Raw genomic sequence first — 55,219 nt, 5'->3', positions numbered from 1 at the left:
AACACCGCACATCGAACAGGCGTTGCTTGAGATTGGTGTGGATTACGCTCAGGGCTACCTGATAGAACGCCCGCAATTGTTTACCTTTGATAGCTTGCAGTGTCGACCTGTGCGACCGCAGCCCCTGTTATTCAGGGCGCCCGGCACATTCCGCTGAAACATACGCTGGTCTGTACTATCACACTAAAAAGGAGCCTTATAGTGATCGACACATTCAACAGAACCGGCCCGCTAATGGAAGCCTCAAGTTACCCAGCCTGGGCACAGCAATTGATCCAGGACTGTAGCGAGAGCAAGCGCCGAGTTGTCGAGCACGAACTGTACCAGCGCATGCGTGACAACACGCTCAGCGCCAAGACCATGCGCCACTACCTGATCGGTGGCTGGCCGGTGGTTGAACAGTTTGCGTTGTACATGGCACAGAACCTCACCAAGACCAAGTTTGCCCGCCATCCTGGGGAGGATATGGCGCGACGTTGGCTGATGCGCAATATTCGCGTCGAGTTGAACCACGCCGATTATTGGGTGCATTGGGCGCGTGCCCATGGGGTCAGCCTCGAGGAGTTGCAGGCGCAGAACGTGCAGCCTGAATTGCATGCGCTCAGCCACTGGTGCTGGCACACCAGTTCGGCCGATTCGCTGATCGTGGCCGTGGCCGCGACCAACTATGCAATCGAAGGGGCGACGGGCGAGTGGTCGGCCGTGGTGTGTTCCACAGGTGTCTACGCGGCGGCCTTCCCCGAAGAAGAACGCAAGCGTGCGATGAAGTGGCTGAAGATGCATGCCCAGTACGACGATGCCCACCCGTGGGAAGCACTGGAAATCATCTGCACCCTGGCCGGGATGAATCCGAGCAAGGCCTTGCAGGTCGAGCTGCGCCAAGCCGTATGCAAGAGCTACGACTACATGTATCTGTTCCTGGAAAGCTGCATGCACCTGGAGAAAGAGAAAGCGCCTGCGGCCGTGCGTGAGCGCCCGATGCGCGTCGCCAGCGAGGCGTGATGTAACACGTGATGGCGGGGTGCTTACCCCGCCATTGCCAAGCGGTTGCGGCCTTCGCGCTTGGCCACGTACAAGGCGCTGTCGGCCCGGCGCAGTAGGCTGTCGGCCGATTCTGCGGCCAGCAGGGTCGAGCAACCGAGGCTCACGGTCAGTTCGATTCTTGTCCCATCCGCCCAATAGTCGTGGGCTTGTGCCGCCTTGCGCAGGCGTTCGCCGACCAGCGCCGCCGCATCCCGGCCGGTGTTGGACAGCAGGATCAGAAACTCTTCCCCGCCAAACCTGAACACCATATCGACGTTACGCAACTGGCTCTTGAGGGCCTGGGCCACGGTGCGCAACACGCTGTCGCCGGCCGTATGGCCATGGGTGTCGTTGATGACCTTGAAGTGATCGATGTCCAGCATCAGCAGCGACAGTGGGTTCAAATGCCGGCGCGCCATGTCGATTTCCCGTTGCAGGGTCTGGTCCATGGCGATGCGGTTACCGGTTTGCGTCAACGGATCGCGCAGCGCGCTGCGGGTGGCCGCGCGATAGAGCAGGGCATTGCGCATCGGGTAGAGCAGGGTAGCCAGCAAGGATTCGAGCTGGCTCAGTTCGTCTTCCAGCAGGCGCTGGTTGCGGCGGAACACCAACTCGCCCAGGTGCTCGCCTTCATGGCTCAGCGTGTAGCTCACCGAGTGATGGCCGCGATGGCCAAATTCCAGGCGCAGGTCGCTGGCCTGGTGGTGATATTGCAGGGCGTCCAGGGGGACCAGGCGTTGGATTTCGCGGAAAAACAGGCCGAGGATCCGCTCCGGTTCCAGGCTGGTCTGCAAGTGCATGCTCAACTGCTGGCGCAGCTGCCCGACTGTGGTGGGGCGTTGTGGCAGGGAGGACGGTTGACCGAAACCCAGGCGGTGCAATTTGGCACTGTCGAAGTCAATTGCGTTGGTATGGGTCGGTGTTTTCATAAACTATCAGCCTCTAAGCGCAGAACTGTCTTACAGGCTCGATAAGAGCGGCGAGTGCCATGCGTCGTACTGTTCCCTCAGTTCCGTAAAACATTGGAAACAGTTTAGACCGCTTTGCAGTGGGTTATAACCCCTGGGCACTGCCACACGTCTTGTCATCGCCTAACCTGCTTGAGACAAGTTAGAGCGAGATTCATGCCAAATCCTTTGTTTTTATAAAAGTCCTTTTAAATCAGATGGCTGTAAATACAGCCAAGGTGCAACGGTGCCCGGTGACGCCATTTATTTGGCTATGGGTTGACCAGCGTTGTACGGTCGATCTGATCGATCGAGGTCACACCGGTCAGGGTCATGGCCACGCGCATTTCCTTGGCGAAGATATCCAGCAGGTTTTCCACGCCGTGCTGACCCTCGGCGGCCAGCGCGTAGGCGGTCGAACGTCCCAGCAGGCACGCCTTGGCGCCCAGGGCGAGCATGCGTACCACGTCGAGCCCGGAGCGCACACCCGAGTCCACCAGCACCGTCAGATCTTCACCGACCACTTCGGCAATCGGCGGCAATGCCTTGGCAGTGGACAACACGCCATCCAACTGGCGGCCGCCGTGGTTGGAGACCACGATGCCGTCGGCGCCGAAACTCACGGCGTCCTTGGCGTCTTGCGGGTCGAGGATGCCCTTGATGATCATCGGGCCTTTCCAGAATTCTCGGATCCACTCCAGGTCTTTCCAACTGATCGACGGATCGAAATTGTTGGCCAGCCAGCCGATGTAGTCTTCCAGGTGCGTAGGTTTGCCGAGGTATTTGGAGATATTGCCCAGGTCATGGGGGCGCCCCATCAACCCGACATCGACGGCCCATTGCGGCTTGGTCACGGCTTGCAGTATGCGGCGCGAAGCGGCGAACGGCCCGGACATGCCCGAGTGCGCATCGCGGTAACGTGAACCCGGCGTGGGCATATCGACGGTGAATACCAGCGTCGTGACCCCGGCGGCTTGCGCACGCTCCAGGGCATTGCGCATGAAACCGCGGTCCTTGAGCACATAGAGTTGGAACCAGATCGCCTGTGGGCTTTGCGACGCGACCTCTTCAATCGGGCACACCGACACTGTCGACAGGCAGAACGGAATACCTTTGTTCGCCGCCGCCTTGGCCGCCTGCACTTCACCGCGACGCGCATACATGCCGGTCAGGCCAACCGGGCTGAGGATCACCGGCAGCGCCAATTCCTGGCCGAACAGCGTGCTTTTCAGGCTCAGGTTGTCGACATTACGCAGGATGCGCTGGCGCAGGCTGATGTCGGCCAAGTCCGTGCCGTTGGCGCGCATCGTGTGCTCAGCGTTGGCGCCACCGTCGATGTAATCGAACAGAAAGCGCGGCAGCTTGCGTCGGGCGGCTTCACGGTAATCGGAAGCGGACGAAATGATCATCAGCGTAAACTCCACAGGTCAAAGGGGGTTCACGATAAGCAAAGCTCTGGCATGATAAAAACAACTTTTTCAACTAGCATCCAGTCGCTAAAGGAATACTGATGAACCTCAGAACACTGCGCACCTTTGTCGAAGTGGTGCGCCAGGGCGGTTTCTCCCAGGCGGCTGAGGTTGTGTCCCTGACCCAGTCCACGGTGAGCAAGGCGGTCAAGACCCTGGAGGATGAACTGGGCATGCCGCTGCTCAATCGCCTCGGGCATAAGAACGAACTCACCGCCGCTGGCGAAATGACCTACCGCCGCGCCCAGGTGCTGCTTGCCGAGCACAATGACCTGCTGGCCGAGATCAACGACTTGCGCGGCCTCAAGCGCGGCGTACTGCGCATCGGCTTGCCGCCAGTGGGCTGCGGTGTGTTGTTTGCAGCGATGTTTGCGACCTACCGCCGCCGCTATCCGGACATCGAGATCGAACTCACCGAATACGGCAGCAAAAAACTGCGCGACTGCCTGGAAGCGGGGGAGGTCGACCTGGCGGCGCTACTGCTGCCGATGGACGAAGGTTTCGACTACCAGCCCGTACGCAACGAACCGTTGATGGCCGTGCTACCCGTGGAACACCCTCTGGCGCAAAACACGCGCATCGACTTCAACGACCTGGCGGACTCGCCGTTCATCCTGTTCGAAGCCGGCTTCGCCCTCAACGCCAAGATCCTCGCCGCGTGCGAACGCAAAGGCGTGACCCCTCGGGTCGCGGCCCGCAGCGGGCAGATCGACTTTATCGTCGACCTGGTCTCGGCCGGCCTGGGCGTCGCCTTCCTGCCGCGCATGCTGGCGCACAAGCATCAACACACCGGCATCGCCCTGATCCCGCTGGACGAACCCCACACCGACTGGCACATCGCCCTGGCCTGGCGCGCCAGCGCCCACCTGCCACCCGCCGCGCGGGCCTGGCTGGATTTGGCCAAGGAACAGCCACTCACAACCGATCATCCGGTACGTTCGCACTGAATGCTTGACTTCTTCTTTTTAATCAGTAACATACGGCGCATTCCGCGATAGCTCAGTTGGTAGAGCAAATGACTGTTAATCATTGGGTCCCTGGTTCGAGTCCAGGTCGTGGAGCCAGATAGAGAAAAGCCTGCAGAGATGCAGGCTTTTTTTTGCCTTGGATTTCTCCGAGGTGATCGAAGCGCACAGCGTGGCAGGCATGAAGACGTCTCTAATCCCACGATTCAGAGGTAAGCCCCATGAAAGTCGCTGCAGTCGTTTCAACCAAAGGCGGGCCGGGTAAGGCTACGGTTGGCGCCAATCTGGGCGCGTTCTGCGCCGATGCAGGTGTTCGTACCCTGTTCATCGATCTTGATAATCAGCCGTCGTTGTCCTCGTTTTACAACCTGGAGCATGACGCGCCTGGGTGATGAAACTGAGCGGACGATTTGAGTTTCATCGCTGGGATCCAGAGGAAGATCTACTGAATCCTCTACGCATATTTGAGGGAGAACATTACGCAAACAGGTTCGCCAATTCCCGTATTAAGTGACAGACAATGCTCATCTAGCTTGAATTGGACTTGCAGAAAATGCCTCTTTTCAATCTGCCAGTTTCAGTGTGCGATAGGCGAAAAATACCCATCGTCGGATAGGTTGGCTTTCTCTGCCATCTGGCGATATATTTTAGCCATATGGCAGAGGAGGGCGACCATGATTCCTGCAAGCAAAAGCCTACAAGCGACAACATACGATCCAGCGCGGCCGCTACAGCTGCTGTTTGGCGAAGGCAAAAAACTCAAGGTTACGAGTGCGTTTGAGCTTCATTCCATGATGGAGAAGGGGTTTCCGTCAGAGCTGGTGATTGCGTTTGTTCAGTCATACAGCCAACTACGAGATCACCATGTGTTCTCTAAGGTGCTCGGGCTTTCGGATCGAACGGTGCAGCGGCGTATCAAAAAGCCTGAACCCCTGACGGCTGAGCAGACCAACAGCACGTGGCGTCTGGCTAGCGTATTGAGTAAGGCAGAGGAGGTGTTGGGAGATCGCCAGCAGGCGCTCAACTGGATGACCTCTCCTGCTATGGGGCTCGAGGGAAAGACGCCTCTGGATCTGCTGACGACTCAGATGGGATTTGAGCTGGTCGAAGACTTTCTGACCCGCATGGAATACGGGGTGTATTCCTGATGACGATAGTGCCAGGGAATGGTGAGTTGTATTTGTGGCGATTGGATCAAGAGAAGCATGCATCCAGCTGGTCGTCCGGTATTGGGGCTGAAATCGCTGGCGGCCGGTGGAACTCTAAAGGTATCAAAGCGGTGTACTGCTCTGCAGATCCGTCTACTGCGATCCTTGAGGTGGCCGTGCACAAAGGTTTTCAGGCGCTGGACACGATTGCGCATGTACTCACGTGTGCCCGGGTCAAGGACTTCAAGCTCGTCCATCGGGTCATGCCTGACTCGGTACCTAACGCAAACTGGCTGTTCCCGGGTTCACCCGGGCGAGGTCAGCAGCAGTTTGGTGACAGCCTCTTAGCAGAGCATCCCTTCGTGTTGATTCCTTCAGCCGTTTCCCGGCATAGCTGGAATGTGCTGATGAATCCCTCTGCAGCGAACGATTTATTCGAATTGATCAGCCAAGAGCGGTTTGCGCTCGACACACGGTTGAACCCTCCTCAGCCTATGCGTTGACCGTCGAACCAGGACGATAGGCACCCATTGGACAAACGGATTGCTTAGGGGGGGCTGAGACCCGAATGAATTGCATTGCCAGATTTTTGCAGGATTGCCGGCTGAATGCTGACAAAGGGCGCCTCCTTTTCCTACAGGTCATTGTTTTGCCACGCTTTGACAACCCAACCCAACCCAACCCGACTAACTCTCCTGGCGTGACGCATTCATGTGCTCACGCAGTGCAGCGTTTCAGTGTCTCCAGCACGTTTTCCGTAGGCCCGTTGCGACCAATCGGTAGCAAATGACTGTTAATCATTGGGTCCCTGGTTCGAGTCCAGGTCGTGGAGCCAGATAGAGAAAAGCCTGCAGAGATGCAGGCTTTTTTTTGCCTTGGATTTGGCCGGGGTGATCGAAGCGCACAGCGTGAGCAAGCGGATGCCAGGATGGGCCATCAATGAGATGACTTTCTATCCTTTGCAAGCAGTTCTCTTGCCATCTCCATTGCCTGTTGACGTGAAGCAGCTAGAAGCAGAGGGTAGCCCCAGAACTTGGCAAAAACGGCCGCGAATGCCCTGAAACCAAGACGTTTTGCCGAGTTGGGTTCGACCAGAATCATTGCCAGAACCCACTTTCGCAATTCAATTTTGTGCTTTTTCATCCAGAGTGCGGTGCGTTTCTTTTCTTCCGGCGAGTGCTCATGGTCTTCGGCAGGTGCTATATCAGTCAGGAGCACGAACGGCTCCCCACGCTGCAAGTTGGCCTCGAATTCGGCGAAATCCTTTTGGTGATCGTGCCCGGGCTCTTGCGTAAGTTTCATCCAGACAAAAGGGAAGTCAGAACTATTGACCGACATGGTCGACTCCTTTGCTTTTGATGCAACGCCAAGTGGCTGCGATTGCGAATACGCCTGGCAGCGTAATGAAGAACACGGCCGAAAAAGCAACGTGCCAACCGTCGCGCAATCCGTCGGAGATTCCCCCGAGGGTATTCAGCGCGACAAGTAAGCTGCCGAGAACCAGGGCAACCCACTGAGCCTTGCGGGTTCCCATCAGTGCGATAAGCACCGTGACGATCCAAGAACCATAGAAGGCGGAAAACATCCACAGTACATCGGGTTCAAACGTAATAGCCGGTGTCGCTGCGTGTGCTCTCACAAAGTCATTTACATAGAAAAATAACTGGAAGCTGACAAAAAGTACGGCACCAGCGGCTGTCGTCAACCAGAACAAGGCTACGTTGTTTGGGGTATTCACGGCCGTGTCTTGGGCGGGGTGAAGGGTAGGCTGAAGGGGCATAGGAGCTTTCTCGACAATTAGTGGGCTGTTGTATGTGTTGGGATTTCTAACGGGTGAAGTGTTTGCCTGCGGGAGAATCAATACCTATAGTCCAGCGTCACCATCAGGTTGCGTGGCGCGCCATAACCTACGGTGTCAAAATCGCCCTTCTGCAACGCATACTTCTTGTCGAGCACGTTGTTGACGTTGACCGCCGCGGTGATCTTCTTCGTGATGGCGTAGCGCCCCAACAGTGATACCAGCGCATAAGAACCTTGTTCCCCGCCCAACGAACTGGTGCCGGTTTTAGGCGCCTGGTAGAAGCGGCTTTGCCATTTGACGCCTGCACCGAGGGTCAACTTGCGCCACTCTCCAGGTAGTTGGTAGGTGGTGAAAAGCTGGGCTGTAGTGCGCGGTATTTGGGAGTTCAAGCGCACGCCATCGCCATCTTGCGCCGTGAAATGGGCGATACCTGAATAGATGTTCCAGCCACGCGCCAATTCGCCCTGCAAGTCCAGCTCGACCCCGCGCGACTTCGTGCCATCCGCGCCTACATAGGCTTGGGCACCACCTGGGGTATAGGTTCCTGCGACCATCTGTGCAGCGTTGTCCAGTTTGGTCTCGAACACGGCCATCGACGCATTCAGACGCCCGTCCAGATAAGCGCCTTTGAGTCCGATCTCCTTGGTTTTTCCCTTCGACGGCGTGAGCACATTGCCCTTGCTGTCGCGATAGTCGGTTTGCGGATTGAATATGCCCGTGTAGCTCACGTAGGCCGAATAGGTCTTGTCGATGTCGTAAATCAAGCCAGCATACGGCGTGAATTCACTGCTCTTTTTGTAGTGCAGCGACGAGCCGCCCACGGCGTCGTCGATTTCATAGTTGCTGAAGCGGCCGCCGACAATGAGTTTCAGAGGCTCGGCCAGCGAGAACCGGGCTGCGCTATAGACGCCGCTCTGTTTGATCAGGGTACGGGTCGGGATCGAAGCTATGGCATCGAAGTTGGGGCGAGGAAAGGCTGGGCTCAGTTCGTAGACATTGACCGGGGTAAGGCCTGCATAGAACGGAGCGATATCTTGCTGGCTGGCGGTGCGGCGCGAACTCGTCGCCCCCACCACCAGGTCATGCTGGCGGCCAAGCAGTTCGAAGGGGCCGCTCGCCATCACGTCGAAGGTGTTTTGACGGCTGCGACCTTCGGACGCCAGTGCCACCGGATAAGCTCCGTTGGGAAAGGAACCCAGCCCCGTGGCGCGATCCGGGCGACCGACCAGGCCGAGTAGTTGGGCATCGTATTCGGTGCGGTACTGGTTAGCGACGGCCCGGAGGTTCCAACCGTTGTCGAAGCGGTGCTCGATCTCGGCAAACGCCGTTTTAAGGGTGTTGTCCCAATGGCTCCAGTTCTGAGCGTAGTTTTTGGAGCGTGAATACTCCGCCTGCGTGCCGTCGCTGAACCAGAGCGGCAAACCTCCCCAAGTGGAGCCCTTCGGCGTGATGTCCTGGTAGTCATAACCCAGGCTCACCGTCGTGTCCGGCGTCAGATCTGCCTCGATGATGCCGTAGAACGCCTTCCTTTGCGGCTTGTACCCATCGATGTACGAGTTTCCTTCCTGGGACGTCCCGACTATGCGGGCGCGGACACGGCCATCCTCGGTCAACGGAGTCGATACGTCGGCCATTTCCCGGTGGGTATCCCAGCTCCCCGCACCGAGCGAGGCGGACGCCGAGAATTCGCGGGTCGGCCGTTTGCGCACCAGATTGATGGCGGCCGAAGGATTGCCGGTGCCGGTCAGCAGGCCGGAGCCGCCGCGCACTACCTCGACACGATCATAGAACGCGGTATCGAGAGAACCGATACCGCTCCCATTAACGATGTTGCCGACGACGGTGGGTATGCCGTCGTACTGAACGTTGTTGATCAAGAAACCACGCGAGTAGAAACTCGTCCGTTCGCTGTCGGATTGGTATGAAGAGACGCCTGTGGCGTTCTCCAGTACGCCCTGCACCGAATTCAATTGCTGGTCGTCCATGCGCTGGCGGGTGATCACCGTCACCGACTGCGGTGTTTCCCGCAACGAAAGCGGCAGGTGCGTCGCCGCCGTCGTCTGGCCCGTGGTGTAGGAGCCAGTACCTTCAGTGGTCGCCGTATCCATTGGGCCCGTCACGGTGATGGCCGGCAAGGCTATTTCCTCCTGAGACTTGCCTCCCGCCGTGGTTTGGATCTGCCCTGGCTCGGCGGCGAATGCGCCTTGCGCGCTGATCAGAACGGCCGCCGCTACGGCCGAGCCCAGTACGGTGCGGGGCGCGCTCCGGATTACTCCCTTGTAAGACCCTCCCGGACGAGGAAAGCCATCGGGCTCTGCGCGCATATCAATTGGCCAACGGGATTTCCCAACAGTTGTGATGGTGAACATCAACAATACTCATTTGTATTTAGATGTTGCATTTAACAACACACACAGAGGGGTGTGATGGCGAAACCAGGCCAGATTATTATTCATTTAGGCCAAGCGTGATGTCATCTTGGCGTGAGGATGGTTTTCGTTGAAAACCTGGCGTTGCGTGAACACCTGCAGTCGCATGCGTCCAAGAAAGGCTCTGCTCTCGACGAGCAGTCAGTCTTCACTATCACCACGAGGTTGCGAAATATCAGCGACTGCGCAAGGAAGGACAGCAGGAGATGGAGGACGGCAGCTGGCCCAGAGCCAAGATCCGCCTGATGCATCAGGGGGAGATTTCATTGGTGAACATGATGTGTGGCACTGAAGCAAGCTCTGCGCCGCTGATGCGATCCGAGAGGTATCGTGCCGGAGGTTTGCCCATTGCCTTGCGGAACATGGTCACGAAACCGCTGGCGTTTTCGTATCCCAGCTCTAATGCCACCGTTTGCACGCTTTCACCCTTGGTCAAGCGTTGCAGCGCAAGGATTACATGCAATTGCCGACGCCAGCGCCCAAAGCTCATTCCAATTTCATGCAGCAAAAGACGACTCATGCTTCGCTCGCTCATGCCAATTCGAGTAGCCCAATCGGCCTTCGAGGTTTTATCCGCGGGGGTAGCCAGCATCATTTCTACGAGGCGGCGCAATCGGGGATCGCGTGGCATGGGCAGATGCAAGTCTTCCACCGGCGCCGCCACCAGCTCATCGAGCAAGGCAGCAATCAACCGGTCTTCCCGTCCCCCCGGCGGGTACAGTTCGGGAAAACCGGCCACCTTCAGTAGCAACTCGCGCAGTAAGGGCGATACCGAAATCGTGCAACAGGTTTGCGGAAGGTCCGGTGCGGCGTCTGGCTCAACGAACAGGCAATAGCATTCCGTTTCACCCGCCCCCCGCGCCGCGTGCGGTAAGTCCCCCGGTATCCAGATGGCGCACTGCGGCGGCACGATCCAGATACCGTCGTCAATTTCACAGTTGAGGATTCCGCGTAAGGAGTAGATCAGCTGCGCCTTGCGATGCTGATGCCTCGCATTTTCCCAGTCCTTTGCTACCCATGTGGCGCTCAAGGCCACAACAGGTCGCGAGAAGCTGTCGACGTCCCAAGGCACAATTAGATCGGTAATCGCAATGCTGGACATGTTGTCTTGTAGAGCCAGGGATGAGAGAGGGGGCTTTGGCCGAATCGAAGAATACTATGATCAACTTGCTCAATGGCGTCTAGCCGTTCCTAACCTTAGGGTTGCTTAGGCAGGTTGAGCTTTCTTCTGTGTTGAAAGAGCGGCCTTCTGATGAGGCAGCAGATCTTATCGAGGATCTTCGACGATTGGATATTGGTCAGGTTCTGCACCAAAAGAAATGTCGACCCCCCATAACGCAAGCCAGCGCAATCATCGCCGCGTCGGTAAGTTCGTTCCGTTTGACCGGCAACCGTTGAGTGTTTTTCTAATGGGGTGTGGCTGATAGCCAGATGAAAAGGCCTGCACAGATGCAGGCCTCTTTTCGCCTTGGGATTGGCTGGGCAATCGCGTAGGTAGGCGCAGTTATAGGGTCTGCACAATCACCTGGCTTTTCAGGTCGTTGACCATCCCTTCAATCGTCGGCTTCATCGCGACGTAGTCCTGTGCGCTGCACTGCGCGTCGGTGTGGGCGAACTGGTAACTGCGGGTCACCACCACGCTGTTGCCGTCCTGGGTGTACGTGGCTTGGTAATCGAAGCCGCCGCTCTTGAGAGACACCGCCTTGGGTACCGCCAGAATATTTACCGTCTTCGGAAATTCGAAGCGCGCCTGTTCGGCAATTTCGCCAGACAGGCAGGTAAAGTTCTGGGTGCGCTCTTTCTCGGCCATAAACGCAAACACGTTCTGTGAAATGCCGCCGGCGAGGCTGGTGAGGGTCGGCACGCCGGTCGGGCCGGGCAGGTTGACCAGGTTGTCGGTGTGGCCCGTGATCGTCGATTTGAAGATCGGCGCATTGCCTTCCAGGGTGTCGCTGACGACTTCACCATTACCGGACTGGCCGTACATGCTGAGGATTTCCTGCGTCAGTTTCTTGAGGTCGGCGGGCGGCAGCGACTTGAATACGAAGCGGTTGAACTCCGCGCCCCAGCCTTCCACGGTGGAGACGTGGTTGAAGTCGGCGCTGCCGTTGTCGGCGACGGTGAAGGTCAGGGTGTTGTCGACTTTGCCCAGTTGGCTGATCGGCGTGCGTTCAAGTGCGCCGGTCTGGGTCAGCAACACCGGCTTGCCCAGGTCCGGAATCGGCAGGTAGCCGGCGCCAATCGGCGCCGCCGTGGAGTCCAGGTACAGGTCCAGGCTCGGCACGTAGGTGATCGCATGGTTGAGCAGACCCAGCGTCGGCACCGTTGGCAAGGTATAGGCGTTGCCGAAGTTGATCAGCGCGGGTGAGCTTTCGAGGGCGACGGCCTTGAGCAAGGCTTCGAGCAGGGCGACATGGTCTTTGCAGTCGCCGTAACGGTTGTCCAGTACCGCCTGCGCCGGGTGCGGTACTACGCCGCCAGGGCCGACGTAAACCGCGACATAGCGAATGTTCTTACGCACCCAGTCGCTCAGCGCCAGGGCTTTGCTACGTGGGGTGTCGAGGTTGTTTGTGAGTTCCTTGGCCAGTTTGCTGATGGCGGGCGTCACTTCGATCTGTGCCCTGGCGGCGTAGGCTTGGGCAAATTGTTTGTAGTCGGCGAACGTCGATACAGCCATGAATTGCCCGTAATCGCTGTAGGCGACAGCGCCGTTTTCGATTCGGAATTTTTCGCCGGGCAGTTGTTCCCAGTGATAGATCTTGCGACCGGGTGCCGCCGCTGGCGTGGAGGCCTTGTAGCCTTTGACGTCGGCGTACAGTGGCATGCTCGCTGGCATGTCGTAGGAAAAGCTGGTTTGCTCGGTCTGGTAGAAGTCCGGGATGTTGATGTCTTCGAACTGCTGGGGAAACAACGGCTTGTTGCGCTGCAACTGGTAGCGCAAGACCAGGCGGTCGCCGACCGCCACGTCCGGGAAGATCACCACTTTGACCCGGGAGTCCTGGAACATCGGCGCATCGGCTGAGGCGCGCTCTTGCTGCTCCTTGATCTGTTTGGGCTGTACGCGGATTTTGCGACCGCTGGCTTTCTGGGTGTAGGCCTCGACGATTTTCAAGGTTTCCAGTGTGCGGTTGAAGCTCAGTGGCCGTTGGGCGTGCAGCTTGATTGCGCGCTCTTCGTTGACCCGCGAGATCATTTCCACGTTGAGCACAAAGCTGCCGTCAGCATTGACGACATAGGCGTGGGTATTTTTTTCGACAGTGAGGGAGTGGTCGGTGTCATCGGCCTGCACCTGTGCCGTAAACAGCCCGCAAACCACCACAGCCAGCACACCGAACAGGCGCGCCGGGGAGAGAGTAAAGCCTTGCATAAAGATCCTTCTGAACGATGACGTGCGCCGTCGGTAAGAGGGCGCGCATTCCTTGGGTAATCCGCTTAATGCGAAGCATTACTATATAGAAGTGGCGATAGGCCTGCAGTGTTTTTCCACGCTTCCCCGGCGGTTTTCCAGGTCTGCTACGGCTGTTTGAGTTGCGGCGCCACAACCGACGCCGCCACATCCCACGCCATCAGCAGCTGATCAATCGCCGCGTCGATCACGGCATGGGGCACGTTATCCCGTGCCAGGATCGACACCCCCTGCAAAAAGCTGTCAAACACCGTTGCCAGCACCGGGGCCTGCGTGTGTTGCGGCAATTGCCCGGCACGGATCGCGCGCTCCACACACGCGACGATCCCCGCCCGCGTGCGCAGGCGTGATTGCGTCAGTGCATGGGCGACCCGCGCATTTTCCGGGCTCGGTGCACTCATCACGCCTAGCGCGACCATGCAGCCCTTGGGGTGCCCGTCTTCGCACTGCATGCGCGCCGACTGACGCAGGGCGGTTTCGATGGCCTGACGGGGCAACAGGGTTTCGTCCCACAGGCATTCGGTGACTCTGGCGTAGGTCGACAGGTAGCGCTGCACGCATTCGTCGAACAACGCCTCCTTGGAGCCGAACGCGGAGTAAAAACTTGGCGCGGAGATACCGCCACCCAGGCCGGCCTTGAGTTGGGCGAGGGAGGTGGCGTCGTAGCCGTATTGCCAGAACAGGTGCATGGCCTGTTCCACGGCATGGTCACGGTCGAAATTACGCGGGCGGCCCATCTGTGCCATATGAGGTCTCCAGTAGAAAACGAGATAAATACTAGTCGATACATAAATCGTTGACAACGCACCCGCTAGGCTTGCAACATTTGTATCGATCAGTATTTAAGTCGTCCCAGGAGTTGCCCATGACACCCTCACTCAGCTTGTCCGCGTCTTCAGAACGCTTGCCCATCGGCGCCTTGCTCGCCCTGGCCATGACCGGTTTCATCTGTATCGTCACCGAGACCTTGCCCGCAGGCCTGCTGCCGCTTATCAGCGCAGGCTTGGCGATTTCTCCGGCAATGGCCGGGCAGATGGTCACCGCCTATGCGCTGGGTTCGGTGCTGGCAGTCATCCCCATGACCATCGCGACCCGTGGCTGGCGTCGGCGTAATGTGCTGTTGCTGACCATCGTCGGTTTCCTGCTGTTCAACTCGATCACCGCGCTGTCATCCCACTACGGGGTGACCCTGGTCGCGCGGTTCTTCGCCGGCGTCGCCGCGGGCTTGGCCTGGAGCCTGCTGGCTGGTTACGCCCGGCGCATGGTCGCGCCCCGGCAACAGGGCAGGGCGCTGGCATTGGCGATGGTCGGCACGCCGATTGCGCTGTCGCTGGGTGTGCCTCTGGGCACGTGGCTGGGCGGGCTGCTGGGGTGGCGCACCACATTCGGGCTGATGTCGGCGCTGACGCTGGGGCTGATTGTGTGGGTGCTGGTGAAAGTCCCGGACTATCCACCTCAGGCCGCGCATCAGCGTTTGTCCCTGGGCAAGGTGCTGACCACGCCCGGCGTGCGTCCGGTGCTGGCGGTGGTGATCAGTTGGATGCTGGCGCACAACATTCTGTACACCTACATCGCGCCGTTCGTGGCGCAGGCCGGGTTGGCGGAGCGTGTGGATGGGGTGCTGCTGGTGTTCGGGCTGGCGGCATTGGCGGGGATTTGGCTGACGGCCAGGCTGGTCGAGCCGCTGTTGCGCAAAACCGTGTTGGTCAGCCTGGCGACATTTGCAGGGGTAAGCGTGGTGTTTGGTGTTGTAGGAAGCTTGCCCGCAGTGATCTATCTCGGTGTCGCGGTGTGGGGGCTCAGCTTCGGCGGTGCAGCGACGCTGCTGCAAACCGCCCTGGCCGATGCGGCGGGGGATGGTGCGGACGTCGCGCTGTCGCTGAATGTGGTGGCGTGGAACAGCGCAATTGCCGCCAGCGGCATCGTCGGCGGGGTGTTGCTGGAGACCTGGGGCGTGGCGTCGTTCCCGTGGGCGATGCTGCTGTTGATTGCGCTGTCATTCGCGCTGGCCTGGAGTGCACGCAGCCATGGGTTCAAGCCAGGGCCTCGGGGTGCGGGAAAACCTGCAGCGGTCGGGCACTAATCTGACATTAGATAGTCAATAATCCTCGTAATATCATCCACTTGGCGGCGTTTTCCGTCGCCTGTCGCTTCACTCTCTGTCGAAGATTTAATGCATGTACCTACGCAATATTGCAGTTGGTCTCACCGCCCTTGTTTTACTTTCCTCCGGGGCCAACGCACGCAGTCTGCCGGACCTTTACTCCAGGCAGCAAAAGCAGGCGTCATTCGACAATTGCGCAGACTTGTTTCCCGCTGCAACACCGATCAATACCGCCACTGTGCCCGCCACGATGAGGCCCCTGGCGCTGTGCTCCGACCACTTCGCCGTGCTCTATTCGCAAACCAGCAAGACCCCGCTGGTGGTGGTCGAGCGCCTGAACGCCGCACAGTTGAAAGACGCCAAGGGCGAGGAACGCACCAACCAGTTCTACGCTGACCCGCGCATTCCCAAGGGTGGGCGCGCGGAATTGAGCGACTACCGCAGCCAGCATCCGGCCGTGGACCGTGGCCACCAAGCCCCGGCTGCCGACGCGCCGAACGCTAACGCGATGGCGCAGTCGTTCGCGCTGTCGAACATGGTGCCGCAGGACCCCACCAACAACCGCAAGATCTGGAGCAAGGTCGAGGCCGACGTGCGCAAATTCGCCGTGCGCGCCGGCGGCGATGTGTATGTGTTCACCGGCCCGTTGTTCGACCCCGGCCACAGCACCATCGGCGCCAATCAGGTCTGGGTGCCGACGCGCCTGTTCAAGCTGGTGTATGACGCTTCGTCCAAACGCGCCTGGGCCTACGTGCTGCCCAATGCCGAAACCCGCATCCAGAAACCGATGGACTACGACACCTTTGTAAAAAGTACCGGGCTCAAGCTGCTGGGTAACCTGCCGGTATCGGGGTCGGTGGGGCGTACTTAGTCGTACGCTTACTTGGCCTTTTTCAGCGCTTTCAAACGCAGGGTGGCGCGTTGCACGGCGGCCATTTTCTCCGGCCGTTTCATCCTTTTCCATTTACGGATGTCGTCTTTGCTGCGCCCGCAACTGACACAGAGGTCGCCGCTGAGCTGGCAGGTGGAGATGCAGGGGTTTTCTATATCTTTAGCCAAGGGGGCACCCATAGATGGCGTCAGTGGTCGCGGTTACGCCGCACGAAACTCGACGGTGAGGTGGCTCACTTCATGCACCGGCTTGAGGCGCTCGCGAATGCACTCGGCATCCGTCGTTGCGGCGCCCACCACACTGACAATCGCCGCATGGGCGTCTGGCCCCACGCGCCAGACGTGCAGGTCGGTAATCCGCGCATCGCCGGGCTGCTCAACCAACTCGCGGATCTCGGCGGCGACGTGCTCATCGGTCTGGTCCAGCAGCACGCCGGCGGTCGCGCCCATCAGGCTCCAGGCCCAGCGCGCAATGACGATGGCGCCGACGATGCCCATCACCGGGTCCAGCCACACCCAACCGAGGTAGCGCCCGGCCAGCAACGCGGCGATGGCGAGGACGGAGGTCAGCGCGTCGGCGATGACGTGCACGTAGGCGGATCGCAGGTTGTTGTCGTGGCCGTGGTGGTGATGGTCGTGTGCGTGGCTGTGATCATGGCTGTGGCCGTGACCCAATAGCAGCGCACTGGCGATATTCACCACCAGGCCCACCACGGCAATCAGGGTAGCCGTGCCAAATTGCACCTCGGAGGGCGTCAGCAAGCGCATCACCGATTCCACCCCGATACCCAACGACACCAGCGCCAGGATCAGTGCCGAGGCAAAGCCGCCGAGGTCGCCGACCTTGCCGGTGCCAAAGCTGTAGCGCGGGCTGTGCGCATGGCGTTTGGCAAAGGCGTATGCGGCGGCGGCAATGCCCAGGGCGCCCGCGTGGGTAGCCATGTGAAAACCGTCGGCGAGCAGGGCCATGGAGCCGGTGAGCGCACCGGCGGCGATTTCCACGACCATCATCACCACCGTCAGCATCACCACCCACAGGGTGCGCCTGGCGTTTTCATCGTGGGATGCACCGAGGAACACATGCTCGTGGCTATGGCTGTTGGCGAGGCTCATTTGGAATAGCGCCGAATGGCTTCAAGCAATTCTTCGACGCCCTTGCTGCGTTCTTCTTCGGAGAGGGCAGGGTCGGCCACGTGCGACCTGGCGTGGTCTTCGATGATTTCTTCCATCAACCCGTTGATCGCGCCGCGGGTGGCCGCCACCAAGTGCAGGGTCTTGGCGCAGTCGGCATCCGCTTCGAGCTCGCGCTCGAGGGCCTGGATCTGCCCGGCGATGCGTTTGACGCGTTTGATCAGGTTGTCTTTGTTTGCCGAGACGTGGCCCATGCCTATACCCCCCCTACCTATGAAGGGGGCGATCATTGCATACCCCACCCCCCTATAACAAGGCGCGGCGCTGCCGGGTGTTTACGCTTGTTCCGCAGGCGCGGCGGCTTCTTCGGCGAGTTTCAGGCGGTCGGCTTTGCTGATGTATTTGTCTTTGGACTTGGGCGCCAGTTTGGCACTGGCTTTTTTGGCTTTGGCCTTGAACAGTTGCTGGAGCTTTTTCTGGCGATTCATGGGGTTTTATCCGACGGGTGAAGGTGCGGATGATACCAGCTAAAAATCCCAGCCCTACAGCGCGCAATCCAGCCGAATCGGCCCAATCTCGATCATACCGGCCGACACCGAAGCGATACCCTCCATCCCCCAGAACAACGGCCCGCCATCACTGACCAGATCATAGATCGCACTTTCACTGATCAACCGGCCGTTGCGCTGATCGTACAGGCGAAAGAACGCCGGGCTTTCCCAGCGCACAAACAGGTGAACCTCGGCTGTTTCGTCCGGATGGGCCTGGGGGTGAAAGGCGCTGGGCAGTACCCAGAAAGGTTTGAATTGCTGCACCCGATAACAGCCGTTGGGGCTGATATGGGCGGAGCCGGAGGGTTGCGCCAGGCCTTTTTCCCACCACTGGGAAGCGCCCCACAGCGCTGCGCAAATTAAGAGTGTGCTCAAGACTACTTTTCTCACGTTGACACAGCCTTATTTGCCCGCAGGTTGGGCGAGAAATTCGCTGATCAGGGCCACCACCTGCTGTTGAATCACCTCCCGTGGTCGCGCGCCCTCGCCATCGCGGCAAATCATGCCGTCACCGGGCGAACTCTCTTCAATCAGCGCCTCGCCGCCGGGTTTGCAGATCGCCATAAAGCTGAAGTGGGTGGCGTCGCTGATCTGCACATACTGGGTCGATGCTTTCGGCAGGCGCCTGGCCAGGTCGGCGGATTCCAGTTCGGCCGGCAGTTGCGGTTCCGTCACGCCCGCCGCAAGTATCAATGCCGGCACCGGCAGTGCCGCCAGGCTGGCGTCGGTCATGCCGCGTGACAGGCCCAGGTCCAGCGATACCACGGCGCTGACGCGTTTATCGCTCAAGTCTGCGGCCACCTTGGCGTTGTCGGGGTTCATCTGCCGGTACGTCGTGCAGGCGACCAATTGCGGGTGAGCGGTGCAGTCTTTGGCGAACAGCGCGGGGTCGAAGCGCGCGCCGGCGGCTTCCAGCACGGTCCAGCCGCCGAGTGAATGGCCGATCACGGCAATCCGACGATTCTCCACGGCGCCGAATTGCTTAGGCTGCGCGAGCACCGCGTCGATGGCGCGGCTCAGGTCCTTGGGCCGTTGCCACAACTGCGCGGCGGCCTCGGGGCTGCGATCTTTGCTGGTGGTGCCGGGGTGGTTGACCGCCGCGACGATATAACCCTGATGCGCCAACGCACTGGCCAGCCACACCTGATTACCCCAATTGCCGCCATTGCCGTGGGAAATCACCACCAACGGATGTCTGCCGCTGGCGGGCGGTGCGTCGGGCACGGCGAGGGCACCGTGAAAGACGGCGTCGTCGCGGATCAGCTCTGGGGCTTTGGCGGTTTTAGCGGGATACCACACGACCATCTGCAACGGGCGGTTGCCGTGGGCGTCGGGGAGAGTGGTGTTCTGGAAGCCGATGGGGCTGTTGTCGGCGAATGCAGGTGTGGCGAGGCAGACCAGGAACAACGCGGCAAGGGTGGTTTTCACTGTTGTTATCGTCCTTGAAGTGAGGCGCGCATCATGGCTGGAAATCGGCGATTTGAGTAGAGGGCAGGCGGGACTAGGAAGTTGCTGACGAACTCCTGATTTAAAGTATGGCGGAGTTGTCTTTGTTGATTTTAGGAAGTGTGTGGGTTTATTCGGTTATTGAATCGTGCAAAAAAAGGTAGTGGCGTGATTCTTACAGTAGGCTTGATTGGAACCTTATGTGTTGACACCTGACTCTATGGTGAAGATTTTGAAAGGTTGATTGTATTTCCTCAGCGCGTAAATCTCGCTGGAGCGGTTCTTGCGCTGTTTGCTGTTTTAGTAGTTTCTAACAATGAAGCCGCTTTTGCCGGGGAGGGATCAATCACTAAAGCCACTGCGCCCGGTCCGGTGTCGGTTTTTCAAATTTCTATGCTACTTCTTCGGATTTTCCTGCGGTTATGCTATTGCCGTCCGTACAGCACTCAAGAATATTGTATGGGCATGCTCGCGAACGCGCAGTGTCAGTCTCCCGATAGATAGACTGATCCACCGCATTCGCAAGCAAGCCCGCACACATTTTTGATCTCTGTGTTTTAGCTCATCGCACCAGGCACGGCTGTTTGTTGTTGAACTTCCACCCTGGAATCAAAAACTGCATCGCCACGCTGTCATCCCGTGCGCCCAGGCCCATGCCCTTGTACAGCTCATGGGCCTTGGCCACGGCGTCCATATCGATGTCCACGCCCAGGCCGGGTTTGGCCGGCACGTTCACGTAGCCGCCTTCGATCTTCAGGGGTTCCCGGGTCAGGCGCTGGCCGTCCTGCCAGATCCAATGGGTGTCGATGGCGGTGATGTCGCCCGGTGCGGCGGCGGCGACCTGGGTGAACATCGCCAGGGAAATGTCGAAGTGGTTGTTGGAGTGCGAACCCCAGGTCAGGCCCCACTCGTGGCACATCTGCGCGACACGTACCGAGCCTTGCATGGTCCAGAAGTGCGGGTCGGCCAGGGGGATGTCCACTGATTGCAGTTGGATCGCGTGACCCATTTCGCGCCAGTCGGTGGCGATCATATTGGTCGCGGTTTTCAGCCCGGTGGCGCGGCGGAATTCGGCCATTACTTCGCGGCCGGAATAGCCGTTTTCCGCACCGCAGGGGTCTTCGGCGTAGGCGAGCACGTGGTGTTGGTCGCGGCACAGGCGGATGGCTTCTTGCAGAGACCATGCGCCGTTCGGGTCGAGGGTGATGCGTGCATCGGGGAAGCGTTCGGCCAGGGCGGTGACGGCTTCGATTTCTGCGTCGCCGCTCAATACCCCGCCTTTGAGCTTGAAGTCGTTGAAGCCGTATTTGGCCTTGGCGGCTTCGGCCAGGCGCACCACGGCTTCGGCAGTCAACGCCTGCTCATGGCGCAGGCGGAACCAGTCGTCATCGGCGTCGGCTTCGTTGCGGTAGGCCAGGTCGGTGGTGTTGCGGTCGCCGATGTAGAACAGGTAACCGAGCATTTTCACCGCATCGCGCTGCTGCCCTTCGCCAAGCAGGGCGGCCACCGGCACTTCGAGGAACTGCCCCAGCAAGTCGAGCAACGCGGCTTCCATCGCGGTGACGGCATGGATGGTGATGCGCAGGTCGAAGGTTTGCAGGCCGCGCCCGGCAGAGTCCCGCGAGGCGAAGGTGCTGCGCATCTGGTTGAGGATGCGCTGGTAATGGCCGATGGGCTGGCCGATCACCAGGCTGCGGGCGTCTTCCAGGGTTTCGCGGATGCGCTCGCCGCCGGGCACTTCGCCAACGCCGGTGTTGCCCGAACTGTCCTTGAGGATAACGATGTTGCGCGTGAAATACGGACCGTGGGCACCGCTGAGGTTGAGCAGCATGCTGTCATGGCCGGCGACCGGGATGACTTGGAAATCGCTGACGATAGGCGTGTTCATGGCAGGTTCCTAAATAGGCTCAGAGAGGTTTGCTGATGGCCGCGCCGCTGGGCACGACGCTCGGTGCCGCCAGCGCGGCAGAGGGCGAGGTCTTGGCAAAAAACACCAGGATCGCGGCCAGCACCGAGGTGCCGGCCAGGCCGTAGAGGCCGCCCTGGATCGACCCGGTGGTCTGTTCCAGGAAGCCGAACGTGGTCGGCGCAACAAAGCCGCCCAGGTTGCCGATGGAGTTGATCAGCGCGATCACCGCCGCAGCGATGCGCGCATCCAGGTAGCCCTGGGGAATCGGCCAGAACAGCGACGACGCCGACTTGAAACCGATCGCCGCAAAACAGATCGCCACGAAGGCAAACACCGGCCCGCCGGTGGTGGACATGAACATGCCCGCCGCCGCAATCAACAACGCCGCCGCAACCCACGCCTGCTGGAACTTGAACTTGCCCGACAGCGACGCGAAGGCGTACATGGCGATGATCGAGATCAGCCACGGGATCGAGTTGAAGAAACCGACCTGCACGTCACTCAACTCACCCATCTTCTTGATGATGCTCGGCAGCCAGAACGTCGCGGCGTAGATCGTCAACTGGATGCAGAAGTACAACGCACAGAACAGCATGATCTGGCGGTCCTTGAGCAGCTTGCCGATGGTCGGCTTGACCGTGCTCAGCGCTTCACGGTCGCGTTGTTCCTGGTCGATGGCGTTGACCAGTGCGTCCTGCTCTTCGCGGTTCATCCATTTCGCGTCGTGAGGCTTGGAGTCGAGCCAGAACCACACAAAGAACCCCAGCGCCACCGAGGCCAGGCCTTCGATGCCGAACATCCATTGCCAGCCGTGCAGGCCGAAGCCTTCGATCTGCAACAGCGCCCCCGACAAGGGGCCGGAAATCAGCGAGGCAACCGCCGAGCCACTGAGAAAGATCGCGATGGCCTTGCCGCGCTCAACGCCGGGCAACCAGCGGGTGAAGTAGTAGATCACCCCCGGGAAGAAACCCGCCTCGGCCACACCCAGCAGAAACCGCAGGATGTAGAAGTGGGTTTCGTTCTGGATGAACGCCATCAGCGTGGCGACGATGCCCCAGGTGAACATGATGCGGGTCAGCCAGATCCGTGCGCCGACCTTTTGCAGGAGCATGTTGGAGGGCACTTCGAAGAGCGCGTAGCCGATAAAGAACAACCCGGCGCCGAAGCCGTAGGCCGCTGCGCCGATGCCCAGGTCATGCTCCATGTGCGTGCGCACGAAGCCGATGTTGACCCGGTCGATGTAGTTGAGGATGAACATAATCACGAACAGTGGCAGCACGTGGCGCTTCACTTTGCTCACGGCGCGCGCGAGGACGGGATCACTGGTTGAAGCGGCGGATGCATGGCTTGAATGGGTCACAGTTCAAAACTCCCCCTGATTATTTTTATGCGGGTTTGTGCGTCTTGTTGATAGACATCATACAAGTGCTTTTCTTGAAGCCGCAATCGGGCGCTGTGATTTTTGTTTTTATAAGGCTGTAGGGTTTATTGGTGTTTTGGTTATTTACCAGTGTTTGCAGGGGTTTATTAGGCTTTTTGGCGGGTGTGAATAGATGTGGATGCCTTGGCGATGTGTTTGAGCTTGTGCCAGGTAAAAGATAGTCATCATACAAGTAGGTGGGGTTTTGAATCTGCCCGGCCTCGTCTGCGGGCAGGGTGTTAAGCTCCCACCAGCCCAGCCCCGTGGACCCGTAACGATGCCCAATGAAAACGGAACGCCTGTCCGTAAACGTTCCAACAACCTCGCCCAAGGCGTGCTCGACGCGCTGACCCAGCGCATCCTGCTCGGGCAGTTGCAGCCCGGTGAAAAGCTGCCATCCGAATCCACCATCGTGGCTGAACACGGGGTAAGCCGTACCGTGGTCCGCGAGGCGCTGTCCAAGTTGCAGGCCTCGGGGCTGGTGGAGACACGCCACGGCATCGGCACCTTTGTGCTCGCGCCGCAAGCGCAATCCGGCCTGCGCCTGCATGTGGACACGGTGGCCAGCGTGCGCAGCGTGCTCGAGTTGCGCTTGGGCCTTGAGGTGCAGGCGGTGGCACTGGCCGCACTGCGCAGGAGTGATGAACAACTGGCGCGCATGCGTGTGGCGCTGAGTGACTACCAGGCTTGCCTGGCCAACAACGACAGTTGCGTGGAAGCAGACAAGCGCTTTCACCAGTTGATCGCCGAAGCCACCGGCAATACCTTCTTCACCGAAATCATGCTGCACCTGGGCAATGCGATGATTCCGCGCACCCAGGTCAAGGGCGCCGAGCGCGGCGGCGCGGATTTCGCCCAATTGGGCCAGTTGGCGCACCTGGAGCATGAGGCAATCTTCAATGCGATCAAGCGCCAGGACCCGGACGCCGCACGCGCCGCGATGGTGCTGCACTTGAGCAACAGTCGCGATCGATTTTCGGGAGAGTAGGGCAGTTGAACGAACACACTTTATCCATGCGCCTGGAGCGCGTGGCGGCGAACGTGCCCGCCGGCGCACGCCTGGCCGATATCGGCTCCGACCACGCTTACCTGCCGGTGGCGTTGTTACGCCGTGGCGCAATCACCGCGGCGGTGGCGGGCGAGGTGGCGGCTACGCCCTTTCACGCGGCGCAGCGCACCGTGCGTGACAACGGCCTGGAACAACAGGTCAGCGTACGTCTGGCCAAAGGCTTGGCGGCCATCGAGCCGCAAGACGGCATCACCGCGATCAGCCTGTGCGGCATGGGCGGCGAAACCATCCGCGACATTCTCGCCAGCGGCAAGGCGCACCTGAACGGCCGCGAGCGGCTGGTCCTGCAACCCAACGGCGGTGAGCAACCGTTACGCCAATGGTTGATGGACAACGGCTACGCCATCCTTCACGAGGAGTTGCTGCACGAGAACCGCTTCTACTACGAAATCATCGTCGCCGAGCGCGGCGAGCCCATGCGCTACAGCGCCGAGCAACTATACTTCGGCCCGTTGCACTTGCAGGCACGCAGCCCGGTGTTTTTGGCCAAGTGGCAACGTACGCTGCGCGAGAAACAAAAGACCTTGGCCAGCCTTGAACAGGCGCGCCAGGCGGGGCTTGAGGACAAGTTGCAAGCGCTTGCGCGGCACGTCAGCTGGATCACCGCACTGTTGAAAGGCGAGTGAAAAAATGTGGCGAGGCCGCTTGCACCCTCTCCACAAGCACAGTGTTCGCCCCTGACTGACTGGCACCAGGGCCCGCTCCACATCCGTTGTTTTGTACCAATGGTTACGCCTGTGAGCGGTACTGAGTGCTTTTGCCCCATTTCAGGGCAAGTGGCGTGCGCTTTTTGTGTGCCACCCCGCGTAACTCAAGCCTCCCACCCTACGGCCCGTATCTTGCTTGAGCCAAGTTAATCAATGACATGGCGTTTTGCCGTTAGTCATTTCAAGGCTTCACCGTGCGGTGCACCGCGTGGGTCGTTTTAGGGAGTGGTCGGACATGCACAGCTTTTTATCACCCGGTATCCGCCTACTCGGCCGTTTTGGTTTCGCGCGCAAGTTCCAGATCCTGTTCTTCCTGTTCATGCTGCCCCTGGCCGGCAGCCTGTGGATGATCGGGCAGGACTACCGCGCCAAATTGACTGTGATCTCCAGCGAGCAGTCCGGCGTGCGCCAACTGCTGGCGATGGACGCGCTGGACGCCCAGCTGACCGCCCAGCGCAACCTGGCTGCACGCTGGAAAGCCGCCGACATCCTGCACGCTCCCACACCGGCGGCGAAGGCGGCGATGGACAAGGTCGATGCCAACTTCCCGGTGCTGCTGCAAAGCCTGCAAACCCTCGGCGAGGCGCTCAAGGCCCAGCATGCCAGCGCCGACATCCTGGCGCGCTTCGAGGCGTTGCAGGCCACGGTCAAGGGTATGGATTCCCAAGCCTTGCGTGCCGTGGGCTGGTGGCCGGACGGCTATGATCGCTTCACCGCAGCCCTGACTGCGATGCAAACCCTGCGCGAACAGGTGACCCTGGACACCGGCCTGATCCTCGACCCATGGCTGGAAACCTACCTGCTGATGCAGATTTCCACCCAGCACACCCCCGACCTGATCGAGCGCATCGGACGCATGGCCAGTGTGGGCCAGTCGTCCATCGCGTCTGGCCAGTTCACCCTGCAAAGCCGCTTGCAGATGCGCGACCTGCGCGGTCGCATCGGCGATGCGCGGGATCAGTTGGTCAAGGCCGCCGCCTCGCTCAAGGCCAAGCAATACGCGGGCATCGAGGCGTGGACCGCGCAGTACGACAGCAGCCTGCAAGGCCTGGATAACCAACTCAAGGTCCTCGACGACGGCGTGTTCGGCGGCACCATCAAGCTCGATACCACAGCGTTCGAAAGCAGTGTCGATACCATGCTCGACAGCCTCGGCGCGCTGCGCAACCAGACGCTGAAGTCCCTGGATGCGCGGTTGAGCTATTACCACAACCGCTCGCTGCAGCAGATCATTCCCGTGGCGGCGACGTTCAGCCTGCTGGCGTTGGCGGCGCTGTACCTGTTTATGTGCCTGCAAGCCTCGATCCGCCGCAGCGCCAGTGGCATCACCACCCTGGCGGAGTCGCTGCGTGACGGCAACCTGTGTGTGGAAGTGGCGGTGCAAGGGCGTGACGAACTGGCGGCGATCAGCACTGCGCTGAACGTCGCAGTGGTGCAATTGCGCACCAGCCTGCTGGGGGTCAATCACGAGACCCAGCAATTGGGCTCGGCGGTGCTCACCCTCAATTCGCAATCGGGCAGCACCCTCAACGAAGTCGAAGACCAGCAACAACAGATCAGCCAGATTGCCGCCGCCGCGACCCAGTTGGCCGCTACGTCCATGGGCGTCGCGCGCAGTTGCGAACAAGCCTCGGGCAGCGCCCAGCAGACCCGGCGCATCGCCGAAGACAGCAGCCGCGACAGCCAGCGCACCACGGCGAGCATCCAGCAGCTCAACAGGCGCCTGACCGACACCGCCAATGCCTTGGAGCAAGTCAGCCAGCAGGGCCAGCAGATTCAATCGGTGGTCGACACCATCCGTGGCATTGCCGAGCAGACCAACCTGCTGGCGCTCAACGCCGCCATCGAAGCCGCCCGCGCCGGCGAACAGGGCCGTGGTTTTGCGGTGGTGGCCGATGAAGTGCGCAGCCTGTCGCAACGCACCCAGGCCTCCACCGCGCAGATCGCCAGCACCGTGGACAGCCTGCGCGCGACGGTGAGCCAGGCGGTCACCCTGATGGGCGCCGCGTGCGAGCAAGCGCTGACCGATGCCGAGTCCGTCACCGGGCTCGGCACGCGCCTGGGCGAGATCGCCGGCGCGGTGCAGAACGTCACCGACACCCTGGCGCAGATCGCCACGGCGGTAGAAGAACAGGCCGCGACGGCGGATGAAGTCAGCGGCAATATCCAGCAGGTGGACCAGGCGGCGGGGCGCTTGCTTGACGGTGCACGGGCGGTCAACCAGGCGGCCGATACGTTGAGCAAGGGCAGCCAGGCGTTGAGTGACAACACTGCACGGTTCCGGTTGAGCTGATCTCTGTTTGTGTCGCGCGCTTGTGTGGGAGGGGGCGAGCCTCTTCCCATCTTTGAGTGCCTTTCAGCATTTCGATGGGAGCGGGCGGCGATCAGTCAAATGCCTCTGCAATAAAGGCTTCCAGCGTTGCCGCTTCGAGGATTTCCATGGAGAAATGCCCGAACCGCTTGGGCAACCAGATGATGCGTCCGCCGGACGGCGATTGCAGGTTCTCGCGGGCGAGCGGCGTGCCGTTTTCGTCTTCGGGTTGCACCCCAGCGGCGACCAGTTCGTCGTAGGCGATTTCGATGTCCGGCGTGGTGTAGCAATGCCGGTAAATCATCCCTTCGCCGTGGGCGTCCAGCAATGCGCGCAAGTTCCCCGCAATGGGCTGGACCAGCATGAAGCGCTCCTGCCCCAGCAGCACCACGGCATACAGCACGTGCAGGCCGCCGCGTTCCCACACGAACGTCTTGGAGATGCGGGCCTTGAGGATGTGCGCGTAATAGGCGCAGGCCTCGTCGAGGTTTTCGACCAGTATGTCGACGTGACTGAATTTCAGATCCATGGTGCCTCTCCGTACGAGCCGATCCCCATCCTAACCATGGCGCCCGTCACACTGAAATATATTTCCTGGCACTCCAGGCCAGTGGCGTAGTCTCTTGCTCAGTCATTTACTGTCGCCCAGCGGAGCCACCCTATGATCACCGTCCACCACCTCAACAACTCCCGCTCGCAGCGCATCCTCTGGCTGCTCGAAGAGCTCGGCCTGCCGTACCAGATCAAACGTTACCAGCGCGATCCGAAGACCAACCTTGCACCGCCTGAACTCAAGGCCATCCACCCGCTGGGCAAATCCCCGGTGATCGAGGACGGCGGCCAGGTGCTGATCGAGTCCGCCGCGATCATCGACTACCTGATCCGCCGCCACGGCGCCGGCCGCCTGCAACCGGCCCCGGCCAGCGCCGCCTACGACCAGTATGTGCAATGGCTGCACTTCGCCGAAGGCTCGGCGATGTTGCCGTTGATGCTCAACCTCTATGTCGGCCGCCTGGGCGAGGCGGGCGCGCCGTTGCATCCGCGCATCGAAGCGGAAGTGGCCAATTACCTGGGGTACCTGAACGATGTGCTCAAGGAGAAGCCGTATCTGCTGGGGGATGAGTTGAGCGGCGCGGATATTCAGATGAGTTTTATTGGCGAAGTCGCCGGGGCACAGGGCAAGTTGGCGGCGTATCCGCACCTGGCGGCGTGGGTGCAGAAATTCCAGGCACGCCCGGCGTATCGCAAGGCAGTGGAGCAAGGTGGCGAGTACGCATTCGCCAAATAACCCCCTGATGTACACCAAACGGGCCACTGTAGTGAGCGGGCTTGCCCCGCGCCGGGTGGCGCAGCCGCCCCAAATCCCGGCACCTCGGTCCCCCTGCAACACCGCGGCGCATCGTTTGGGGCGGCTGCGCCACCCGGCGCGGTGTAGAACCGTAGACATCCTTTACATCTGAAACCGGGGACATCGTTTACACATTTTAGGCTTGGACGCGGCTCATGCCTCGTCCAAGCCTCCCTAGGGGATAGTCACACAGGTACAGATCCCAAACATCATCTTCAACTTCTTTGAGCGCAATCCGCTCTCCTGATAGCGCTTCGCTTACAAACAACAACTTTCCTTTCCACATGATTGAGCCGTTCTGTCTGACGCTTCGTACTTTCATTTCCGCGGCATACTCCACATCCGGCAGACATCCTGGATAAGGTCGAGTAGACGGCACATATACCTCACCCGGGCGCTTCATGCCCAGCGCCTCGTGAGGTCGTATGTAATTGAATTCATGTCGAAAATGCTCCAGCAAGAGCTGCTGCTCAACCAGGTTTTTCCCCAGTGGCAACTCAAACTTCAAACTACGATGCATCCGTTCGTGCCGGCCGTTCTGGGCAGGTCTTCCCGGCATGGTTCGCTCCGGGTAAATACCCAGGCGGATCCACCAAACTGCCAGTGTGGACATTCTTGCCAGGCCTGGAGAAGCAAAAGGAACGCCGTTGTCAGAACGAATGACTTCCGGCATCCCGTACTCTTGAAAAAGCCTCTCGAATGCCTGTTTGACGGGCAAGGTCTTGATTTTGGGGTGAGCCCTGCAGGCCAAAATCAAGCGAGAGGCATGGTCCGTAACGGTCAGGGGATAGCACATCTGGGCGTTGAGCATCTTGAACTGCCCCTTGTAATCAACGCACCACGTCTTGTTGGGCTCGTTGGCTTCGCGCATTTCCCTGTGAGCAGTGCTGTGCCGTCGCTTGAAGCGCCGTTTACTGACAAGCCCAAGCCGGTCAAGCCATTGGCCTGCCGTGCTGGGCGATGGCCAGGCGACTGACGGATCCTCGATTCGTAATAGCCTGACAAGCTTCTTCGGCCCCCATTTATCGTGGGTTTCTTTCATCGCCACTATGCGAGCCAAGATCTCATCGTCAGTCTTGTTTGGGCTGGTATGAGGTCGTCGAGACAGCTCTGCCAACGACTTCAAATCGCCGTCAACGTGACGAGAGATCCATTTATCTACAGTTGGTCGACTGACGCCGAAGCGCCGAGCTAGCTGGCTTTTGCTGAAGTCACCAGAAAGCCAGTCGATGACCAGTTTGATTCGTTGATCCATGGGAGACTCTTGGTTCCAGGGCATGATCAGTTACCTCCTGATCATGCGTATTAACCTGTAAACCATGTCCCCGGTTAGATATGTAAACGATGTCCCCGGTTTGTACCCGGGCAAGCCCGCTCACTACGGGTGCGTCGAGGCAGGGTGGGTTAGCGGACTACTTCGAGCGCGGTGTATTCATTTACGTAATGGGTTTGGCTCGAGGTCGATTCCAGCGTCAGGGCCACTCCCAGATCTTCGATGAACACGCGTGAGGTCTTGTAGTCGCCCTGGTCGCAGGCCAGCTTTATCGCGTCACCTGTCAAGGTTGCAAACACCTGGCGCGCCGGAATGCGCGCGCCGACGGTGCAGGTCAATGACGTGTCGATGGCCTTGTCGGTCGGCCGGGCGGGCACATTGACCATGTGCAACTTCGCGCTCAGCGTCTGGCCCTGGGTCCAGCTGGCGGGGATGTGCAGCTCGGCTTCACGGGTTTGCAGCACCCGGCCATCGCCCACGCCGTTCATTTTCGATTTCAGCTGGATCATGTCCGCCTGCGTCAGGCGGTCGACGTTAAAGGTCTTGCCGTAGACCTCGTTCTTCACCAGCAAACCACCCTCGGCCTTGAACGTGACCGAAGTCGGCTGGTCCTGGCTGCCATCGCCTTTGCGCGCGAAATAGGTGTAGCTCAGTGTCTTGAACTTGGGTTGCAGCAGGGGCGAGTCGAGGCGCTGGAGCACATTGGCCGGCACCTCGACATCGCCGATGTTTGTTTCGGCCTGTGTGCGTGGGTAGTCCACTGGTGCAATGTCCGGCCGCAACTGCGCCAGCAGCCCCGCGTTGACCCCGCCCTGCACCGAACAGCTGATGCGCGATTGCGTGCCTTGCTTGCCTTCCGGTTCGACGATCAGCACACGCTCCACCTGGCGCAAGCCCGGCGCCTTGCCCGGCTGCGGTTTGATCGACAGCCAGCCGTTGCCGACCTTGAGCTCGCTGCGGGTGTACTCCTTGTCGCCTTTTTGCAGCGAGCCGGGCTGCTCCAGCAACGCGGTGAGGCGTTGTGCGACCTCATCGACACCGCCATCGACAATGAAGCCCCAGTAATAAAACAGGCCCAGCGCGCCAAGGTCGGTGACCTCATCGTTGTACGACAGCAGCTTCAGCCCGCCGATGGCCGGCGCGCTGACCGGCACCTGGTTGGCCTTGTGGTCGGCACGGTTTTTAACCGCGATCCAGGTGAAGTTCTTTTCCTGCTTGAGCGGCGCGTAGGCCTGCCAGGCGTCGCGGTGGCTGTTCAGGCTGCTGAAGAAACTCGCATCGCAACGGGTGAAGGCCTTGAGCGTGTCGGTCAGTGCGGCATCGGTGGCGTGGGCAGCAGTGGGGAGCAGCAGGGCACAGGTCAGCAGGGCGAACGGCAACTTCATGGGGCAGGACTTCCTTATCGAAGGGCGGGGAGCAGGGTGAGGCATTATCCAGCAGTTGGGCGCCGGGCTCTAGTTGGCGGAGCGGGTCAGGCGCAAACGCCAATTGCCGCCGTGACGGGCTTGGCAGTCTTCTTCGCAGTCGAACTGGACGCAGCGGTTCAGCGGCACGGGCGCGATGTCGGCGGCGTGCAGGGCCGTGGCGGTGAGTTCGCGGATGCGTGTGTCCAGGCCGGTGGCCAGGGCGTGGTCGCGGTGGGCGCGGGTGTCGAAGACCCAGGTGATCACCAGGCTGCGCGGGAAGTCGGCGTAGTTGACCGTATGAGTCAGCCACTCGAAGCCCGGGATTTCGGCTTTGGCGGTTTCGCAGGCTTCGGTCAGGCTGGCGACGAGGCTGCGGTCGATGCGCGCGCTGTCGCGTTTTGAGAGGGCCATGGAACGCTCCGGAAAAAGGCAAGGGCCGCAGGTTAGCAGGGGCCGAGCGCAGTTTCAGCCATGGCACTGCCCAACGGTGGGAGGTGCCGAGATTGAGTGAGGCGCCGATGGGGTCGCTTCGGTCAACCTAAAGCTCACTCTATGCCCGTCGATAACCTGTAGGAACCCACCGATCATGGATTGATTGAAATGGTACTTTCCGTCAGCTCGACCTTCATCCCGCCAGCAAACACCCAGCTTACGCCTTCTGAACACAAGCTCGAGCCCCAGCCGCTGACAGATGCCAACCAGCACACCCTGGCAAATGCCTCGCCCGCAGTCATCTACCATCCCAGTGAAGACACCAGCGCCACGGTGAAACAACCCGAGGTCGTCGACACCTGGATCGGTCGCTCCCAATCCCCGGAGTTCCCTCGACTCGCTCAGATTGCCGCTGCGGCGCATGGAGCGCTGAAAGCCTCTTTCCAGGCATTCCAGGCAACGCTGTCGAACAGTGCTCCCGACCTGGCCAGCAAAAAATATGGTTTCACTGTTGAGGCCGACGGCAACCTCAAGGTACTCGATACCGCCGCGCAGCTTAGCCGCTCGGACACCCAGCGGCTCACGGATCTGCTGAACAAATCCCTTGGCCTCAAAGCCGCCGCCGTTTCTTATCGGGATGCGTCCATCGATCTGGTTGACGCCGATTCACCGTGGTCGGGCAGCTACATGGGGTACTACAGCCTGACGAAGGAAAACTTCGCCAGCACTATTGATCTGGCGCCCTTGCTGAAAGACACGCGCACCATGGTTCCCGCAGAGTTCAAAGACGCGAGTTTTTTCACTCAGTTGTCCAATAAAGGCGAACGGGCCACGCGCGAGACGGAACACGCGATGCTTGAGCGGCGAGCAGCGCAGCGGTTCTCCGTGATGGTCTGACTTGCGGGTGGGTAGGTGTTGGTTTGGGGCGGTTAGTGTTGTTTGCGACGGGCTGCTTTTGGCCGATTCTGTTGAAAAAGTAGCTCCCCTGCCTGGCCTGCTGCAAAATCTCTGCATTGGCCGGTGGGGGATCACACAGCATGATGGGACAGTTATCGAGTGGGCAGGAGCGACTGTTTTACTCGTTCAACCTTGAAGATCACATCCCAGCCAATCACCTTCTGCGCAGCATTGATCAGTGTCTCGATCTAAGCGACCTGCGCCATTACCTCGCCGACTTCTACAGCCCGATTGGGCGTCCTTCGATTGACCCAGAGCTTATGATCCGCATGCTGATCGTGGGCTATTGCTATGGCATTCGCTCCGAGCGGCGGTTGTGCGAAGAGGCTCATTTGAACCTGGCGTATCGTTGGTTTTGCCGGTTGAGCCTTGAAGACGAAGTCCCCAACCACTCGAGCTTTTCAAAGAACCGACACGGCCGATTTCGGGACAGTGATCTGTTTCGCTGGTTGTTCAATGAAGTGCTGCGTCGCTGCATGGACGCCGGCTTGGTCAAGGGCGAAGGCTTTGCCGTGGACGCCAGCATCATCAAAGCGGATGCGAGTCGGCAGCGCGGTGTACCAGGTGATGAACCGGTCAACTGGAGCGATCCGGCCCTGAGTACCCGCGCCGTGCGTGAATATCTTGAAGCCCTGGATGAAGAGGCTCTGGCGGAAACGCTACCCAAGCGCCTGTCGCTGACGGATCCCCACGCTCGCTGGACGGCAGCTCCAGGCGGCCCAGCGTTTTACGCTTACTCGACGAATTATCTGATCGATACCGAGCACGGCGTGATCATGGATGTGGAACCCACACCGGCTCATCGAACTGCAGAAGTCGAGAGCACCAAGACGATGATCGAACGCGTCGAAGCGCAATTCGACATCAAGCCGGAACGCCTCATCGGCGATACCGCGTACGGTACTGCCCCGATGTTGGCTTGGATGGTTGAGGAAAAAGACATCGAACCTCACGTGCCGGTGTGGGACAAAACCGAGCGCAAGAACGACAGTTTCTCGAACAACGATTTCCAATGGAATGAAGAGGCGGAGGAATACCGCTGCCCGGCCGGCAACGCGTTGCGCAGCGAATGGCGAGCCTTCAAGAACGAGCGTTCGCACGTCACCAAAGCCAACACCATCCTCTTCCGATCCCGGCAGACCGACTGCGCTGCTTGCCCGATGAAAGCCAAGTGCTGCCCGAACACCGCGTTCCGCAAGATCGCCCGCAGCGTCCATGAAGCCGCGCGCGATGTGGCTCGGCGAATCGCAACGACACCTGCGTACGTGCGCTCTCGCCACGAACGTAAGAAGGTCGAAATGTTGTTTGCCCACCTCAAACGCATCCTGAAACTGGATCGCCTGAGACTACGTGGCATGAGTGGCGCGACTGATGAGTTCACGCTGGCCGCTGCGGTACAGAACCTGCGACGGCTGGCCAAATTTACCTCTCAAGGGCCACCGGTCACGGGATAGGTGCGTCTGCACGAAGCAAAAAACCTCAAACCAACCCAATAACAGAGCAGCAAAGGTCAACGAAGGGCCGAAAAACCACGCAACGTGGTGAGTAGGTTCTCCGGTTGTGGTCGTGCCCGAGTTCAGGCGAGCTGAAAATCCGACTTTTTCAACAGAATCGGCCAAAAGCTGCCATTCGTATAAGCAAAGGCTCAGAGCATGTTCCAGAGCCATGCCACATGCTACCAAGGCAACCTCATGACGAACGCCGGGGTACGCTTGCACGCCATCAATCAGCCCCAAGATCTCAACGTGTAGCTCATCTGATCTTTCTAGAAAATCGTCCATGCCTTAGCTCCCTCATCCTTCTGGTCACGTCACTTGTGATGCTACTATGCCATGCACGAAACAGTGCCTCTAACCGCGAGTTTTCTCGATTTTTGACGAAGGAAGAGACATGGAAGTATCAACACCTGACGAAGAAGCGGATGGTCAAAATGAGCCTGCAGCTCCCGAGAAAAAACCCACCTCGCTAGCCCTCGCAATCGTCCTTTCGCTGATCAGCTTCGTCATGGTTTTTATTACGACTGTCAAACACGACTTTGGCGCATCGCCGGTCATGGACATTGTGAAAGAGCCTGTCCTGTTTCAGAGTTATCTTTCCAGCGCTTTCGGTGGAAGCGTGTTCATTTCGTTAGTCCACGTAGGTATAGCTTCGTTTTTCAAATCAAAACGAAACAGCTCAACACGCCGTCGAATTTTCATTGGTTGGGCGATTGTGATTATCGCGCTGCAAATCGTGCAGCTCCTAACCAAACACTGAGCCTGAATATTTTCTCTAGCGAAAAGCATGGAATTGAAAGCATGAACGACACACCAATGACGAGCAACCAACAGATCAAGTTACTGATTTTCGCTATTCTGCTAGCCCCTTCTATGTTTTTTCTCGTAGGTATAATTCCAGCCATTTTCTTGATTTTTGGGCTTGTGATGATGAAAAAAAACAGTGACTTCTCTCACATCGAAACGTCTGGACAGTATTTCAAATACTACGTTTATATCTTGCTCACAGGATGCGCCCTTTTCGCGTTGTACTTCGCAACGACGCTGGGAGGAGAAGATCGATGGGATCGCCAGGCGAACGAATTCTTCGCATCTCTTTCATTGGGCGGCATTGCGATATTTTACATCGTCATTCTGAATTTTCTTTTCCTGAACCCGCTACGTCGCCATTCAGAATGGGTAGAGATGAACGGCATTTTCTCCAGCAAAGCGAAGGGAGTGGAGGACTCCAGCGACGTTGACATCATCAAGGGTGACCGGCTTCGCACGTTCTCTGTTGCTGATGAACTGACCAAATGGGCAAAGCTCAAGGATGATGGTCATATCACTGAGCAAGAATTCAACGACGCAAGGAAGAAGCTTCTTCAATGAGGTTAAGCGGCGCGACATCTAGGCAATGACCCGTGGTCTGCGTCAGGTTGGCGTATATGTGCCCGCATTAGAAAATGCTCTCAGTAAGGAGAGGAATTATGAGAGGCAGTACAACGGATGAGCATGATCGCTTTGTGGCTTTTAATGATCAGCTAAAAAAACTAGCAGACAGCGAGCCTTTGAAAGAAATAGATAGAAAATCGCCTCAATCTTTGCAGGTAATGAGCTTTCATCTGATATTTGAGTTTCTTATTGAGCAATGGATAAACTTCAAGCTAAACAAAGGGGTGCCGTTGTTTTCTGGAATTGAAAAAATAGGATTCAATAATAAGCTGTATATCGCGAAAAATATCGGACTACCCAAAGAAATATTCAGAGCACTTGATGCTGTAAATCGTGAGCGAAATAGCTTTGCTCACGACATATTCAAGAGATCTATTGTGCGTGCTAAAATTTATGAAATAGCAGAGCTTGCAGATAGCATTCAGACGACAGGCGGAGAGTTTAATCGACTTGGAGTCTATACTGAAGGAAGGTTATTTTACGCCAAAAACATTGAATGTGAAAATACGTTATTAAATCTTGCATTGACTGCTTTGAAGGACAAGATTAAAAACTACGTATTTATAGATATTCACCACGAAACCTCACATCCGATATGAAGTTGGCGAGGACTAAAGCGCGCTTTTATTGTCTCAACGCGTAGTTACTTGACTCTACTGTGTTGAAAGCGGGCCAGCGGAGGCGGCATGGCGGCATTAATTTATCTTATTCCAAGCCGAAGGACTATGGCGAGTCGTATCACGCTAATGTTCGCTTTCGTCCCAGGATGCCCTTTGGATAAAGGCACCTTGGGACGAAAACTTACTGCCTAGAGCATCACCATAATCCGGTGTTATTCTCCTGTACAGAAACCCTAATCTTCCGAGCCGGTACAGAAGGCCAAATGTCTGGATAGGAAGATTATTCTTGCACTATCGAATTATTAATCTAACTCTATTTCAATGGCTTTCTATAGGGTTTGGAAGCTATCGCTGGATCATCAGCCTGTGCTCATCTCGGATGTGATGAATTAAAGCTAAAGTGGCATCAGTAAAATTCTTGAACCCTGCTTTTTTAACATCGCAAATTTTTGTAAATTCGCTTGTTGGCAACCCTTTCACTCTGTCACCCAGCCGATGAAGGTTGAATGTTTGGGTCGGAGCTGCGTAAAAATAATCATATGAATCGAAGATCTCCTTATCAACTACGCTAATCGCCTCTAACCAACTATAATAAAAGCCTTTAAGCGTATCTGAGAGCAATGAGGGCTCCGCAGTTTCTTGGAAACGAGCTAAATCATCAAAAAACTGAACGAAGTAGCCAGAGAAAGATATTGGCGGTATGCAGGAGTTAGCTGCTTCAATTAAAGCGCGAAAGTTAATTTCCTCATAAAGATTTTTACAAAAAATTTTGTCATTCGAAAATAGGTGGTTAGTAACAATCCCTAGCTCTTGTCTTAAGTGCGAATTTTCGGGCTTGCACACATGAGCTGCAATGTCATCACCGCTAATGACCTTGGACTTAATCTTTGAGCTATATGACTCCAAGGTCTTTTTTTGCTTATCCTGAAGAATTTGACCAGTAACGAATGTAAAGTGTCTGGCATCTTTAGCTAGAGCTTTGTCAATATCTGAATTATATTTTTTCTGAATGGAAGAAAAGCTTTTCTGCTCCATGGTCGGAAAATAGCAGGCTACAAAATGCCTGTCACTTTCATTTTCAAGGTCTCTTCCGCCATCAGGCCCGCCTAGCGGAGACCTATTTTTAAAGCCTCCATAGCCAACTGAGGCCAAATACATGTTCGTAAACAACTCAGCCTTGACATTTCCTAAGTGCCACATAGTTAGCAGGGACGTAATTGATTGCCGGCTACTCATGAATCCTCCTAAAACCACAACTTTATTTACATAAATTACGAAAGGCAGCTACACGGCTTACCCTCGCCTTATCTCAAAGCAATGATGTCTGTACCCTTCGAGGGATGCGTTCAAGGCATAAGCAAACCACGGATTAGAGGACTTTGCCAAGACCAATGGGCTTCTGAAGCGGGCGATCTGTTGGTGCTTTCACTGCGGAGAAACGTCATGGAGAACCACGTGCACGATCTGTATCGCTAACAAATTTTACAAGCAGCTTGCCTGACCGTTCATGGCAACATGATTGAATCGACTCTGATTGGGTCGATACTTCGAGCGTCTGCTTTTGGCTTGCCTGGGGCGAAGGGCAGCTACCGACCCTAAGCTGACCTTGATGAATTGATGAGTTATACCTTCTAATGTGTTTAAAAAAGTGCTGTTCATTCAGTCTCTATTTGGAATGGAACTCTGGACTTTTATTGATCTAACTCGCTATTAAAAAAACGCTCATGGAAATTTCGCGGCATAAAATATATATCGCTCATGGGGGCTTGCATAAAACTCTTCTGTACGTAGTGAAATAGTCCGTCAATGAACTGGAACAGAGCTGCGACTCCTTGTGAGCTTGCGCCGCTACGGGAGTGATACATTAAAGGGTCTAGCGTAAGTATGGCGTCTACCAGTCCGTTAGTACTGTGCAGTTTTTGGTTGAGCGTTTCTTTATTTTGCCAACCCTTGTAGCCCACTAAAAATACTGGAATCTGTTGTGGGGGATATTTCTCATTGACTATGACGGAAGAATAAGACTGCGTCTCATATATTACTTGAGGTGAAGTCACTGGTAGGCCCAGGGCTCGAGCAAAAGCATTGGAGCTCTCTAGCGTTGGAGCTAGTTCTTTGTCGCGGTCAGGTATGAAAATGCGCTTAAGCTCCTTGATTTTCGCAGCCGTGGCTAGTGCTTCCTCCCATTGCCCGCACAAATTGCTTTTCGTTTCTATTGCGGCGGCAACGCCTTCTGCCAGATAAAGTCGCGGGCCTCCGAATAAATACGGGAAGCTCATGAAATTTGAGTATTCGATGACAATATCTACTTGCCCGCTTTTCTCGTTGTGCCCGTCAATAATGTCTCCGCTTCCAAAACGATAATTTGAGGGGAAGATCTGAGATAAAAACGTATTGATAAATAACTCTCGCTCATGCCCTTTGCTTGCGCTACTTAGCTCTCCGCTTCCATAAAAACCTGCCATCATCATCTTGTGAATAGCTTCGAGTCGCGGCTTTAAGAATGTTTCGAAGGGAGTTTCACAGTCCATAATTTTTCTCCGCGTAGTTCGCGTGTTTGGGTTTAGTGACAGAGGTTATGTTTCTTCCCGAACTCTATTGATATTTTTATGAACTGCTTTGCTACCAGCCAAAACGCACAGTTCTATCAACCATAGAGCGATACATTACCTCGAGAAGGCGAAGCATAGCAGCGGTGAATTTTTAGGTGGAGTGGTAACAGATCGAATTTCAAACGAGATGGTGGCTCGAGAGGAATGTAAACACGGAGCGAGCAAGATGGTGTGAAATTGGTGCGGGAGGCCTCTGACGTTGCATCAGAGGCTGGTTTGACGGCGCCCTTGTGGAAACATCCTCTGCTTCTTGGCGGCACGTTTGGAATGGGGATCTTTGCAATCGGAGCGGTTTTAAGCTTCATCGTTTTGCATTGCGTGTTGCGATAATCAACATCCCATTCCTGTCACCCCCGATGAATGCATCAAGACATCCGGTTTTTTTGGCTGGCCTTAATGGCGGCTTCTGGCCGAAAGCAGCTTTTCTAGAAACGGAAAAAGGGCGCGGGTCTATTTTCCTAAAAAATCAATCCGCCCCTTTTTCTCGCCCCCAATTCGGCGACTAATCGAGCTAGCCCCCTGAATGGCCGATCCTCAAGCTGAGAAAGGCGCCTCACGGTCTAGAAGCTTAGCGGTAAGCAGTACGCCCAATTCACTCAATTGGTGAATGGCCAGTGCGATGTCGCGGTGTTTTCCGCTTAGGTCTTCGGAGAGGTCGAGCAGCAGCGTGCTAACAGCGGTGAAAGTCTCGTAGCTATTGGTGATCAACGTTTCGTTATTGGCGTTGGGGTCGACCCTGAAGAGGGGTGTTGAATCTGATTTGACTTCAAACATAAAAGATATCCTGGGTTGGGCCGCCAGCCTCTCGCTACTAAACGAGTGGGTGGCCGCTGTGCGCAGGTTAGTAGACCGGTGGATATCTAAAGCCGGCGCGTCCGAAGACGCCCTGCGCACAGCCGCCATCAAGTGCGGACACAGTGTCCGACTGATGAAGCTCATGCACATATAGATAGCCGATCCGGGCTACTAAACCCGATCACCGAGAAATTCAGCGACCGCGCAACCTTAGATTTCGCCACTCCAGCGCACAAGCCGGCGGATTCTGACGCAGGCGTAGGCAACGGAGCAAGGTGCCGGATGGCTTTGGGATTTATCCTGGGTTGAACTGCGCAGTTGATTGGCGCAACGGCCGAGTTTTTAGGCTATCGCTGTAGGTTCCGGCCAGCCCTTTTGTAGCCCATTTCTGAAATTGAATCCCGCCCATGGGCCCCGGGTGAGGTCCCCAGAGATAAATATAACGGCTATTTTTCAAGGCCTCCTTAATGACATCCAGATGGCGATGAGTCAGGTATAGACTGGATCCGAGGCCTGCAGCGGATAGCAGATCGGTGGCACGCAAAATAATAAATGCAACCCAAGGGTTCCAATGATCGATGCTAGTCATTGTTGCGTAACTTCATAAATGGCGCTCAAGTGCCGGTGACTTAGGTGCAGACTGTACCCAATACTTACGATTTCGAGCAGCAATGGGCCGGCCAAAAACCAGATTGCTAGCCATGAGTTCCAAAAGTCCTCCGTGGTCATGGCAGAGTTCTCTCGTAAAACGTAAACGTGCACTTATCGCGCAGTTACCCTGATGATCTGGTTTTTTGAAGTACAGTCGGACGCTTCCTGGCTTCATTTAGGAAAAGTCTGGTCGGTAGGTAAGAGCTGACGTTGTACTCGCGCCGGAGGAGATATTTCCCAAAGCGCTGGGCAGATAGGTCTACCATGTCGCCCCCGGCAGCTGTTGCACGCGCTACCGACCTCTCTTTTTCAAGGTATCGCCCATGTCCATCGACCAGATCAGCCTGCCCAAAGGCGTCGGCCCCCACGCCGCTAAGCTCCTCGACTCCATCACCGGTGCGTCGACCCACGAAGAACTCAACCGTGCCGGCGGCAAGGCGGAAGGTTTTGTGTTGGGGCTGGAGTCGACCAAAGCCATCAAAAGCCAGGTCGCCGAGTCGCTGTACGTGGCTTACGATGACGCGGCAAGCCACCGGGCCAGTGAGTTGAAGGGCTGATAGTCCGTGGACGCTTCATATTTCAGGATGAAATGCTCATGTTTAAAGCTGTTGTCGCGTCACTGCTGCTGATTTCCCCTCTGTGCGTTTCGGCCGCTTCTTCGGTGGATGTCTCGAAGATTTACGGCAAGATCCAGTTCGTCGACAGCTACCCCGACTACAAGGTCAAGGTCGTGAATCAATACCCTGACCTCAAAGTGCAACAGGTGAGTATTTACCCTGACTCAGTTGGAAAATGGCAGACGGTGAGTTCGTTTCCCGATTACAAGATCCAGATTGTCGATTCGTATCCGGACTTCACCATTCAATATGTGGAGTCCTACCCTGGAGTGAATTGAAGGGCGTGGCGCGACACATGGTTTGAAGGGAATACACATGACATTGACCGTCGACCGCTTGCTCGAATTGGCCATGGCCAACCCCATCAATGCCGAGATCACCGCGCGTTTGCCGACGCTGGGGTTGGATCAGTGTTTGCTCACCGCCGGCTGCTTGTTCCAGGCGGTGTGGAACCATCAGGCGAACCGGCCTGCTGGGCATGGGGTGAAGGACTACGACGTTTTTTACTTTGATACGGACCTTTCCTACGAGGCTGAGGACAAGGTCATACGTGCGGCGCAGCGGTTGTTCGACGACCTGGGCGTGAATGTCGAGGTGAGGAACCAGGCGCGGGTGCATCTTTGGTATGGCCAGCGGTTTGGGCGGCCTTACCCGCAATTGCACACCGCCAGGCAGGGGATTGATCGTTACCTGGTGGCGGGCACGTGCATTGGCTTGGACCTGGCGACGGGCGAGGTGTATGCGCCGTATGGGTTGGAAGATGTGGAGCAGGGTGTGTTGCGGATCAATCCCCATCACCCGGAGCCGCAGTTGTTTGCCCAGAAGGCGCTGAGTTATCAGGCGCGCTGGCCCTGGCTCAAGATCCTGGAACCAAACCCTGCCGACACGGTTTGACGGGATAACGCGGTGTCTGGGGTGGGGCGGCTGCGCCACCCGGCGCGGCGCAAGCGGGTGTTTGAAGGGGGCGTGAACTTTTACCCCTGTGCAGCCCGTCCAAGTTGAAATGCCCAGCCAAGGACCGACCATGACTTTCTTCATCTTCCTGCTCGCCTGCGTCGCCGCCGCCAGTACCGGCCTGCTGTTCAAGCCCGGCGCGTGGTACGAATCCCTCGTCAAGCCCAGCTTCACGCCGCCCAACTGGCTGTTCCCGGTGGCGTGGACGCTGATTTATCTGCTGCTGGCCTGGGCCGGTTATCGCCTCAGCCTGATCCCGGACAGCCAGGTGGTGTTGGCGTTGTGGGCGGCGCAGATTGCGTTGAATACGTTGTGGACGCCGGTGTTCTTCGGCGCGCATCGCATCCTGGCCGGGATGGTGATCCTGGCGGTGTTGTGGCTGACCGTGGCAACGATGGTGGTGTTGGCGGTGCGTCTGGATCTGATCACCGGGTTGATCCTGTTCCCCTACCTGGCGTGGCTGTGTGTGGCGGCGGCGCTGAACTTCTCGATCCTGCGCAGTAACCGCTGATGCCCTATAAACCATGGCCTGCCAGCGAACCCCAACTGGCCGAAATGCGCCGTTTCAACAAGAAGCTCGCGTGGCTGCCGCGCTTCAAGATCCGCAACCGTGTGACGCCGCGCTTGATCCAGGCGCTGTTGCGTGCCGGTCAGGTGTTCAAGCGCTCGCCCGTGGCGCAAACCCGGCTCGCCGGCAACGTCCCCGTGCGTATCCTGCGGCCACTCGGCAAACCCAAGGGCGTGGTGCTGGATATTCACGGCGGCGGCTGGGTGATCGGCAACGCGCAGATGGACGACGATCTCAACCTCGGCATGGTCAATGCCTGCGACGTCGCGGTGGTGTCGGTGGACTACCGGCTGGCGGTGGACACGCCGGTGGCAGGCTTGATGGACGATTGCCTGGCGGCGGCGCGTTGGTTGCTCAGCGCCGAGGAGTTTGCCGGGTTGCCGGTGGTCGTTGTCGGCGAATCGGCCGGCGGGCATCTGGCGGCAGCGACGTTGCTGGCGCTGAAGCAATCGCCAGAGCTGCTCCAGCGGGTGTGCGGCGCGCTGTTGTACTACGGCGTTTACGATTTGAGCGGCACGCCCAGCGTACGCGCGGCGGGGCCGCACACCTTGTTGCTGGACGGGCCGGGCATGGTCGAGGCGCTACGCCTGCTGACGCCGGGGTTGAGCGATGAAGAACGTCGGCAGGCGCCATTGTCACCGCTGTATGGCGACTTCAACGGGTTGCCGCCGGCGTTGATGTGGGTGGGCACGTTGGACCCGCTTAAAGACGACACGCTGTTGATCGCCGAGCGCTGGCCTGGGGCTGAGGCGTACCTGGTGCCGGAGGCGGCGCATGGGTTTATTCATTTTCCGCTGGAGGTGGGGGCGGCAGTGCTGGAGCACAGCCGGGCTTGGATTCTGCAACGGATTCAGGCGGTAAGCGCCGTGGGTGAACCGTGACAATGCTGATCCAGCCGGTTGATACGCAGGCTATTCCCGAGGTACTGGCCTTTGTGCTGCACGCCCGTGGCGAGCTGTTTCCCAAGCTCAGCGATGCAGGTATGCCGAACGATCTTGCACAGTTCGAGGCGGTTTACGTGCAAGGCAGCGGCCGGTTTCTGATCGCCCGCGCTGGCGACGAAATTGTTGCCGCGATGGGCTACTTGCCCTATGACGGGCGTTTTCCCCAGTTGGATTACCAGGGGCGCCGGACCGTGGAAGTGGTGCGCCTGTTTGTGCTGCCAGCGTTCCGCCGTTCTGGATTGGCGAGGGAGTTGTACCGTGCGCTGGAGGCGCTGGCGCACGCGCAGGGGGTGGAGGTGATGTACCTGCACACCCATCCGTTTCTACCGGGTGCGATCGAATTTTGGCGGCGGCAGGGGTTTGCGGTGGTGGACGTGGAAGCTGATCCGGTGTGGCAGACCACGCACATGCAGCGGCTGCTGTAGTGGCCTGAAGAAGCACCACTAGACTCCCCGTGTTTAGTTGGAACGCAGCCGCAGTATCTGCGCGCCGTCGAACGGGTCTGTGAGGTAGTGCGCCTGCACCCCGAACGTGTCCTTCAAGCGCTGCGGCGTGAGTACCTCCAGCGGCTTGCCCAGCGCCACCAATCGCCCGTGGTCCAGCACCGCCAGGCGATCACAGGTCAGCGCCTGGTTCAGGTCATGCAGGGCAATCAGCGTCGTCACCGGCAGCGCTTGCACGCCTTTCAAGATCGCCAGTTGATGCTGAATATCCAGGTGATTGGTCGGCTCATCCAGCAACAGGATCTGCGGCCGTTGCGCCAGGGCGCGGGCGATGTGCACGCGTTGGCGCTCGCCGCCGGAAAGGCTGCGCCAGGCGCGTTGGGCCAGGTGGGTGGCGTCCACGTCGTGCAGGGCTTGGCGCACGATGGCGTCGTCTGCATCCGACCAGGGGCTCAGCGCCGACAGCCACGGCGTGCGGCCCAGGGCCACGGCGTCGAACACGCGGATGGCGTCATCGGTGTCGGCCTGTTGCTCCACCACGGCCAACTGTTGCGCGATGCTGCGGCGCGACAGCTGCCCGAGGCGCTGGCCGCCCAGCAGCACGTCGCCACACGCCGGGGTACGCAACCCGGCGAGCAGCTTGAGCAGGGTGGATTTGCCGGAACCGTTCGGCCCGACGATACCGAGGGTCTCGCCCAGCTCCACGTCCAGGTGAATGTCGCGCAGCAACTCGGCTTCGCGCACCTTGAAGCCCAGGCCACGGCAACTGAGCACGCTCATCGCGCATTCCTCCGGCCGATCAGGATCAGCGCAAACACCGGCGCGCCTACCAGCGCGGTGACCACGCCAACCGGGATCACCTGGCCCTTGATCAAGGTGCGCGACAGCACATCCGCGGCAATCAGGAACAACGCACCCCCCAAGGCGCTGGCCGGCAGCAGGCGTGAATGCCCGGTGCCGAGCAGCAGGCGCACGGCATGGGGGATCACCAAGCCGACAAAGCCGATGGAGCCGACAATCGACACCATCACCGCCGTCACCAACGCCGCGCAACCCACCAGCACAAATTGCACACGGCGCACCGGGATGCCCAGGGACGCCGCCGAATCCGTGCCAAAGGTGAACGCATCCAGCGCCCGGCGATGCCACAGGCACACCGCCAACCCCACCAGCGCCACTGGCACCGCCAGCCATACCGACGGCCAGCGCACGCCGCTGAGGTTGCCCAGCAGCCAGAACATGATGCCGCGCGCCTGTTCGGAGCTGGCGGATTTGGTGATGAGGAATGCGGTGAGTGCGTTGAACAGCTGCGAACCGGCAATGCCGGCGAGGATGATCTGCCCGGTGCCGCTGGATGAGCCGCTGGCCCGCGCCAACAAAATCACCAGCGCAAACGCCGCCATCGCGCCGACAAACGCGCCAGCCGACAATGAAATCAAGCCGCCGCCCACCCCGATCAGCGCCACCAGCACCGCACCTGTCGAGGCGCCGGCGCTGATGCCCAGCAGGTACGGGTCGGCCAGCGGGTTGCGCAGCAGCGATTGCAGGATCACCCCGCAGGTCGCCAGCCCGGCACCGCAGGCGGCGGCGACCAGTGCGCGGGTCAGGCGGTAGTTCCACACCACGCCTTCGTCGATGGGGTCGAGCACGTAGCCGGCGCCCCACAGTTTATTGGCCAGCACCTGAAGTACGACCTGCGGCGAGATGGCGGTTTCGCCGATGGCCACGCCGGCGAGCACGGCGGCCAGGAGCAGGGCCAGGGCGAGGAGGGCACGAATCATTTCGGCAGGTCGTAGCCGTCGATGGCCGTGGCCAGTTGCTCAAGGCCGTCGAACATGCGGATGCTGGCCTGCAACGCCAGGGCGTCGAGGATGATGATGCGGTTGTTTTTTACCGCATCCATGTTGCGGGTGACTGGGTCGCTGCGCAGGAAGGCGAGTTTCTTTTCATGGTCGTCGGCAGGGTAGCGGCGGCGGTCCATGCGGGCGATGACGAGGAAGGTCGGGTTGGCCTTGGCGATGGTTTCCCAGCCCACGGCGGGCCATTCTTCATCGGACTGCACCACGTTGCGCAGGCCGAGGGTTTGCAGGATGAATTCGGGAATGCCCTTGTGCCCGGCGACATACGGGTCGCTGGCCAGCTCGGCGCTGGAGAACCACACCAGTGCGCTGGCCTGCTTGAGGCCCTTGCTCTGCACGGTGGCGACGGACTTGGCCAGGCGCGCCTTGAGTTCGTCGTTCAACTGTTGACCGCGGTCCTGCACATCGAAGATCGCCGCCAGTTGGCTGATGCTTTTGTAGATGGTCTCGATGCGGAACGGCTCCAGCCGCGTGCCGTCGGCGCCCACCAGGTTGTCCTTGCCTTCGCAGTCGGAGGGCAGCAGGTAGGTGGGGATCTGCAGCTCGTGGAATTGCTCACGGGTGCCGACCACGCCTTGTGCGCCGACCACCCATTCCAGCTCGGCCGCTACCAACTGCGGGCGCTTGGCGATCACGGCTTCGAAGCTCGGCTCATTGTTGGCCAGGCGTTCGATGCGCTCGTTCTGTGCCTTGAACTGCGGCAGCACACTGTTGAACCACAGTGAGGTGCCGACCACTTTGTCGCCCACGCCCAACGCATAAAGCATCTCGGTGGCGGCCTGGCCGATGGTCACGCTGCGCGTCGGTGCTTGCTGGAAGGTGAGGGTGCTGCCGCAGTTTTCCAGGGTCAGCGGGTAGTCAGTCGGCGCGGCGTGGGCCAGGGCACAAACACTCAGGCCGGTGAGCAGGGCGGTAACGCGTGGCAGCATGGGGCAATCTCCGTTGGGACCGTACAGGGAGCTGGGGCGGTACGGTAGTGGAAATACAGCCATGAACGCTGCCGGTCCGGCAGGCCAGGGATGCCCTTCCCGGACACCCCGCCGGTTGGTGATAACGCTTGGCCGGCAGGTCTCCTGACTGATGCGTCATCGCCACGCTCCGGCCTTCCCGGACAGCGTCCAGTGGCAGTGGGGAGCAGGCTCAGCACCTACAGTTGCGGGGGCAGTTCCGGTTGGCGCGGGTGGCCGCGCTTCGGATTCCCTATTAGTCCCGTTGGGGAACCGGCGCGGTATGGTAGTCGATCTTGGACGTGAGGGCGCGTGTCTCTTATGATGCGCGGCCACGGAACCGCCCCCTACAAGGAAAATACAGTGAAACGTTTAGTCGCCCTCGCCCTGATCACCCTGCTTGCCGGTTGTGCGACCCAGGGTAAAAGCGAATCGCAGATTTTCGACGAGGCCGCCACTGCCCATGTCATGTCGCTGCCTGCCGGCGCCAACAAGGTGCGTTTGCACAGCGTCAAGATCGCCAGCCATGGTGTGATCGGCGACATGCTGGCGACTGTCCTGGGCGGCGGCGCGAATGCCGGCCAACTCAGGCAGGAACTGCTCAACGCCCAGCGCCTGGGCGACAGTGGGTTCTTGATCATTGGGGCGCGCAGTTCAATCGACGTGGCGGTTGTTGAGAACGCCTGCGAAGGCCTCGGTTTGCAGGGGATGAATATCTACTACGCGGGCAGTGAGGCGCAGCAGGACAAAGTGCGCCACGCGGTTGAGAAGGCCCAGGCGCGGTTTCACTTCATCAATACCCAGTGACCACCGGTTTGTAGTGAGCGGGCTTGCCCCGCGCTGGGTGGCGAAGCCGCCCCAAATCCAAGCAACTCGGTGTATCAGAAAGACCGAGTTGCCTGGGTTTGGGGCGGCTTCGCCACCCAGCGCGGGCAAGCCCGCTCACTACAAGGGTGTCAGCCCGGCCGGGGGGTTATTTGCGGTCCAGCCACACGGTCTGCGCGTTGCAGAATTCCCGCACGCCGAAGTGCGACAGTTCACGGCCAAAGCCGCTTTTCTTGATCCCGCCAAACGCCACCCGAGGGTCGGATACGCTGAAGGCGTTGACGAAAATCCCGCCGGTTTCCAGGCGGTTGGCTATATCCCGCGCCTTCGCCGCGTCGGTGGTGAAGATGCTCGCGGTCAGGCCGAATTCGCTGTCATTCGCCAGCGCTACCGCGTGGTCGGCGTCGCGGGCGGTGATGATCGAGGCTACCGGGCCGAACAGTTCCTGTTTGAACGAGGTCATCTGGTCGGTGACGCCTGCCAGTACGGTCGGCTCATAGTAGTTGCCGGCACCGGCGACTTTATGGCCGCCCAGTAGCAGGGTCGCGCCTTCTTCAAGAGTCGCCTGGACCTGGCCGTGCAGCTCGTCGCGCAGGTCGAAGCGGGCCATCGGGCCGATGTACGTGGCGGCGGATGTCGGGTCGCCCATCACCAGGGCACGGCTGGCCGCGAGGAATTTGGCGGTAAAGGCTTCGGCCACGCCGGCTTCGATGATCAGACGCTTGGCAGCGGCGCAGACTTGCCCGCTGTTCTGGAAGCGGCCAATCACGGCGGCTTGCACCGCGGCGTCGAGGTCGGCGTCGTTGAGCACGATGAACGGGTCGGAGCCGCCCAGTTCCAGCACACACTTTTTCAGCGCGGCACCGGCCTGGGAGCCGATGGCCATACCGGCGCGCACGCTGCCGGTGAGGGTGACGGCGGCGATGCGTGGGTCGGCGATGGCTTTGGATACGCCGTCGGTCGTCACGTTGATCACTTCGAACAGGCCTTCAGCAAAGCCGGCTTTTTTGAATGCCTGCTGCATCAGGTAGGCGCTGCCCATCACGTTCGGCGCGTGCTTGAGCACGTAGGTGTTGCCGGCGAGCATCGTCGGCACGGCGCCGCGCAACACTTGCCAGACCGGGAAGTTCCACGGCATCACCGCGAGGATCGGGCCCAGTGGGCGGTATTCGATATGGGCGCTGCCGTTGTCCACCAGGGTCGGCTCCGGGGCGAGCATGGCCGGGCCCTGGGCGGCGTACCATTCACTGAGCTGGGCGCATTTTTCGATTTCGGCGCGGGCCTGGGCGATGGGCTTGCCCATTTCCAGGGTGATCATCTGCGCCATCTCTTCAGCTTGTTCCCGCAGGGCGGCGGCCAGGGCCAGCAGCCGTTCGGCGCGCTGGCTGAGCGGCTGGTGGCGCCAGGTGCGGAAGGCGGCGGTGGCACGGTCGAGGGCGGCGTTCAGCTGCGAGTCGCTTTCATACGGGTAGCTGCCGACCTTTTCGCCGTTGGCCGGGTTGATCGAGAGGGCGTGGGTAGTCGCGTTCATGGCACCGTCCTGCGCAAGGGATAAGTTGAGTTCAGGTTACGGGGCTGGTTCTTTTCTGGAAACTGAATAATATTGAGCAATACATTCACGATTGGAGAATGACTTGGATCTGGTGCAGCTGGAAATCTTCAAGGCCGTTGCCGAGCAAGGCAGCATCAGCGCCGCCGCGCAGTTGATTCATCGGGTGCCGTCGAACCTGACCACCCGCATCAAGCAACTGGAGCAGGACCTGGGCGTCGAATTGTTCATCCGCGAGAAAAGCCGCCTGCGCTTGTCACCGGCCGGCTGGAATTTTCTCGGTTATGCGCGGCGCATTCTCGATCTGGTGCAGGAGGCCCGTGCCACGGTGGCGGGGGAGGAGCCCCAGGGTGCGTTTGCCCTGGGCTCGCTGGAGAGTACGGCGGCGGTGCGCATCCCGGCGTTGCTCGCGGCGTATAACCAGAAACACACCAAGGTCGAGCTGGACCTGAGCACCGGACCGTCGGGCACCATGATTGAAGGCGTGCTATCGGGGCGCCTGACGGCGGCGTTTGTCGATGGGCCGGTGTTGCACGCGACCCTGGAAGGCGTGGCGGTGTTTGAGGAGGAAATGGTGGTGATCGCGCCGCTGCATCACGCGCCGATCACCCGGGGCCAGGATGTGAATGGCGAGAATATCTACACGTTCCGCTCGAACTGCTCGTACCGGCATCATTTCGAACGTTGGTTTTCCCAGGACGGTGCGGTGCCGGGGAAGATTTTCGAGATCGAGTCGTACCACGGCATGTTGGCTTGCGTCAGCGCCGGTGCGGGATTGGCGTTGATGCCGCGCAGCATGTTGGAAAGCATGCCGGGGTTTGCGGCGGTGAGTGTGTGGCCGTTGACGGACAAATTCCGGGTGCTGCACACCTGGCTGATCTGGCGGCGGGGCACGGTGTCGCAGAGCCTCAACAGCTTCGTAAAGCTGCTGGAAGAACGCAATCTAGTAGCGACGTAGATCCAATGTGGGAGCGGGCTTGCTCGCGAATGCGGTGGTTCAGTTACACATGTATCGCCTGACACACTGCATTCGCGAGCAAGCCCGCTCCCACATTTTTGAACTTCATCAGCCGCCGAATTGGAGGGTGCCCATGGCGAGCTTGGCCATCAGTGCCGTGGCCCCCAGTTGCACCAGCCACAACGCCAAGCCACCGAGGAACACCCCTAGCGCTACCTGCAACACCAGGCTTTTCTGGCGCTTGGGTTGCGGCGCGCGGGGCACATAGTCATCCAGCTCGTCGCGGTCGGCACGCAGGTCCAGGTCGTCGTTTCTCATAAGGTTCTCACAGCAAAGGGGCGGGCAAGGTTCAGTCTAGGGGCTGGATACGAAAAAGGGGAAGCCAGCGGCTTCCCCTTCTGTGCAACGGCTCCAGGCTTACAGGACCTGGACGATTGCCTTTGTGACTGCGTCGATGTTCGACTGGTTCAACGCCGCCACGCAGATGCGGCCGGTGTCGAGGGCGTAGATGCCGAACTCGGTGCGCAGGCGGGTGACTTGCTCAACGGTCAGGCCGGAGTAGGAAAACATCCCACGCTGGCGGCCGACGAAGCTGAAGTCATGGCCCGGTGCAGCCTTGGCCAGTTCCGACACCATCTGCTCACGCATCCCACGAATGCGCAGGCGCATTTCAGCCAGTTCGGCTTCCCACTGCGCGCGCAGCTCAGGACTGTTCAGCACGGCAGCTACAATCGCGGCGCCGTGGGTTGGCGGGTTGGAGTAGTTGGTGCGGATCACACGCTTGACCTGGGACAGGATGCGCGCGCTTTCTTCCTTGGATTCGCCGACGATGGACAGCGCGCCCACACGTTCGCCGTACAGGGAGAACGACTTGGAGAACGAGCTGGACACAAAGAAGGTCAGACCGGACTCGGCGAACAGGCGCACGGCCGCGGCGTCTTCGTGGATGCCATCGCCAAAGCCCTGGTAGGCCATGTCGAGGAACGGTACGAGGCGCTTGGCCTTGACCACGTCCAGCACGTTCTGCCAGTCGGCCGGGGTCAGGTCGACGCCGGTCGGGTTGTGGCAGCAGGCGTGCAGCACCACGATGGACTGCGGCGGCAGGGCGTTGAGATCTTCGAGCAGGCCGGCACGGTTTACGTCATGGGTGGCGGCGTCGTAGTAGCGGTAGTTCTGCACCGGGAAACCGGCGGTTTCGAACAGGGCGCGGTGGTTTTCCCAGCTTGGGTCGCTGATGGCGACGACGGCGCCTGGCAGCAGTTGCTTGAGGAAGTCAGCACCGATTTTCAGCGCGCCGGTGCCGCCAACCGCTTGCACGGTGGTGACGCGGCCAGCGTTCAGCAGTGGCGACTCAGCACCAAACAGCAGGGTCTGCACGGCCTTGTCGTAGGCCGCGATGCCGTCGATTGGCAAGTAGCCACGAGCAGCGTGTTGCGCCACGCGAATGGCTTCCGCTTCGGCAACGGCACGCAAGAGTGGAATCTTCCCCTCCTCGTTGCAGTAAACGCCTACGCCAAGGTTGACCTTGGTGGTTCGAGTGTCGGCGTTGAATGCTTCGTTGAGGCCCAGGATAGGATCGCGTGGTGCCATTTCGACAGCGGAGAACAGGCTCATTTTTGCGGCAGCTCTATGGGGGAAGGGAGGGACGTGTCGCGCTCCAGCCGAATGCACTAGAGCGGTGCACAAACGGGGAGCTAGTATAGAGGCCATCACGGCTGAGAGCGACAACCGAAACGGCTTTTCGGCCAAGTTTTTCGGTTTATTTGCCGACCGTTAGTCTTATTGCAACGCAGATCGACAGCGGCATGCAGGACGATTGCCTTGAAACCCGTCACATTCGCCACCACTTCTACGGCTATCATGGTTTTTTCCTGCTGCCCGCTCTGAATATTCGCGGGTGGTGGTCTTTTTCGTTCCCGACGGGTTTACAGTCTGGGGTGACTTCAAGAGGTACGTTATGTCGGATTTCCAACTCGTCACCCGCTTCGAGCCCGCCGGCGATCAACCCGAGGCGATTCGCCAGATGGTCGAAGGCATCGAGGCCGGCCTGGCGCACCAGACGTTGCTCGGGGTGACCGGTTCGGGCAAGACCTTCAGCATCGCAAACGTGATCGCGCAGATCAATCGCCCGACCCTGGTGCTGGCTCCGAACAAGACCCTGGCCGCGCAGCTCTACGGCGAGTTCAAGGCGTTCTTCCCGAACAACGCGGTGGAGTACTTCGTTTCCTACTACGACTACTACCAGCCTGAAGCCTACGTACCGTCGTCGGACACCTTCATCGAGAAAGATGCGTCTATCAACGACCACATCGAACAGATGCGCTTGTCGGCGACCAAGGCGCTGCTGGAGCGCAAGGACGCGATCATCGTCACCACGGTGTCGTGCATCTACGGCCTGGGCAGCCCGGAAAGCTACCTGAAGATGGTGCTGCACATCGACCGGGGCGACAAACTCGACCAGCGCGAAGTGCTGCGCCGACTGACGAGCCTGCAGTACACCCGCAACGACATGGATTTCGCCCGCGCCACCTTCCGCGTGCGCGGCGATGTGATCGACGTGTACCCGGCCGAGTCCGACCTGGAAGCGATCCGCATCGAACTGTTCGACGATGAAGTCGAAAGCCTGTCGGCCTTCGACCCGTTGACCGGCGAGGTGATCCGCAAGTTGCCACGCTTCACCTTTTATCCGAAAAGCCACTACGTTACGCCGCGTGAAACCTTGCTGGACGCCGTTGAGCACATCAAGGTGGAGCTGGCCGAGCGTCTCGACTACCTGCGCGCCAACAACAAGCTGGTGGAAGCCCAGCGCCTGGAGCAACGTACGCGCTTCGACCTGGAAATGATCCTGGAGTTGGGCTACTGCAACGGCATCGAAAACTACTCGCGCTACCTCTCGGGCCGCGATTCTGGCGCGCCGCCGCCGACGCTGTATGACTACCTGCCGGACGATGCGCTGCTGGTGATCGACGAATCCCACGTCAGCGTGCCGCAGGTCGGCGCGATGTATAAGGGCGACCGTTCGCGTAAAGAAACGCTGGTGGAATACGGTTTCCGCCTGCCTTCGGCGCTGGACAACCGGCCGATGCGGTTTGACGAGTGGGAAGCCATCAGCCCGCAGACGATTTTTGTATCGGCGACGCCGGGCAACTACGAGGCTGAGCATGCCGGCCGCGTGATCGAGCAGTTGGTGCGTCCGACCGGCCTGGTCGACCCGGAAATCGAAATCCGCCCGGCGCTGACCCAGGTCGATGACTTGCTCTCGGAAATCCACAAACGCGTCGCGCTGGAAGAGCGGGTGCTGGTCACCACGCTGACCAAGCGCATGTCCGAAGACTTGACCGACTACCTTGCCGACCACGGCGTACGCGTGCGTTACCTGCACTCGGACATCGACACCGTGGAGCGCGTGGAGATCATCCGTGACCTGCGCCTGGGCACCTTTGACGTGCTGGTGGGGATCAACCTGCTGCGTGAAGGTTTGGACATGCCGGAAGTGTCGCTGGTGGCGATCCTCGATGCGGACAAGGAAGGCTTCCTGCGCTCCGAGCGTTCGCTGATCCAGACCATCGGGCGTGCCGCGCGTAACCTCAATGGCCGCGCGATTCTCTATGCCGACCGCATCACCGGCTCCATGGAGCGCGCGATTGGCGAGACCGAGCGCCGTCGCGACAAGCAGATTGCCTTTAACCTGGCCAATGGCATCACGCCCAAGGGCGTGTTCAAGGACGTTGCCGACATTATGGAAGGCGCTGTCGTACCGGGTTCGCGCAGCAAGAAGCGCAAAGGCATGGCCAAGGCCGCCGAGGAAAGCGCGAAGTACGAGAACGAACTGCGCTCGCCGAGCGAGATCACCAAGCGTATTCGCCAGTTGGAAGAGAAAATGTACCAGTTGGCGCGGGATCTGGAGTTTGAAGCGGCGGCGCAGACGCGCGATGAGATTGGCAAGTTGCGCGAGCGGTTGTTGGCGGTTTGATTTTGCGCTGACTGTACTGGCCTCTTCGCGAGCAAGCCCGCTCCCACACTTGACCGCATTTCAACGTTAGAACACGGTCAAGTGTGGGAGCGGGCTTGCTCGCGAAAGCGGCACCACGGTCTCAATGACTCTCCCCAGCCTTGAGCCCCGCCGGCAACGCCTTGGTCAACAACACCGCGACCATACTGACCCCCAGCGCCAACCCGACAAAGTGAAACGCATCGTTGTAGGCCATGATCTGCGCCTGCTGGTGCGCGATCTCGCTGAGCTTGCCCAGCGCCGCGGTGTCGCTGCCGAACTGCTGCGCCAGTGTTGCCAGGCGCTCCGCCACCTGCGGGTTGGTCGGCACGATCGCCTCACGCAAATAATCGAAATAGGTCTTGGTGCGCGCATCCAGCAGCGTCGCCAGCAATGCAATGCCGATGGCGCCGCCCAGGTTGCGCAGGATGTTGAACAGGCTCGACGCCGAGCCTGCGTCCTGGGGCAGGATGTAGGCGGTGGCGATCAGCGAGATGGTTACCATGATCAGCGGCTGCCCCAGGGCGCGGATGATCTGGATCTGGTTGAACTGGCTGCCGGCGAAGTCCGGGTTGAGCACCCCCGAGGAAAAACTCGCCAGGCCGAACAGGCCGAATCCTACAGTGCATAGCCATTTGGGCGACACGTACTTCATCAGCTTGGGCACCAGCGGTATCAGAAACAGCTGGGGCACGCCCATCCACATGATCACTTCGCCGATCTGTAAGGCGTTGTAGTTCTGGATCTGCGCCAGGTACAGCGGCAGCAGGTAGATCGAGCCGTACAGGCCGACGCCCATGCCGATGCTGGCAATGCTCGACAGGCCAAAGTTGCGGTTGGCGAGGATGCCCAGGTTGATCAGTGGGTTGGGTTTGGACAGTTGCACGATGACAAAGGTGATCAGGCTGAGCAGGGCGATGCTGCCGAGGCTGACGATCAGGTTCGATTCAAGCCAGTCCTTGCGGTGGCCTTCCTCCAGGAACACCTGCAAGCAGCCGAGGCCCACCGCCAGGGTGGCGATGCCCAGGTAGTCGGTGCTTTTCAGCAAGTCCCAGTTCGAGGCCTTTTTTTCCAGACCATAGAGCAGCCCGGCGATCATCAGCAGGCCCGGTGGCACGTTGATGTAGAAGATGTATTCCCACCCCCAGTTTTCCGTGAGCCAGCCGCCGATGGTCGGGCCGATGGAGGGCGCGAAGGTGGCGGTCATGGCGAACATGGCCATGCCTTTGGCGCGGTGGTGTTCGGGTAGCTTGATCAGGGTAAGGGTGAACGCCAGCGGGATCAGCGCACCGCCGGTAAAGCCTTGCAGGGCGCGGAACACGATCATGCTTTCCAGGCTCCAGGCCATGGAGCACATCAACGAGGCGATCAGGAACCCCACCGACACCCAGACCGCCAGCCGCCGCGCTGAGAGCAACTGCACCAGCCAGGCGGTGAGGGGGATCATGATGATTTCGGCTACAAGGTAGGACGTGGAAATCCACGAGCCTTCTTCCAGGGTGGCTGACAGCGCGCCCTGGATGTCCTTGAGCGACGAGTTGGTGATCTGGATGTCGAGCACCGCCATGAACGCGCCGAGCATCACGCTCATCACTGCGATCCAGTCGCGCCGGGTCGGTTCGCCGAGTGGGCGCAGCAGTTGATCACCGGCCATCGGGCTGGTCTTTGATGTTCACTTTGACGGTCACGGACATGCCGGGACGGATCTTGCCGTGCAGCGGGTTATCCGTGGCGAAGGTCAGTTTTACCGGGATGCGCTGTACGACTTTGGTGAAGTTGCCCGTGGCATTGTCCGGCGGCAACAGGCTGAACTGCG

At 59.1% G+C, this 55,219-nt stretch carries 57 protein-coding genes, 2 tRNA genes, 1 pseudogene and 1 riboswitch (2 of these 61 cut by a window edge); of the genes and pseudogenes, 28 read left to right on the top strand and 32 right to left on the bottom strand.

Going from position 1 to position 55,219, the window contains the following annotated elements:
* On the top strand, nt 1–157 hold the 3' portion of the coding sequence (locus AC3ISR_RS19195) for an EAL domain-containing protein (RefSeq protein ID WP_192296900.1). It extends 2,306 nt beyond the left edge of the window; the window shows 157 of its 2,463 coding nt (coding positions 2,307–2,463); its start codon lies beyond the left edge, outside the window; it ends in the stop codon at nt 155–157.
* A 44-nt stretch (nt 158–201) separates the two neighbouring features.
* Complete coding sequence (locus tag AC3ISR_RS19190; protein WP_489324408.1) at nt 202–1,002, top strand: iron-containing redox enzyme family protein; 801 nt, start codon at nt 202–204, stop codon at nt 1,000–1,002.
* Between the two features lie 23 nt (nt 1,003–1,025).
* On the opposite strand, the gene AC3ISR_RS19185 is transcribed toward AC3ISR_RS19190, so the two are convergent.
* Both AC3ISR_RS19185 and lldD read right to left on the bottom strand, forming a co-directional pair.
* The gene (locus tag AC3ISR_RS19185) at nt 1,026–1,952 is read right to left on the bottom strand and encodes a GGDEF domain-containing protein (RefSeq protein ID WP_489324407.1); all 927 of its coding nucleotides are present in this window, start codon (nt 1,950–1,952) and stop codon (nt 1,026–1,028) included.
* A gap of 290 nt (nt 1,953–2,242) precedes the next feature.
* Entirely contained in the window at nt 2,243–3,379 is a 1,137-nt protein-coding gene (gene lldD, locus AC3ISR_RS19180; protein WP_489324406.1) for an FMN-dependent L-lactate dehydrogenase LldD, read from the bottom strand.
* 101 nt (nt 3,380–3,480) lie between these two features.
* Here lldD and AC3ISR_RS19175 point away from each other — a divergent pair, with 101 nt between their 5' ends.
* The 6 genes and pseudogenes from AC3ISR_RS19175 to AC3ISR_RS19150 all read left to right on the top strand — a co-directional run bounded on the left by AC3ISR_RS19175 (nt 3,481) and on the right by AC3ISR_RS19150 (nt 6,387).
* Nucleotides 3,481–4,386, top strand: coding sequence for a LysR family transcriptional regulator (locus AC3ISR_RS19175; protein ID WP_192296896.1), 906 nt, complete (start codon nt 3,481–3,483; stop codon nt 4,384–4,386).
* Between the two features lie 41 nt (nt 4,387–4,427).
* A tRNA-Asn gene (locus AC3ISR_RS19170) sits at nt 4,428–4,503 on the top strand.
* Between the two features lie 122 nt (nt 4,504–4,625).
* Nucleotides 4,626–4,793, top strand: a pseudogene (locus AC3ISR_RS19165) (ParA family protein); the annotation flags it as partial.
* Nucleotides 4,794–5,078: 285 nt separating this feature from the next.
* Nucleotides 5,079–5,552 carry an Xre family toxin-antitoxin system antitoxin gene (locus AC3ISR_RS19160; RefSeq protein ID WP_192296893.1) on the top strand — a complete coding sequence of 158 codons (474 nt, stop codon included), beginning with the start codon at nt 5,079–5,081 and terminating at the stop codon, nt 5,550–5,552.
* Nucleotides 5,552–6,055, top strand: a complete 504-nt coding sequence (locus AC3ISR_RS19155) for an RES family NAD+ phosphorylase (protein WP_463984516.1) — start codon at nt 5,552–5,554, stop codon at nt 6,053–6,055. Before AC3ISR_RS19160 ends, AC3ISR_RS19155 begins: the two co-directional genes overlap by 1 nt.
* Before the next feature lie 259 nt (nt 6,056–6,314).
* A tRNA-Asn gene (locus AC3ISR_RS19150) sits at nt 6,315–6,387 on the top strand.
* Between the two features lie 101 nt (nt 6,388–6,488).
* On the opposite strand, the gene AC3ISR_RS19145 is transcribed toward AC3ISR_RS19150, so the two are convergent.
* The 6 genes from AC3ISR_RS19145 to AC3ISR_RS19120 all read right to left on the bottom strand — a co-directional run bounded on the left by AC3ISR_RS19145 (nt 6,489) and on the right by AC3ISR_RS19120 (nt 13,934).
* Nucleotides 6,489–6,890: a hypothetical protein gene (locus tag AC3ISR_RS19145; RefSeq protein WP_463984515.1), complete on the bottom strand. Its 402-nt coding sequence runs from the start codon at nt 6,888–6,890 to the stop codon at nt 6,489–6,491.
* Complete coding sequence (locus AC3ISR_RS19140; RefSeq protein ID WP_318652579.1) at nt 6,877–7,290, bottom strand: hypothetical protein; 414 nt, start codon at nt 7,288–7,290, stop codon at nt 6,877–6,879. Before AC3ISR_RS19140 ends, AC3ISR_RS19145 begins: the two co-directional genes overlap by 14 nt.
* 119 nt (nt 7,291–7,409) lie before the next feature.
* Nucleotides 7,410–9,722, bottom strand: a complete 2,313-nt coding sequence (locus AC3ISR_RS19135; protein ID WP_225595211.1) for a TonB-dependent siderophore receptor — start codon at nt 9,720–9,722, stop codon at nt 7,410–7,412.
* 310 nt (nt 9,723–10,032) lie between these two features.
* On the bottom strand, nt 10,033–10,884 hold the full coding sequence (locus tag AC3ISR_RS19130; protein WP_192296889.1) for an AraC family transcriptional regulator: 852 nt from the start codon (nt 10,882–10,884) through the stop codon (nt 10,033–10,035).
* A gap of 402 nt (nt 10,885–11,286) precedes the next feature.
* Entirely contained in the window at nt 11,287–13,149 is a 1,863-nt protein-coding gene (locus tag AC3ISR_RS19125; RefSeq protein WP_463984512.1) for a DUF3857 domain-containing transglutaminase family protein, read from the bottom strand.
* Nucleotides 13,150–13,295: 146 nt separating this feature from the next.
* Complete coding sequence (locus AC3ISR_RS19120; RefSeq protein WP_463984511.1) at nt 13,296–13,934, bottom strand: TetR/AcrR family transcriptional regulator; 639 nt, start codon at nt 13,932–13,934, stop codon at nt 13,296–13,298.
* Between the two features lie 119 nt (nt 13,935–14,053).
* Between AC3ISR_RS19120 and AC3ISR_RS19115 the strand changes: the two genes are divergently transcribed.
* Together AC3ISR_RS19115 and AC3ISR_RS19110 are read left to right on the top strand one after the other, a co-directional pair.
* Entirely contained in the window at nt 14,054–15,271 is a 1,218-nt protein-coding gene (locus AC3ISR_RS19115; protein ID WP_463984510.1) for an MFS transporter, read from the top strand.
* Between the two features lie 94 nt (nt 15,272–15,365).
* Nucleotides 15,366–16,163: a DNA/RNA non-specific endonuclease gene (locus AC3ISR_RS19110; protein ID WP_463984509.1), complete on the top strand. Its 798-nt coding sequence runs from the start codon at nt 15,366–15,368 to the stop codon at nt 16,161–16,163.
* A gap of 8 nt (nt 16,164–16,171) precedes the next feature.
* Here AC3ISR_RS19110 and AC3ISR_RS19105 read toward each other — a convergent pair whose 3' ends face one another.
* The 8 genes from AC3ISR_RS19105 to AC3ISR_RS19070 form a co-directional block, all read right to left on the bottom strand.
* Nucleotides 16,172–16,351: a DUF1289 domain-containing protein gene (locus AC3ISR_RS19105; RefSeq protein ID WP_064453335.1), complete on the bottom strand. Its 180-nt coding sequence runs from the start codon at nt 16,349–16,351 to the stop codon at nt 16,172–16,174.
* 33 nt (nt 16,352–16,384) lie between these two features.
* Nucleotides 16,385–17,296 carry a CDF family Co(II)/Ni(II) efflux transporter DmeF gene (gene dmeF, locus AC3ISR_RS19100; protein ID WP_463984508.1) on the bottom strand — a complete coding sequence of 304 codons (912 nt, stop codon included), beginning with the start codon at nt 17,294–17,296 and terminating at the stop codon, nt 16,385–16,387.
* Nucleotides 17,293–17,568, bottom strand: coding sequence for a metal/formaldehyde-sensitive transcriptional repressor (locus AC3ISR_RS19095; protein WP_192296882.1), 276 nt, complete (start codon nt 17,566–17,568; stop codon nt 17,293–17,295). The genes dmeF and AC3ISR_RS19095 overlap by 4 nt, the downstream gene beginning before the upstream one ends.
* An 81-nt stretch (nt 17,569–17,649) precedes the next feature.
* Nucleotides 17,650–17,802 (bottom strand): DUF2986 domain-containing protein, encoded by a 153-nt coding sequence (locus AC3ISR_RS19090; protein ID WP_192296881.1) that lies wholly within the window; start codon nt 17,800–17,802, stop codon nt 17,650–17,652.
* Between the two features lie 54 nt (nt 17,803–17,856).
* The gene (locus AC3ISR_RS19085) at nt 17,857–18,240 is read right to left on the bottom strand and encodes a hypothetical protein (RefSeq protein ID WP_225595210.1); all 384 of its coding nucleotides are present in this window, start codon (nt 18,238–18,240) and stop codon (nt 17,857–17,859) included.
* 27 nt (nt 18,241–18,267) lie between these two features.
* A complete protein-coding gene (locus AC3ISR_RS19080) occupies nt 18,268–19,293 on the bottom strand; it encodes an alpha/beta hydrolase family protein (RefSeq protein ID WP_463984507.1) in 1,026 nt (341 codons plus the stop codon).
* A gap of 580 nt (nt 19,294–19,873) precedes the next feature.
* A complete protein-coding gene (gudD, locus tag AC3ISR_RS19075) occupies nt 19,874–21,199 on the bottom strand; it encodes a glucarate dehydratase (protein WP_226455081.1) in 1,326 nt (441 codons plus the stop codon).
* Nucleotides 21,200–21,218: 19 nt separating this feature from the next.
* Nucleotides 21,219–22,580, bottom strand: coding sequence for an MFS transporter (locus AC3ISR_RS19070; RefSeq protein ID WP_192296877.1), 1,362 nt, complete (start codon nt 22,578–22,580; stop codon nt 21,219–21,221).
* 337 nt (nt 22,581–22,917) lie between these two features.
* Here AC3ISR_RS19070 and AC3ISR_RS19065 point away from each other — a divergent pair, with 337 nt between their 5' ends.
* From AC3ISR_RS19065 to AC3ISR_RS19055, 3 genes are all read left to right on the top strand, one after another.
* Nucleotides 22,918–23,628, top strand: a complete 711-nt coding sequence (locus tag AC3ISR_RS19065; RefSeq protein ID WP_192296876.1) for a FadR/GntR family transcriptional regulator — start codon at nt 22,918–22,920, stop codon at nt 23,626–23,628.
* Nucleotides 23,629–23,633: 5 nt separating this feature from the next.
* Nucleotides 23,634–24,335, top strand: a complete 702-nt coding sequence (locus tag AC3ISR_RS19060; protein ID WP_463984506.1) for a tRNA (adenine(22)-N(1))-methyltransferase — start codon at nt 23,634–23,636, stop codon at nt 24,333–24,335.
* 316 nt (nt 24,336–24,651) lie between these two features.
* A complete protein-coding gene (locus AC3ISR_RS19055) occupies nt 24,652–26,709 on the top strand; it encodes a methyl-accepting chemotaxis protein (RefSeq protein ID WP_463984505.1) in 2,058 nt (685 codons plus the stop codon).
* A 91-nt stretch (nt 26,710–26,800) separates the two neighbouring features.
* On the opposite strand, the gene AC3ISR_RS19050 is transcribed toward AC3ISR_RS19055, so the two are convergent.
* A complete protein-coding gene (locus AC3ISR_RS19050; protein ID WP_192296873.1) occupies nt 26,801–27,256 on the bottom strand; it encodes a VOC family protein in 456 nt (151 codons plus the stop codon).
* Nucleotides 27,257–27,388: 132 nt separating this feature from the next.
* Between AC3ISR_RS19050 and AC3ISR_RS19045 the strand changes: the two genes are divergently transcribed.
* Nucleotides 27,389–28,015, top strand: coding sequence for a glutathione S-transferase family protein (locus tag AC3ISR_RS19045; RefSeq protein WP_489324405.1), 627 nt, complete (start codon nt 27,389–27,391; stop codon nt 28,013–28,015).
* A gap of 196 nt (nt 28,016–28,211) precedes the next feature.
* On the opposite strand, the gene AC3ISR_RS19040 is transcribed toward AC3ISR_RS19045, so the two are convergent.
* The 3 genes from AC3ISR_RS19040 to AC3ISR_RS19030 form a co-directional block, all read right to left on the bottom strand.
* A complete protein-coding gene (locus AC3ISR_RS19040; protein WP_489324404.1) occupies nt 28,212–29,354 on the bottom strand; it encodes a helix-turn-helix domain-containing protein in 1,143 nt (380 codons plus the stop codon).
* Nucleotides 29,355–29,479: 125 nt separating this feature from the next.
* Nucleotides 29,480–30,733 (bottom strand): hypothetical protein, encoded by a 1,254-nt coding sequence (locus tag AC3ISR_RS19035; protein WP_463983379.1) that lies wholly within the window; start codon nt 30,731–30,733, stop codon nt 29,480–29,482.
* 69 nt (nt 30,734–30,802) lie between these two features.
* Nucleotides 30,803–31,165, bottom strand: a complete 363-nt coding sequence (locus tag AC3ISR_RS19030) for a hypothetical protein (RefSeq protein WP_192296870.1) — start codon at nt 31,163–31,165, stop codon at nt 30,803–30,805.
* Between the two features lie 189 nt (nt 31,166–31,354).
* Here AC3ISR_RS19030 and AC3ISR_RS19025 point away from each other — a divergent pair, with 189 nt between their 5' ends.
* From AC3ISR_RS19025 to AC3ISR_RS19005, 5 genes are all read left to right on the top strand, one after another.
* The gene (locus AC3ISR_RS19025; protein ID WP_463983380.1) at nt 31,355–32,083 is read left to right on the top strand and encodes a hypothetical protein; all 729 of its coding nucleotides are present in this window, start codon (nt 31,355–31,357) and stop codon (nt 32,081–32,083) included.
* 140 nt (nt 32,084–32,223) lie between these two features.
* Nucleotides 32,224–33,597: a transposase gene (locus AC3ISR_RS19020; RefSeq protein WP_192300464.1), complete on the top strand. Its 1,374-nt coding sequence runs from the start codon at nt 32,224–32,226 to the stop codon at nt 33,595–33,597.
* A 436-nt stretch (nt 33,598–34,033) separates the two neighbouring features.
* Complete coding sequence (locus tag AC3ISR_RS19015) at nt 34,034–34,399, top strand: hypothetical protein (RefSeq protein ID WP_489324403.1); 366 nt, start codon at nt 34,034–34,036, stop codon at nt 34,397–34,399.
* A gap of 41 nt (nt 34,400–34,440) precedes the next feature.
* Nucleotides 34,441–35,010 carry an SHOCT domain-containing protein gene (locus AC3ISR_RS19010; protein WP_463983382.1) on the top strand — a complete coding sequence of 190 codons (570 nt, stop codon included), beginning with the start codon at nt 34,441–34,443 and terminating at the stop codon, nt 35,008–35,010.
* 98 nt (nt 35,011–35,108) lie between these two features.
* The gene (locus AC3ISR_RS19005) at nt 35,109–35,672 is read left to right on the top strand and encodes a hypothetical protein (protein ID WP_463983383.1); all 564 of its coding nucleotides are present in this window, start codon (nt 35,109–35,111) and stop codon (nt 35,670–35,672) included.
* A 366-nt stretch (nt 35,673–36,038) separates the two neighbouring features.
* Here the strand turns inward: AC3ISR_RS19005 and AC3ISR_RS19000 are convergent, their stop codons facing one another.
* The 4 genes from AC3ISR_RS19000 to AC3ISR_RS18985 form a co-directional block, all read right to left on the bottom strand.
* Nucleotides 36,039–36,929, bottom strand: a complete 891-nt coding sequence (locus AC3ISR_RS19000; protein ID WP_463983384.1) for a hypothetical protein — start codon at nt 36,927–36,929, stop codon at nt 36,039–36,041.
* Nucleotides 36,930–37,384: 455 nt separating this feature from the next.
* Complete coding sequence (locus tag AC3ISR_RS18995) at nt 37,385–38,221, bottom strand: DUF6602 domain-containing protein (RefSeq protein ID WP_463983385.1); 837 nt, start codon at nt 38,219–38,221, stop codon at nt 37,385–37,387.
* Between the two features lie 615 nt (nt 38,222–38,836).
* Nucleotides 38,837–39,076 carry a DUF6124 family protein gene (locus AC3ISR_RS18990; protein ID WP_463983386.1) on the bottom strand — a complete coding sequence of 80 codons (240 nt, stop codon included), beginning with the start codon at nt 39,074–39,076 and terminating at the stop codon, nt 38,837–38,839.
* Nucleotides 39,077–39,392: 316 nt separating this feature from the next.
* The gene (locus tag AC3ISR_RS18985) at nt 39,393–39,686 is read right to left on the bottom strand and encodes a hypothetical protein (RefSeq protein WP_463983387.1); all 294 of its coding nucleotides are present in this window, start codon (nt 39,684–39,686) and stop codon (nt 39,393–39,395) included.
* A gap of 385 nt (nt 39,687–40,071) precedes the next feature.
* On the opposite strand from AC3ISR_RS18985, the gene AC3ISR_RS18980 reads away from it, so the two are divergent.
* From AC3ISR_RS18980 to AC3ISR_RS18955, 6 genes are all read left to right on the top strand, one after another.
* The gene (locus AC3ISR_RS18980) at nt 40,072–40,305 is read left to right on the top strand and encodes a hypothetical protein (protein ID WP_192296863.1); all 234 of its coding nucleotides are present in this window, start codon (nt 40,072–40,074) and stop codon (nt 40,303–40,305) included.
* A gap of 38 nt (nt 40,306–40,343) precedes the next feature.
* Nucleotides 40,344–40,643 carry a 7(1) septoil knot domain-containing protein gene (locus tag AC3ISR_RS18975; protein ID WP_192296862.1) on the top strand — a complete coding sequence of 100 codons (300 nt, stop codon included), beginning with the start codon at nt 40,344–40,346 and terminating at the stop codon, nt 40,641–40,643.
* Between the two features lie 37 nt (nt 40,644–40,680).
* Nucleotides 40,681–41,259 (top strand): nucleotidyltransferase family protein, encoded by a 579-nt coding sequence (locus AC3ISR_RS18970; protein WP_463983388.1) that lies wholly within the window; start codon nt 40,681–40,683, stop codon nt 41,257–41,259.
* A gap of 130 nt (nt 41,260–41,389) precedes the next feature.
* Entirely contained in the window at nt 41,390–41,830 is a 441-nt protein-coding gene (tspO, locus tag AC3ISR_RS18965) for a tryptophan-rich sensory protein TspO (protein WP_305391245.1), read from the top strand.
* Complete coding sequence (locus tag AC3ISR_RS18960; RefSeq protein WP_463983389.1) at nt 41,830–42,768, top strand: alpha/beta hydrolase fold domain-containing protein; 939 nt, start codon at nt 41,830–41,832, stop codon at nt 42,766–42,768. The genes tspO and AC3ISR_RS18960 overlap by 1 nt, the downstream gene beginning before the upstream one ends.
* 2 nt (nt 42,769–42,770) lie before the next feature.
* The gene (locus AC3ISR_RS18955; protein WP_192297233.1) at nt 42,771–43,256 is read left to right on the top strand and encodes a GNAT family N-acetyltransferase; all 486 of its coding nucleotides are present in this window, start codon (nt 42,771–42,773) and stop codon (nt 43,254–43,256) included.
* A gap of 33 nt (nt 43,257–43,289) precedes the next feature.
* Here the strand turns inward: AC3ISR_RS18955 and AC3ISR_RS18950 are convergent, their stop codons facing one another.
* The 3 genes from AC3ISR_RS18950 to AC3ISR_RS18940 are packed head-to-tail and all read right to left on the bottom strand — an operon-like array spanning nt 43,290 to nt 46,062.
* Nucleotides 43,290–44,054 carry an ABC transporter ATP-binding protein gene (locus AC3ISR_RS18950; protein WP_489324402.1) on the bottom strand — a complete coding sequence of 255 codons (765 nt, stop codon included), beginning with the start codon at nt 44,052–44,054 and terminating at the stop codon, nt 43,290–43,292.
* Complete coding sequence (locus AC3ISR_RS18945; RefSeq protein ID WP_192296857.1) at nt 44,051–45,055, bottom strand: FecCD family ABC transporter permease; 1,005 nt, start codon at nt 45,053–45,055, stop codon at nt 44,051–44,053. The genes AC3ISR_RS18950 and AC3ISR_RS18945 overlap by 4 nt, the downstream gene beginning before the upstream one ends.
* Nucleotides 45,052–46,062 carry an ABC transporter substrate-binding protein gene (locus tag AC3ISR_RS18940; RefSeq protein WP_192296856.1) on the bottom strand — a complete coding sequence of 337 codons (1,011 nt, stop codon included), beginning with the start codon at nt 46,060–46,062 and terminating at the stop codon, nt 45,052–45,054. The genes AC3ISR_RS18945 and AC3ISR_RS18940 overlap by 4 nt, the downstream gene beginning before the upstream one ends.
* A 117-nt stretch (nt 46,063–46,179) precedes the next feature.
* A riboswitch (cobalamin riboswitch) is annotated at nt 46,180–46,373 on the bottom strand.
* A 70-nt stretch (nt 46,374–46,443) separates the two neighbouring features.
* Here AC3ISR_RS18940 and AC3ISR_RS18935 point away from each other — a divergent pair.
* A complete protein-coding gene (locus AC3ISR_RS18935; RefSeq protein ID WP_463983391.1) occupies nt 46,444–46,887 on the top strand; it encodes a hypothetical protein in 444 nt (147 codons plus the stop codon).
* A gap of 166 nt (nt 46,888–47,053) precedes the next feature.
* On the opposite strand, the gene AC3ISR_RS18930 is transcribed toward AC3ISR_RS18935, so the two are convergent.
* Nucleotides 47,054–48,436: an aldehyde dehydrogenase family protein gene (locus AC3ISR_RS18930; RefSeq protein ID WP_463983392.1), complete on the bottom strand. Its 1,383-nt coding sequence runs from the start codon at nt 48,434–48,436 to the stop codon at nt 47,054–47,056.
* Between the two features lie 103 nt (nt 48,437–48,539).
* On the opposite strand from AC3ISR_RS18930, the gene ptrR reads away from it, so the two are divergent.
* Nucleotides 48,540–49,412: a putrescine utilization regulator PtrR gene (gene ptrR, locus AC3ISR_RS18925; RefSeq protein ID WP_192296853.1), complete on the top strand. Its 873-nt coding sequence runs from the start codon at nt 48,540–48,542 to the stop codon at nt 49,410–49,412.
* Nucleotides 49,413–49,520: 108 nt separating this feature from the next.
* Here the strand turns inward: ptrR and AC3ISR_RS18920 are convergent, their stop codons facing one another.
* Together AC3ISR_RS18920 and AC3ISR_RS18915 are read right to left on the bottom strand one after the other, a co-directional pair.
* Nucleotides 49,521–49,730 (bottom strand): hypothetical protein, encoded by a 210-nt coding sequence (locus AC3ISR_RS18920; RefSeq protein ID WP_105524885.1) that lies wholly within the window; start codon nt 49,728–49,730, stop codon nt 49,521–49,523.
* A 99-nt stretch (nt 49,731–49,829) separates the two neighbouring features.
* Nucleotides 49,830–51,026, bottom strand: coding sequence for an amino acid aminotransferase (locus tag AC3ISR_RS18915; protein ID WP_192296852.1), 1,197 nt, complete (start codon nt 51,024–51,026; stop codon nt 49,830–49,832).
* 343 nt (nt 51,027–51,369) lie between these two features.
* On the opposite strand from AC3ISR_RS18915, the gene uvrB reads away from it, so the two are divergent.
* The gene (uvrB, locus tag AC3ISR_RS18910) at nt 51,370–53,385 is read left to right on the top strand and encodes an excinuclease ABC subunit UvrB (RefSeq protein ID WP_192296851.1); all 2,016 of its coding nucleotides are present in this window, start codon (nt 51,370–51,372) and stop codon (nt 53,383–53,385) included.
* 121 nt (nt 53,386–53,506) lie between these two features.
* Here the strand turns inward: uvrB and AC3ISR_RS18905 are convergent, their stop codons facing one another.
* Nucleotides 53,507–55,057 carry an MDR family MFS transporter gene (locus tag AC3ISR_RS18905; protein ID WP_225595209.1) on the bottom strand — a complete coding sequence of 517 codons (1,551 nt, stop codon included), beginning with the start codon at nt 55,055–55,057 and terminating at the stop codon, nt 53,507–53,509.
* Nucleotides 55,047–55,219, bottom strand: partial view of an HlyD family secretion protein gene (locus tag AC3ISR_RS18900; RefSeq protein WP_192296850.1) — the 3' end only. 874 nt of this gene lie beyond the right edge of the window; the window shows 173 of its 1,047 coding nt (coding positions 875–1,047); the start codon falls outside the window, past its right edge — the gene reads right to left on this strand; its stop codon occupies nt 55,047–55,049. Before AC3ISR_RS18900 ends, AC3ISR_RS18905 begins: the two co-directional genes overlap by 11 nt.

This window comes from Pseudomonas sp. GL_117 (assembly GCF_057835125.1).
This window is presented reverse-complemented; position numbering and strand designations above follow the sequence as displayed.

Excerpts from the sequence above, each read along its gene's own strand:
- AC3ISR_RS18945 (WP_192296857.1), bottom strand. The coding sequence starts at position 45,055 with ATGATTCGTGCCCTCCTCGCCCTGGCCCTGCTCCTGGCCGCCGTGCTC.
- AC3ISR_RS18955 (WP_192297233.1), top strand. The coding sequence starts at position 42,771 with ATGCTGATCCAGCCGGTTGATACGCAGGCTATTCCCGAGGTACTGGCC.
- AC3ISR_RS18940 (WP_192296856.1), bottom strand. The coding sequence starts at position 46,062 with ATGCTGCCACGCGTTACCGCCCTGCTCACCGGCCTGAGTGTTTGTGCC.
- AC3ISR_RS18950 (WP_489324402.1), bottom strand. The coding sequence starts at position 44,054 with ATGAGCGTGCTCAGTTGCCGTGGCCTGGGCTTCAAGGTGCGCGAAGCC.
- AC3ISR_RS18985 (WP_463983387.1), bottom strand. The coding sequence starts at position 39,686 with ATGACTAGCATCGATCATTGGAACCCTTGGGTTGCATTTATTATTTTG.
- AC3ISR_RS19095 (WP_192296882.1), bottom strand. The coding sequence starts at position 17,568 with ATGGGCCACGTCTCGGCAAACAAAGACAACCTGATCAAACGCGTCAAA.
- AC3ISR_RS19005 (WP_463983383.1), top strand. The coding sequence starts at position 35,109 with ATGAGAGGCAGTACAACGGATGAGCATGATCGCTTTGTGGCTTTTAAT.
- AC3ISR_RS19020 (WP_192300464.1), top strand. The coding sequence starts at position 32,224 with ATGATGGGACAGTTATCGAGTGGGCAGGAGCGACTGTTTTACTCGTTC.
- AC3ISR_RS19185 (WP_489324407.1), bottom strand. The coding sequence starts at position 1,952 with ATGAAAACACCGACCCATACCAACGCAATTGACTTCGACAGTGCCAAA.
- AC3ISR_RS19015 (WP_489324403.1), top strand. The coding sequence starts at position 34,034 with ATGGAAGTATCAACACCTGACGAAGAAGCGGATGGTCAAAATGAGCCT.
- AC3ISR_RS18990 (WP_463983386.1), bottom strand. The coding sequence starts at position 39,076 with ATGTTTGAAGTCAAATCAGATTCAACACCCCTCTTCAGGGTCGACCCC.
- AC3ISR_RS19035 (WP_463983379.1), bottom strand. The coding sequence starts at position 30,733 with ATGAAGTTGCCGTTCGCCCTGCTGACCTGTGCCCTGCTGCTCCCCACT.
- AC3ISR_RS19025 (WP_463983380.1), top strand. The coding sequence starts at position 31,355 with ATGGTACTTTCCGTCAGCTCGACCTTCATCCCGCCAGCAAACACCCAG.
- AC3ISR_RS19145 (WP_463984515.1), bottom strand. The coding sequence starts at position 6,890 with ATGTCGGTCAATAGTTCTGACTTCCCTTTTGTCTGGATGAAACTTACG.
- AC3ISR_RS19010 (WP_463983382.1), top strand. The coding sequence starts at position 34,441 with ATGAACGACACACCAATGACGAGCAACCAACAGATCAAGTTACTGATT.
- AC3ISR_RS19115 (WP_463984510.1), top strand. The coding sequence starts at position 14,054 with ATGACACCCTCACTCAGCTTGTCCGCGTCTTCAGAACGCTTGCCCATC.
- gudD (WP_226455081.1), bottom strand. The coding sequence starts at position 21,199 with ATGAACACGCCTATCGTCAGCGATTTCCAAGTCATCCCGGTCGCCGGC.
- AC3ISR_RS18920 (WP_105524885.1), bottom strand. The coding sequence starts at position 49,730 with ATGAGAAACGACGACCTGGACCTGCGTGCCGACCGCGACGAGCTGGAT.
- AC3ISR_RS19125 (WP_463984512.1), bottom strand. The coding sequence starts at position 13,149 with ATGCAAGGCTTTACTCTCTCCCCGGCGCGCCTGTTCGGTGTGCTGGCT.
- AC3ISR_RS19090 (WP_192296881.1), bottom strand. The coding sequence starts at position 17,802 with ATGAATCGCCAGAAAAAGCTCCAGCAACTGTTCAAGGCCAAAGCCAAA.
- AC3ISR_RS19135 (WP_225595211.1), bottom strand. The coding sequence starts at position 9,722 with ATGTTCACCATCACAACTGTTGGGAAATCCCGTTGGCCAATTGATATG.
- AC3ISR_RS19030 (WP_192296870.1), bottom strand. The coding sequence starts at position 31,165 with ATGGCCCTCTCAAAACGCGACAGCGCGCGCATCGACCGCAGCCTCGTC.
- AC3ISR_RS19050 (WP_192296873.1), bottom strand. The coding sequence starts at position 27,256 with ATGGATCTGAAATTCAGTCACGTCGACATACTGGTCGAAAACCTCGAC.
- dmeF (WP_463984508.1), bottom strand. The coding sequence starts at position 17,296 with ATGAGCCTCGCCAACAGCCATAGCCACGAGCATGTGTTCCTCGGTGCA.
- AC3ISR_RS18960 (WP_463983389.1), top strand. The coding sequence starts at position 41,830 with ATGCCCTATAAACCATGGCCTGCCAGCGAACCCCAACTGGCCGAAATG.
- lldD (WP_489324406.1), bottom strand. The coding sequence starts at position 3,379 with ATGATCATTTCGTCCGCTTCCGATTACCGTGAAGCCGCCCGACGCAAG.
- AC3ISR_RS18975 (WP_192296862.1), top strand. The coding sequence starts at position 40,344 with ATGTTTAAAGCTGTTGTCGCGTCACTGCTGCTGATTTCCCCTCTGTGC.
- AC3ISR_RS19110 (WP_463984509.1), top strand. The coding sequence starts at position 15,366 with ATGTACCTACGCAATATTGCAGTTGGTCTCACCGCCCTTGTTTTACTT.
- AC3ISR_RS18915 (WP_192296852.1), bottom strand. The coding sequence starts at position 51,026 with ATGAGCCTGTTCTCCGCTGTCGAAATGGCACCACGCGATCCTATCCTG.
- AC3ISR_RS19040 (WP_489324404.1), bottom strand. The coding sequence starts at position 29,354 with ATGCCCTGGAACCAAGAGTCTCCCATGGATCAACGAATCAAACTGGTC.
- AC3ISR_RS18970 (WP_463983388.1), top strand. The coding sequence starts at position 40,681 with ATGACATTGACCGTCGACCGCTTGCTCGAATTGGCCATGGCCAACCCC.
- AC3ISR_RS19155 (WP_463984516.1), top strand. The coding sequence starts at position 5,552 with ATGACGATAGTGCCAGGGAATGGTGAGTTGTATTTGTGGCGATTGGAT.
- AC3ISR_RS18930 (WP_463983392.1), bottom strand. The coding sequence starts at position 48,436 with ATGAACGCGACTACCCACGCCCTCTCGATCAACCCGGCCAACGGCGAA.
- AC3ISR_RS19175 (WP_192296896.1), top strand. The coding sequence starts at position 3,481 with ATGAACCTCAGAACACTGCGCACCTTTGTCGAAGTGGTGCGCCAGGGC.
- tspO (WP_305391245.1), top strand. The coding sequence starts at position 41,390 with ATGACTTTCTTCATCTTCCTGCTCGCCTGCGTCGCCGCCGCCAGTACC.
- uvrB (WP_192296851.1), top strand. The coding sequence starts at position 51,370 with ATGTCGGATTTCCAACTCGTCACCCGCTTCGAGCCCGCCGGCGATCAA.
- AC3ISR_RS19120 (WP_463984511.1), bottom strand. The coding sequence starts at position 13,934 with ATGGCACAGATGGGCCGCCCGCGTAATTTCGACCGTGACCATGCCGTG.
- AC3ISR_RS18980 (WP_192296863.1), top strand. The coding sequence starts at position 40,072 with ATGTCCATCGACCAGATCAGCCTGCCCAAAGGCGTCGGCCCCCACGCC.
- AC3ISR_RS19055 (WP_463984505.1), top strand. The coding sequence starts at position 24,652 with ATGCACAGCTTTTTATCACCCGGTATCCGCCTACTCGGCCGTTTTGGT.
- AC3ISR_RS19160 (WP_192296893.1), top strand. The coding sequence starts at position 5,079 with ATGATTCCTGCAAGCAAAAGCCTACAAGCGACAACATACGATCCAGCG.
- AC3ISR_RS18905 (WP_225595209.1), bottom strand. The coding sequence starts at position 55,057 with ATGGCCGGTGATCAACTGCTGCGCCCACTCGGCGAACCGACCCGGCGC.
- AC3ISR_RS19045 (WP_489324405.1), top strand. The coding sequence starts at position 27,389 with ATGATCACCGTCCACCACCTCAACAACTCCCGCTCGCAGCGCATCCTC.
- AC3ISR_RS19065 (WP_192296876.1), top strand. The coding sequence starts at position 22,918 with ATGCCCAATGAAAACGGAACGCCTGTCCGTAAACGTTCCAACAACCTC.
- AC3ISR_RS19130 (WP_192296889.1), bottom strand. The coding sequence starts at position 10,884 with ATGTCCAGCATTGCGATTACCGATCTAATTGTGCCTTGGGACGTCGAC.
- AC3ISR_RS19000 (WP_463983384.1), bottom strand. The coding sequence starts at position 36,929 with ATGAGTAGCCGGCAATCAATTACGTCCCTGCTAACTATGTGGCACTTA.
- AC3ISR_RS18995 (WP_463983385.1), bottom strand. The coding sequence starts at position 38,221 with ATGGACTGTGAAACTCCCTTCGAAACATTCTTAAAGCCGCGACTCGAA.